General features: G+C 74.1%; 47 protein-coding genes. 28 read left to right on the top strand and 19 right to left on the bottom strand.

The genetic code is table 11. The features are described from left to right. Positions 1 to 559 precede the first annotated feature (559 nt). Positions 560 to 1906: an MFS transporter gene (locus ACFV3R_RS29940; RefSeq protein ID WP_385589665.1), complete on the top strand. Its 1347-nt coding sequence runs from the start codon at positions 560 to 562 to the stop codon at positions 1904 to 1906. A gap of 246 nt (positions 1907 to 2152) precedes the next feature. Here ACFV3R_RS29940 and ACFV3R_RS29935 read toward each other — a convergent pair whose 3' ends face one another. Continuing rightward, positions 2153 to 3133, bottom strand: a complete 981-nt coding sequence (locus ACFV3R_RS29935; RefSeq protein ID WP_385589663.1) for an amidohydrolase family protein — start codon at positions 3131 to 3133, stop codon at positions 2153 to 2155. A gap of 39 nt (positions 3134 to 3172) precedes the next feature. Between ACFV3R_RS29935 and ACFV3R_RS29930 the strand changes: the two genes are divergently transcribed. Together ACFV3R_RS29930 and ACFV3R_RS29925 are read left to right on the top strand one after the other, a co-directional pair. Further along, a complete protein-coding gene (locus ACFV3R_RS29930) occupies positions 3173 to 3655 on the top strand; it encodes a MarR family winged helix-turn-helix transcriptional regulator (protein WP_385589661.1) in 483 nt (160 codons plus the stop codon). Between the two features lie 153 nt (positions 3656 to 3808). Beyond that, positions 3809 to 4114: a hypothetical protein gene (locus ACFV3R_RS29925; RefSeq protein ID WP_385589659.1), complete on the top strand. Its 306-nt coding sequence runs from the start codon at positions 3809 to 3811 to the stop codon at positions 4112 to 4114. A gap of 32 nt (positions 4115 to 4146) precedes the next feature. Here the strand turns inward: ACFV3R_RS29925 and ACFV3R_RS29920 are convergent, their stop codons facing one another. Beyond that, positions 4147 to 5061 carry an Lrp/AsnC ligand binding domain-containing protein gene (locus ACFV3R_RS29920; RefSeq protein ID WP_385589657.1) on the bottom strand — a complete coding sequence of 305 codons (915 nt, stop codon included), beginning with the start codon at positions 5059 to 5061 and terminating at the stop codon, positions 4147 to 4149. Positions 5062 to 5435: 374 nt separating this feature from the next. Here ACFV3R_RS29920 and ACFV3R_RS29915 point away from each other — a divergent pair, with 374 nt between their 5' ends. Both ACFV3R_RS29915 and ACFV3R_RS29910 read left to right on the top strand, forming a co-directional pair. After that, a complete protein-coding gene (locus ACFV3R_RS29915) occupies positions 5436 to 5822 on the top strand; it encodes a hypothetical protein (protein ID WP_385589655.1) in 387 nt (128 codons plus the stop codon). A gap of 34 nt (positions 5823 to 5856) precedes the next feature. Further along, positions 5857 to 8139 (top strand): catalase, encoded by a 2283-nt coding sequence (locus ACFV3R_RS29910; RefSeq protein WP_385589653.1) that lies wholly within the window; start codon positions 5857 to 5859, stop codon positions 8137 to 8139. A 77-nt stretch (positions 8140 to 8216) separates the two neighbouring features. Here the strand turns inward: ACFV3R_RS29910 and ACFV3R_RS29905 are convergent, their stop codons facing one another. The 7 genes from ACFV3R_RS29905 to ACFV3R_RS29875 all read right to left on the bottom strand — a co-directional run bounded on the left by ACFV3R_RS29905 (position 8217) and on the right by ACFV3R_RS29875 (position 14550). Next, positions 8217 to 8684, bottom strand: coding sequence for an SRPBCC family protein (locus ACFV3R_RS29905; RefSeq protein ID WP_385589651.1), 468 nt, complete (start codon positions 8682 to 8684; stop codon positions 8217 to 8219). Positions 8685 to 8826: 142 nt separating this feature from the next. Then, positions 8827 to 10500 (bottom strand): phytoene desaturase family protein, encoded by a 1674-nt coding sequence (locus ACFV3R_RS29900; protein ID WP_385589649.1) that lies wholly within the window; start codon positions 10498 to 10500, stop codon positions 8827 to 8829. A 167-nt stretch (positions 10501 to 10667) separates the two neighbouring features. Next, a complete protein-coding gene (locus ACFV3R_RS29895; protein WP_385589647.1) occupies positions 10668 to 11426 on the bottom strand; it encodes a glycosyltransferase in 759 nt (252 codons plus the stop codon). After that, the gene (locus ACFV3R_RS29890; RefSeq protein ID WP_385589645.1) at positions 11419 to 12063 is read right to left on the bottom strand and encodes an SAM-dependent methyltransferase; all 645 of its coding nucleotides are present in this window, start codon (positions 12061 to 12063) and stop codon (positions 11419 to 11421) included. Before ACFV3R_RS29890 ends, ACFV3R_RS29895 begins: the two co-directional genes overlap by 8 nt. Next, the gene (locus ACFV3R_RS29885; RefSeq protein WP_385589643.1) at positions 12060 to 12815 is read right to left on the bottom strand and encodes a PIG-L deacetylase family protein; all 756 of its coding nucleotides are present in this window, start codon (positions 12813 to 12815) and stop codon (positions 12060 to 12062) included. Before ACFV3R_RS29885 ends, ACFV3R_RS29890 begins: the two co-directional genes overlap by 4 nt. Then, positions 12812 to 13816 carry an acyl-CoA dehydrogenase gene (locus tag ACFV3R_RS29880; protein ID WP_385589641.1) on the bottom strand — a complete coding sequence of 335 codons (1005 nt, stop codon included), beginning with the start codon at positions 13814 to 13816 and terminating at the stop codon, positions 12812 to 12814. The genes ACFV3R_RS29885 and ACFV3R_RS29880 overlap by 4 nt, the downstream gene beginning before the upstream one ends. Before the next feature lie 143 nt (positions 13817 to 13959). Next, positions 13960 to 14550 (bottom strand): TetR/AcrR family transcriptional regulator, encoded by a 591-nt coding sequence (locus ACFV3R_RS29875; RefSeq protein ID WP_385589639.1) that lies wholly within the window; start codon positions 14548 to 14550, stop codon positions 13960 to 13962. 77 nt (positions 14551 to 14627) lie between these two features. Between ACFV3R_RS29875 and ACFV3R_RS29870 the strand changes: the two genes are divergently transcribed. After that, positions 14628 to 15437 (top strand): alpha/beta fold hydrolase, encoded by an 810-nt coding sequence (locus ACFV3R_RS29870; protein WP_385589637.1) that lies wholly within the window; start codon positions 14628 to 14630, stop codon positions 15435 to 15437. 27 nt (positions 15438 to 15464) lie between these two features. Here the strand turns inward: ACFV3R_RS29870 and ACFV3R_RS29865 are convergent, their stop codons facing one another. Continuing rightward, a complete protein-coding gene (locus tag ACFV3R_RS29865; protein WP_385589635.1) occupies positions 15465 to 16460 on the bottom strand; it encodes a polysaccharide pyruvyl transferase family protein in 996 nt (331 codons plus the stop codon). Between the two features lie 328 nt (positions 16461 to 16788). Between ACFV3R_RS29865 and ACFV3R_RS29860 the strand changes: the two genes are divergently transcribed. The 13 genes from ACFV3R_RS29860 to ACFV3R_RS29800 all read left to right on the top strand — a co-directional run bounded on the left by ACFV3R_RS29860 (position 16789) and on the right by ACFV3R_RS29800 (position 29873). Further along, positions 16789 to 17787 carry an NAD-dependent epimerase/dehydratase family protein gene (locus ACFV3R_RS29860; protein ID WP_385589633.1) on the top strand — a complete coding sequence of 333 codons (999 nt, stop codon included), beginning with the start codon at positions 16789 to 16791 and terminating at the stop codon, positions 17785 to 17787. 71 nt (positions 17788 to 17858) lie between these two features. Then, positions 17859 to 19496, top strand: a complete 1638-nt coding sequence (locus ACFV3R_RS29855) for a carbamoyltransferase (RefSeq protein WP_385589631.1) — start codon at positions 17859 to 17861, stop codon at positions 19494 to 19496. Then, positions 19493 to 20626: a glycosyltransferase family 2 protein gene (locus ACFV3R_RS29850; protein WP_385589629.1), complete on the top strand. Its 1134-nt coding sequence runs from the start codon at positions 19493 to 19495 to the stop codon at positions 20624 to 20626. Before ACFV3R_RS29855 ends, ACFV3R_RS29850 begins: the two co-directional genes overlap by 4 nt. Next, the gene (locus ACFV3R_RS29845; protein ID WP_385589627.1) at positions 20623 to 21303 is read left to right on the top strand and encodes a D-glycero-alpha-D-manno-heptose-1,7-bisphosphate 7-phosphatase; all 681 of its coding nucleotides are present in this window, start codon (positions 20623 to 20625) and stop codon (positions 21301 to 21303) included. Before ACFV3R_RS29850 ends, ACFV3R_RS29845 begins: the two co-directional genes overlap by 4 nt. Further along, on the top strand, positions 21300 to 22310 hold the full coding sequence (locus ACFV3R_RS29840; protein WP_385589625.1) for a glycosyltransferase family 9 protein: 1011 nt from the start codon (positions 21300 to 21302) through the stop codon (positions 22308 to 22310). Before ACFV3R_RS29845 ends, ACFV3R_RS29840 begins: the two co-directional genes overlap by 4 nt. Continuing rightward, positions 22307 to 23266 carry a glycosyltransferase gene (locus ACFV3R_RS29835; RefSeq protein WP_385589623.1) on the top strand — a complete coding sequence of 320 codons (960 nt, stop codon included), beginning with the start codon at positions 22307 to 22309 and terminating at the stop codon, positions 23264 to 23266. The genes ACFV3R_RS29840 and ACFV3R_RS29835 overlap by 4 nt, the downstream gene beginning before the upstream one ends. Before the next feature lie 35 nt (positions 23267 to 23301). Further along, on the top strand, positions 23302 to 24510 hold the full coding sequence (locus ACFV3R_RS29830; protein WP_385589673.1) for a glycosyltransferase: 1209 nt from the start codon (positions 23302 to 23304) through the stop codon (positions 24508 to 24510). Next, positions 24507 to 25187: an SIS domain-containing protein gene (locus ACFV3R_RS29825; protein ID WP_385589621.1), complete on the top strand. Its 681-nt coding sequence runs from the start codon at positions 24507 to 24509 to the stop codon at positions 25185 to 25187. The genes ACFV3R_RS29830 and ACFV3R_RS29825 overlap by 4 nt, the downstream gene beginning before the upstream one ends. Continuing rightward, the gene (gene rfaE2, locus ACFV3R_RS29820) at positions 25184 to 26728 is read left to right on the top strand and encodes a D-glycero-beta-D-manno-heptose 1-phosphate adenylyltransferase (protein WP_385589619.1); all 1545 of its coding nucleotides are present in this window, start codon (positions 25184 to 25186) and stop codon (positions 26726 to 26728) included. Before ACFV3R_RS29825 ends, rfaE2 begins: the two co-directional genes overlap by 4 nt. A 5-nt stretch (positions 26729 to 26733) precedes the next feature. Beyond that, on the top strand, positions 26734 to 27690 hold the full coding sequence (locus tag ACFV3R_RS29815; protein ID WP_385589617.1) for a glycosyltransferase family 9 protein: 957 nt from the start codon (positions 26734 to 26736) through the stop codon (positions 27688 to 27690). Further along, positions 27680 to 28540, top strand: coding sequence for a glycosyltransferase family 2 protein (locus tag ACFV3R_RS29810; protein WP_385589615.1), 861 nt, complete (start codon positions 27680 to 27682; stop codon positions 28538 to 28540). Before ACFV3R_RS29815 ends, ACFV3R_RS29810 begins: the two co-directional genes overlap by 11 nt. A gap of 7 nt (positions 28541 to 28547) precedes the next feature. Continuing rightward, positions 28548 to 29516, top strand: coding sequence for a glycosyltransferase family 2 protein (locus tag ACFV3R_RS29805; RefSeq protein WP_385589613.1), 969 nt, complete (start codon positions 28548 to 28550; stop codon positions 29514 to 29516). A 120-nt stretch (positions 29517 to 29636) separates the two neighbouring features. Continuing rightward, complete coding sequence (locus tag ACFV3R_RS29800) at positions 29637 to 29873, top strand: DUF6480 family protein (RefSeq protein ID WP_385589611.1); 237 nt, start codon at positions 29637 to 29639, stop codon at positions 29871 to 29873. Between the two features lie 240 nt (positions 29874 to 30113). Here the strand turns inward: ACFV3R_RS29800 and ACFV3R_RS29795 are convergent, their stop codons facing one another. From ACFV3R_RS29795 to ACFV3R_RS29770, 6 genes are all read right to left on the bottom strand, one after another. Beyond that, positions 30114 to 31007, bottom strand: coding sequence for a DUF5709 domain-containing protein (locus ACFV3R_RS29795; protein WP_385589609.1), 894 nt, complete (start codon positions 31005 to 31007; stop codon positions 30114 to 30116). A 235-nt stretch (positions 31008 to 31242) separates the two neighbouring features. After that, positions 31243 to 32883 (bottom strand): cytochrome bc complex cytochrome b subunit, encoded by a 1641-nt coding sequence (locus tag ACFV3R_RS29790; protein ID WP_385589607.1) that lies wholly within the window; start codon positions 32881 to 32883, stop codon positions 31243 to 31245. A 46-nt stretch (positions 32884 to 32929) separates the two neighbouring features. Beyond that, positions 32930 to 33319, bottom strand: coding sequence for a cytochrome c oxidase subunit 4 (locus tag ACFV3R_RS29785; RefSeq protein WP_385589605.1), 390 nt, complete (start codon positions 33317 to 33319; stop codon positions 32930 to 32932). Then, positions 33316 to 35031, bottom strand: coding sequence for a cytochrome c oxidase subunit I (ctaD, locus tag ACFV3R_RS29780; RefSeq protein WP_385589603.1), 1716 nt, complete (start codon positions 35029 to 35031; stop codon positions 33316 to 33318). Before ctaD ends, ACFV3R_RS29785 begins: the two co-directional genes overlap by 4 nt. A 270-nt stretch (positions 35032 to 35301) precedes the next feature. Then, positions 35302 to 36381, bottom strand: a complete 1080-nt coding sequence (locus ACFV3R_RS29775; RefSeq protein WP_385589601.1) for an NADH:flavin oxidoreductase/NADH oxidase — start codon at positions 36379 to 36381, stop codon at positions 35302 to 35304. A gap of 147 nt (positions 36382 to 36528) precedes the next feature. Continuing rightward, a complete protein-coding gene (locus tag ACFV3R_RS29770) occupies positions 36529 to 37413 on the bottom strand; it encodes an SDR family oxidoreductase (RefSeq protein ID WP_385589599.1) in 885 nt (294 codons plus the stop codon). 740 nt (positions 37414 to 38153) lie between these two features. Here ACFV3R_RS29770 and ACFV3R_RS29765 point away from each other — a divergent pair. After that, on the top strand, positions 38154 to 38714 hold the full coding sequence (locus tag ACFV3R_RS29765) for a transglycosylase SLT domain-containing protein (RefSeq protein ID WP_385589597.1): 561 nt from the start codon (positions 38154 to 38156) through the stop codon (positions 38712 to 38714). Between the two features lie 168 nt (positions 38715 to 38882). Here ACFV3R_RS29765 and ACFV3R_RS29760 read toward each other — a convergent pair whose 3' ends face one another. Further along, positions 38883 to 39770, bottom strand: coding sequence for a lysozyme (locus ACFV3R_RS29760; protein WP_385589595.1), 888 nt, complete (start codon positions 39768 to 39770; stop codon positions 38883 to 38885). 187 nt (positions 39771 to 39957) lie between these two features. Then, entirely contained in the window at positions 39958 to 40332 is a 375-nt protein-coding gene (locus ACFV3R_RS29755; RefSeq protein WP_385589593.1) for an SH3 domain-containing protein, read from the bottom strand. A gap of 735 nt (positions 40333 to 41067) precedes the next feature. On the opposite strand from ACFV3R_RS29755, the gene ACFV3R_RS29750 reads away from it, so the two are divergent. From ACFV3R_RS29750 to ACFV3R_RS29725, 6 genes are all read left to right on the top strand, one after another. After that, the gene (locus ACFV3R_RS29750; protein WP_385589591.1) at positions 41068 to 41475 is read left to right on the top strand and encodes a YciI family protein; all 408 of its coding nucleotides are present in this window, start codon (positions 41068 to 41070) and stop codon (positions 41473 to 41475) included. An 8-nt stretch (positions 41476 to 41483) separates the two neighbouring features. Next, a complete protein-coding gene (locus tag ACFV3R_RS29745) occupies positions 41484 to 42656 on the top strand; it encodes an RNA polymerase sigma factor (RefSeq protein ID WP_385589671.1) in 1173 nt (390 codons plus the stop codon). 359 nt (positions 42657 to 43015) lie between these two features. Further along, positions 43016 to 44206, top strand: coding sequence for a glycoside hydrolase family 64 protein (locus tag ACFV3R_RS29740; RefSeq protein WP_385589589.1), 1191 nt, complete (start codon positions 43016 to 43018; stop codon positions 44204 to 44206). Between the two features lie 220 nt (positions 44207 to 44426). Beyond that, entirely contained in the window at positions 44427 to 44687 is a 261-nt protein-coding gene (locus ACFV3R_RS29735) for a hypothetical protein (RefSeq protein WP_385589587.1), read from the top strand. A 27-nt stretch (positions 44688 to 44714) separates the two neighbouring features. After that, positions 44715 to 45179 carry a hypothetical protein gene (locus ACFV3R_RS29730; protein WP_385589585.1) on the top strand — a complete coding sequence of 155 codons (465 nt, stop codon included), beginning with the start codon at positions 44715 to 44717 and terminating at the stop codon, positions 45177 to 45179. Between the two features lie 67 nt (positions 45180 to 45246). Continuing rightward, positions 45247 to 45798, top strand: a complete 552-nt coding sequence (locus ACFV3R_RS29725) for a GNAT family N-acetyltransferase (protein ID WP_385589583.1) — start codon at positions 45247 to 45249, stop codon at positions 45796 to 45798. A 119-nt stretch (positions 45799 to 45917) separates the two neighbouring features. Here ACFV3R_RS29725 and ACFV3R_RS29720 read toward each other — a convergent pair whose 3' ends face one another. Then, positions 45918 to 46715: an alpha/beta fold hydrolase gene (locus ACFV3R_RS29720; RefSeq protein ID WP_385589581.1), complete on the bottom strand. Its 798-nt coding sequence runs from the start codon at positions 46713 to 46715 to the stop codon at positions 45918 to 45920. 100 nt (positions 46716 to 46815) lie between these two features. On the opposite strand from ACFV3R_RS29720, the gene ACFV3R_RS29715 reads away from it, so the two are divergent. After that, complete coding sequence (locus ACFV3R_RS29715) at positions 46816 to 47346, top strand: PadR family transcriptional regulator (RefSeq protein ID WP_385589579.1); 531 nt, start codon at positions 46816 to 46818, stop codon at positions 47344 to 47346. Positions 47347 to 47769: 423 nt separating this feature from the next. Continuing rightward, entirely contained in the window at positions 47770 to 49380 is a 1611-nt protein-coding gene (locus tag ACFV3R_RS29710; protein WP_385589577.1) for an ABC transporter substrate-binding protein, read from the top strand. Positions 49381 to 49427: the final 47 nt, after the last annotated feature.

Genomic DNA, 49427 nt, shown 5'->3' with positions numbered 1-49427 from the left:
GCCCCCTTCCCCCGGGGGGGGGGGGGCGCGGCCGCTGGGGGCCCCGCGGGCGCTGGCGGGCCCCCCCCCCGCCCCCCGGGCCCCGGCGCCACCCGGCCCCACCGGTGCCCGGCGGCTCCACCGCTACCAGGGCAAAGCTCTCGTAAGGGGCGAAGAGGGCGACGGTAGGGTGCCCGCCAGGAGCCCGGGGACCTCCCCGCCCGGTGCCCGGTGGAGGTGCCGGCCGGGTGTGGTGAGCTCGGTCGTGCGCCCGGCCGGGACGGACCTGAGTGGCCCGTTCGCCCAGGTGGCGCGGATGTCCGGCGGACGGCTCCGGCGCTGTCGCCGTGCAGGGACCCCTCGCTCTGTGACCGTACGGGGGCCGTCCGGGGGCGGCCGTCCCGGAGGCGGTCGGCCCCGGCGGAGCCGGGCCGCACCGCCTGCCGAGGCCGGGAGGAGCGGCGTGCGACCCGCGTCCCGTCTATTGACGCCCATGGCTGCCCTCTCTAGGGTTCGGCAGATACGCAGATACATACGTATGCATCACCTCCCCTCCATCCGCCGTGTGAACGGAGAAGCCATGTCCGCTGTGGCGCCACCCGCAACCGCCGACGGCACCACTGCCGCCGACCCCGAGAAGCGGAAGGCGATACGCCGAGCCATCGGCGCCGGAAGTATCGGCAATTTCGTGGAGCAGTTCGACTACGGTCTCTACGGCTACATGGCGCCCGTCCTCGCTCCCACCTTCTTCCCCGGCAGTGACCCGGCCGTCGCGGTGCTGAGCACCTATGCGATCGTCGCCATCGCCTGCCTGTTCCGCCCCCTGGGTGGCACGCTGGTCGGCCGGTGGGGAGACCGGGTCGGCCGCAAGAAGACACTGCTGTGGACCATCGTGATCATGGGCGTGACGACCGCCCTGATCGGCGCGCTGCCCACCTACCACCAGGTGGGCTTCTTCGGTCCCGTGCTGCTCCTGCTGCTGCGCGTGGTCCAGGGCATGGTCTCCGGCGGTGAGTACGTGGGGGCCGTGGCCTTCATCGTGGAGTGGGCGGAGCCCAAGCGGCGTGCCTACTACGCCTCCTACGCCTCCAACAGCTGCTTCTTCGGCATCCTTGCCGGGGCCGGTACCGCGGCCCTGGCGAGTGCGGTCTTCAGCGAGCCCGCACTGAGCTCCTGGGGGTGGCGGATCCCGTTCCTCCTCGTCCTGCCGCTGAGCGTGGTCGGGATCTGGCTGCGCCGGCGTATCGACGAGACGCCCGAGTTCGTCCGTGCCACGGAGGACGGTGCGGCCGTCGTCAAGGCGCCGATCCGCGAAGCCTTCCGCTCGCAGTGGAAGCCGATACTCGTCTACTGCGGCGTGTCGGTGATGCTGGCGATCCTGTCCTACAGCTGGGTCACCTTCTATCCCGAGTACCTGACCGGGACGCTGGGGCTGCCCCGCTGGATGGCGCTGGCCTCCAACGCGATCTCGGTGGCGGTCCTCATCCCGCTGCTGCCGCTGGCCGGCATGCTCTCGGACCGGATCGGGCGCAAACCGATGCTGATCACCGGCGCCGTCGGCTGCATCGTCCTGGTCCCGCTCGCCTTCTACGTCGGCGAACAGGGCACGTTCGGTGCGGCGATCGCGAGCCAGTTGATCTACATCGTCCCGGAGTTCTTCCTGACCGGGATCGTCACGGTCTGCATGGCGGAACTCTTCGCCACGCGCACCCGGTTCAGCGCCGGCGCCATCGCGTACAACAGCTCGTTCTCCATCTTCATGGGCATCACGCCGTTCGTCGCCTCCCTCCTGGTCACCAGCTTCCACTCGATCTACGCCGTGTGGGTCTACCTGGCCGTGGCGGCCGTGCTGGCCCTGGTCGTGGTCAGCACGTTCATGACGGAGACGTACCGCAGCCACCTGGGCGCGGACAAGTTCGCGCGATGAGTTCCGGGAGAGCGGGGGCCGCTTCGCACGGCCCCGTCCGGCGTCAGGGACGCACTGCGCCTGCGCCGACCCGTCACGCACGCCCGTGGGGGCTTCCGGTCGCCGGGAGCCCCCACGGGCGTGCGGAGCCGCAGTCGGTGTGCGGGTGCCGGTGCGGAGAGCCGGGGCGAGGCGGCCTGCGCGCAGCCTCCGCACGGCAGGCCCGGCGCCCCACCGCTTCTCCTCGTCCTGGTGCAGCCGGGGCGGTCAGCGGGCGAGGCGGGGCAGGAGCCGCGCGGCGTTGCCCCGGTCGATCGCCGCGCGGAGCGCCCCGTCGAGCGGCTGGGCGTCGTACTGCTCGATGAAGTACGAGGACATCTGCGGCGAGGCATAGGGGAAGTCGCTGCCGAACAGCACCCGTTCGGGCCCGGCGAAGGAGAGGAGGGCCGCCAGCGTCTGCGGGGTGGTGCTCAGGGCGGTGTCGAAGTGGAAGCTTTGCAGGCCGGCCAGGACGGCGTCGTGGTCCATGCCTTCCCTCGCCCCCAAGACCTGCTGGTGGTGCTGGAGCGACTGGCTGATGCGGTGCGCCGCGTAGGGCAGGAAGCCGCCTCCGTGGGAGAGGACGAACCGGATCGAGGGGTGGCGGCGGACCGTGCCCGAGACGGTCAGGTTCATCGCCGCCCGGACGGTGTCCAGCAGGAAGTCCGCGGCGTAGGGCGGGAGGCCGGGCACGGGCTGCGCCGGCAGCTGGGAGGGGTGGACGAAGACGGTCGCACCCCGGCGGTCGAGCTCGGCCATCAGCGGCTCGAAGGCTGCGTCGCCCAGGTAGGTGTCCCGGTGGTTGGTCAGCAGGACGATGCCGTCCGCGCCGAGTTCGTCCAGCGCCCGCGCGGTCTCCGAAAGGGCTCCGTCGAGGTGGGGCAGCGGGAGCGTGGCGAAGAAACCGAAGCGGTCGGGGCGGTCCTTGACGGTCTCGGCGCAGTGGTCGTTGACCTTCCGGGCCCAGGTGAGGGCCTCCTCGTCGTCCCCCAGGTGCGTGCCGGGGGTGGAGAGGGACAGGACGCCGGTCGCGATGCCGTGGCGGTCCATGAAGGCGATGTCGGTCGCCGCGTCCCAGGCCGGGATCGGCATCCCGCCCGCGGCGACCCCGCGCCGCGCCAGCCAGTCACGGTACGCCGGGGGGACCACGTGGTGGTGGGTGTCGATACGGCCCTGCTCGGACATGGTGTCCACCTCGTTCAGCAACATTTAGCAAGCTAACTATTAGCTCCACTGTAAGCTACGGTCATGACCTCGGCAGCGAAGGACCCGTGCGATCCCCACCACGCAGCGGGGGAGGACCAGGCGTTCGGTGAGTTCACGCAGGCCTTCGGGGAGATGCTGGTCGCCGTGCGGCGGTCACGGGGGCGCCTTGCCGGGGAGGTCGACCGGTCCCTCTCGCTCTCCCGCATCCACCTGCTGGAGGCCCTGGCCGACCACGGCCCCCAGGGGGTCGGGGACATCGCCCTGCACGCCGGGGTCTCGGCCCCCACGGCCACGCGCATGCTCAAGAACCTGGAACGGGACGGCATCGTCACCCGGACCCGCACCGCCGGCAACGAGCGGCGTGTCGAGGTCGCCCTGACCGACCACGGCGCGGCCCTCCTCCACGACCACCGGGACCGCCTGCGCGCCCGTCAGCAGCGCGCCTACCGGGAACTCACGCCCGAGGAGCGTTCCGTCATCACCGACGTCACCCGCAGGCTCACCGAACTCATCGACGACATCTGAAACCGGCGCCCGGCTCCCTCCCCGGCCGGCGCCGGGCCCGCAGGCTGCCCGCCCCGGCTCGGGTGCCTTTCCCCGCAGCGGGCAGGACGGGCCCTTCGGGGTGCCGAGCCGCAGGAGGCGTGTGCCCCGCCGCGCGCCGGGCACCCGCCTGCCATGACGCGAGGCAGGAGTTACCAGGTGGCGGCCTCAGGGAGCCGGCGGGACGAGGAGAGCGGCGTCCGGGCGCCGGCCGGCGAGGTGCACGCCTGGCAGCCGGGACGCAACGAGACGGTGTGCGGCCTCTCCCTGAGCCGCTCCCGCCTCGCCCGGCTGCCGCACGTGCGGTGGGTCGACGCCCTCCCCGAGTCCGGTGGCGCCGCCGACCGGGTGCAGCGGGTCTGCCCCCGGTGCGCCGCCGTGGCAGGACGCCGCGGCGAGGACGCACGCCCGAGGTGGACCAGGACCGACCCGCGGCCCTGAAGCAGGGACGGCCGCGGCCGGCGGCGCCGTCCTCACAGGCAGCGCGGCCAGGCCGTCACCGGGACATGGCCGACGGCGCGCCCGCGACGGTCCAGGAGCCGGCCCATCCGCTTGGCGGTGTACAGGGTGATGTCCCGTTCCACGACCTCGGCCTCCGGACACCGCGCGGCAATCCGGTCCTCCAGCGAACGGCAGCCGTCCGGGCTGCGCAGCCAGAGGATCAGGCGCAGGTTGGCCGTCCCGGTGACCGCCGCGCACAGCCGGGACTCGGGCATCGCCGCCAGGGTCCGCGCCACCTCCTCCACCCGGTGCGAGGGCACCCGCAGCCGGTAGGTGGCCGCCACCGGCCAACCGGCGTGCAGGGGCGCGAAATCGCAGCGGAAGAGGATCTCGTGGTGCCGTTCCATCCGCCGCAGCCGCCGCCGGACGGTGGTCTCGCCCAGCCCGCAACGCCGCGCCAGTTCCGCGCAGCTGCTGCGGGCGTCGGCACCCAGGGCCAGCAGGAGCTGCCGGTCCGCCTCGCGCAGTGCGACCGGCCCGCCGCCCTCGCCCGTCCTCCCGTCCGCCGCCAGCAGTGACCGCTGGTCCGCGGCGAGGCTGCCGGCTGTCCAGTCGCTGCCCTCGCGGTACACCCGCAACGCGACGCCGGACCGCAGCGAGCGCACACCGTCCAGGCGTCCGAGTCCCCGGGTCAGGAAGGCGTCGAGAGCCGGCAGGGAGGCCGCGGCCACGCCGAGCAGCAACTGGTGCTCCCCCGAGGAGCGTCCCAGGTCGAAGACGCACGACCAGCGTCGCAGCTGCTCGGTGAGGACTTCGACCCGGTCCGGGCGGCAGGCCACGTCCACATAGCAGACCGTGGCCACCTGGTGGACGGGGTAGGCGGTCAGCCAGGCCAGACCGCTGCCGGACAGCCGCCGCCAGCGCCGGGCCGCGGTGGTGGCGTCCACCCCGACGGCGGCCCCCACCCGAGAGGGCGCACGCGGCCCTGTCTGCAGGGCCTCCACCAGCGCGAGGTCGGCCTCGCTCAGACCGTCCTCGTCCGGCGCGGCGGACAGCCGTCCGGGCGGAGCGGCGACGGGGAGGTGGCAGCGGACACGGCGTCATCGTGGCAGGAGCCGGCCGCCGCGGGAAGCCCCTCACTTCGCGGCCTGGACGGAGGGTTGCGGTACCCCCACCGGGTCGGAGGGCGGCCGCGGGCACGCCGCACGGCGGAAAGCGGCACATCCGGGCCGCGGATGCCGGAATGCTGCGATGCCGGTGCACCGACCGGGGCCGGGCGCATCGTGTCCGGATCACCCACCCGGACGGGAGGACGGCCCTGATGCACAGGACGACCAGGACCACCGTGCTGCTGCTGTTCGCGGCGTGGACGGTCGACTACGTCGACCGCCAGGTCATCAACCTCGCGCTGCCCTCCATCGGCACCACCTTCGGGCTGAGCCACGGTGAACGGGGCCTGCTCGTCTCGGCGTTCTTCCTGGCCTACGCCGCCATGCAGATCCCCGGCGGGCTGCACGGCTCTCGGCGCGTGCGCCGCCGCGTCGAGGTGGGGCGGCGCACGCACCCGTGGGCGCCGGCGTCCCGCGGGCCAGGGGGCTTTCGCCCGCAGCCGACCGGTCGTCACCCACCTCCGCCATGCCGGGCCGACTCGCCCGGCGACCGGGTCGGTGGTAGACGCGCACGGTTTCAAGTCCGCCCAGCGAGGTAACCGGACTGCCGTCATCCACCAGCCAGGAGGAAGCATGGACAAGCCCAACCCGGTGAAGGCGGCGGCCGACAAGGTCGGCGAGGCGGTGCGGGGCGCCCGCGGCGACGGCGACGGCATTCCCGGTGGCCCCTCGCCCGTGCCGCCGACGTTCGAGGAGCCGGTCGAGCCCCGCGAACCCCTGCCGCCCAAGCCCGACCAGAGTGGCCCTGAGGTCCACTCGCCCACCGGTCACCGCACCGGGCTGGACCAGGACGCCGTCGCCCAGCAGGGCGCCTACCTGACCGACGCCCAGGGCACCCGGCTGTACGAGACCGACCACTCCCTCAAGGCGGGCCCGCGCGGTCCGGTGCTGCTGCGCGACCACCACCTGCGCGAGAAGGTCATGCACTTCGACCACGAGCGCATCCCGGAGCGGGTGGTGCACGCCCGCGGAGCGGCCGCTCACGGCGTCTTCCAGGGCTACGGCAGCGCCACCGCCCTCACCAAGGCCGCCTTCCTCGCCAAGGACGTCGAGACACCGGTGTTCGTGCGCTTCTCCACCGTCCTCGGTTCGCGCGGCTCGGCGGACACCGTGCGCGACACCCGCGGTTTCGCGACGAAGTTCTACACCACCGACGGCGTCTTCGACCTGGTCGGCAACAACATGCCGGTCTTCTTCATCCAGGACGGCATCAAGTTCCCCGACGTCATCCACGCCGGCAAGCCCCACCCCGACCGGGAGATCCCGCAGGCCCAGAGCGCCCACGACACCTTCTGGGACTTCGTCACCCTGCACACCGAGGCCACCCACCACACGCTGTGGAACATGTCCGACCGCGGCATCGCCCGCTCCTACCGGATGATGGAGGGCTTCGGCGTCCACACCTTCCGCCTCGTCAACGCCGAGGGCGGCACGACGCTGGTGAAGTTCCACTGGAAGCCCAAGCTCGGCGTCCACTCGCTGACCTGGGAGGAGGCGCAGATCACCGGCGGCGTCGACCCCGACTTCCACCGCCGTGACCTCGCCGACGCCATCGAGGCCGGCGCCTACCCGCAGTGGGAACTGGGGCTGCAGACCTTCCCCGACACCCCGGACCAGATGTTCGAGGGCATCGACCTGCTGGACCCGACGAACCTGGTGCCGGAGGAGCTCGCCCCCGTCCACCCGGTCGGGCTGCTCACCCTCAACCGCAACCCGTCCAACTTCTTCGCCGAGACCGAGCAGGTCGCCTTCCACACCGGCCACCTCGTCCCCGGCATCGACATCACCGACGACCCGCTGCTCGCCGGCCGCATGTTCTCCTACCTCGACACCCAGATCACCCGCCTGGGCGGCCCCAACTTCCCGCAGCTGCCCATCAACCGCCCCCACTCGCCGGTCAACGACATGACCCGCGACGGCATGCACCAGACGGCGGTGCACAAGGGAGTGGCCCCCTACCGGCCCAACTCCCTGGACGGCGGCTGCCCGTTCCTGGCCGGCGCGGACACCGGTGCCTACATCGAGTTCCCGCAGGAGCTGCCCGCCGCCAGGAAGGTGCGGGAGGCCCCGGAGAGCTTCGACGACCACTTCAGCCAGCCCCGCCGCTTCTGGCTGAGCATGACGCCGGTCGAGAAGGAACACATCATCAACGCCTACAGCTTCGAGCTGGGCAAGTGCTACGAGCAGGCGATCAAGGAGCGCGGCCTCCAGGTGCTCGCCAACATCGACCCGGTGCTGTGCGCGCGGGTGGCGACCGCCCTGGGCCTGCCCGCCCCCGAGCCCACCGTGCCGCTGGCCGATGTCGAGCCGAGCCCCGCCCTCTCGCAGGTCGGCAAGGTCTGGCCGATCGAGGGGCGCCTCGTCGGCATCGTCGCCGACGACTCCAGCGACCTGGCGGCGCTGCGCGCCCTGCGGCAGGCCGTCTTCGACGCCGACATGGTCCCCCTGGTCATCGCCCCGGCCGGCGGCAAGCTGGGTGCGGACAGCGAGGACCCGATCGCCGTGCAGCGCACCTACGCCACCGCCCGTTCCATCGAGTTCGACACCGTCCTGGTGGCGGGCACCCCGGGGGTCGGCGCCGACGACTTCGGCGCCCGGGACGCCAAGACGTCCGAGGCCTCCCCGACCTCACCGGCGGCACTGGACTCGCGGGTGCTGCTCCTGCTCTCCGAGGCCTTCCGGCACGCCAAGGCACTCGGCGGCTGGGGCGGCGCCGACGCGGTCTTCCAGGCCGCCGGCATCCCCGCCGACGCCCCCGGCGTCGTGGTGGGGGACGACCCGCAGTCCGTGCTCGGCGAGGTCATGGGACTGCTGGGCAAGCACCGGGTCTGGGACCGGTTCCCGGCGAGCGTGTGACCACCCCCGGTCGGAGCGGCGCCCCGCGCCCTCCGGCCGGGCCACCCCGCGCCTGAGTGGCCGGGGCTGCCGGCCGCTCAGCCCTGCGCGGCGGGGGCCCGTGGCCCCGGGGAGGTGCGGCCCTCCACCACGGCGCTCAGGCGCCTGAGCAGCGTCCGGTGCCTGAGCTGGGTGAAGGTCTCCAGCACCGGGTTGTGCAGCCGCGCCCCCGGGCCGCGCAACGGATGCTCGTCCAGGACGACCAGGCACTCCTCACCCCATTCCAGCAGCTCGAAGGCGATACGGGCGCTGCCCAGGCGGCCGGCCTGCGCCTCCAGTTCCAGGCGCCGGCCGCTCTCGCACCGCCTGACCACCGTGCTGCCCTGCACCGACCACCGCCCCAGCCGCACCTGGTAGCGCAGCGAGGCCCCCACCGCGGGCCACGCCGGATCCGCCTCCTCGGTGCGCCGGGTACCGGGCACCCAGCTCCCGTAGGTGTCCCCGTCCGCCAGGACCTCCCAGACGCGGGCGGGCGGGGCGGCGATCAGCATGTGACGGACTGCCATGAGCTCTCCTCTGCGGACGGACCGCGGGCTGTGCCCCGGGCGGTGGCGGAAACGGCGGACGAGTGGGCAGCGGTCGCGGGTCCGGTGGGCCCGGCCCGTCCACGGACGGCACCCGCGGCCCGCCGCCCGACCCGGTGGACGCTCACAGCCGGCCCGCCCCGGCGCCCGCGTCCCCGGTGTCGGCGACCAGGCGGCGCTGGACCTTCGACGCGGCCCCGCCCAGCAGCCGGCGCAGCCCCCCGCCCCGCCCCCGCAGCGCCGCCCGGGCCGCGTTCGCACCGCACGCCCCGTGCACGCCGCCGCCCGGGTGGGCCGAGGACGAGGCGAGGTACAGGCCCGGCACCGGTGTCTCGGGACGGCCGCTGCCCGGCACCGGCCGGAAGACCAGCTGCTGGTGGACTGCGGACGTACCGCCGTTGAGCGCCCCGCCCACCAGGCTCTCGTCGCGTGCCTCGAAGTCGGGCGGGGCCAGCACCCGGCGGGCCACGACGAGGTCGCGGAACCCCGGCGCCCAGCGCTCGACCTCCGCCTCCAGCCGGGCCGCCATCACCTCGCGCTGGGCCGGCCCCCACCGCCCGTCCAGGCCGCCGCCGCCCGCGTCCTCCTTGATGTGCCGCGGCAGGTGGGTGTAGGCCCACGCCGACTCGGTACCCGCAGGGGACCTGCCCGGGTCCGCGGTGGTCATCTGCCCGAGCAGGGCGAACGGCCGGTCGGGGACGGTGGAGGTGGCCAGTTGGGCGGCCTGGCGGGTCAGGTGGTCCACCCCGTCGGCCAGGTGGACGGTGCCGGCGAGCGCCGCCTGGGGGGCGGACCACGGGATGGGGCCGCGCAGCGCCCAGTCGACCTTGAACGTGGCGTGGTCCCACACGAAGCGCCGCATGTCCTCCCGCAGCCGCGCCGGCAGCTCCTCCCAGCCGACCATCCCGCCGTACAGCGCGGTGGCCGGCACGTCGGCCAGCACGGCCCGGCGGGCCGCCAGGTGCTCACCGTCCGCGGTGAGAACCCCCGTCGCCCGGCCGCCACCCACCGTCACCTCCACCACCCGGCTGCCGCACCGCAGCGTTGCGCCCCGGTCCTGGAGCCGGGCGACGAGCGCCTCGGTCAGCGCCGCCGCCCCACCTGCCGGCACCGGCCAGCCCAGCTGCTGACCGATCATCGCCAGGAGCCAGCCGAACGCCGTGGAACCGGGTGCCTCCGGTGTCAGGTCCGCGTGCAGCGCGCAACCGGACAGCAGCACCCCGGCCGCCTCGCCGGTGAAGTTCTCCTGGGCGAACCTGCGGACCGGCAGCAGCAGACTGCGCAGCAGCCGCAGCCCGCCGGCCCCGTGGACCGCGCCCGCCAGCCGGGCCCCGGCCAGCACGGGCGGAAAGGGCGTGAACAGCGCCTGCATGAGGTCACCGCCGAGCCGCCGCCACAGCTCCACCATCCGCAGGTAGGCCTCGCCGTCACCGGCGGCGAACTCCTCCAGCCCGGCGGCGGTGCGCTCGGCGTCCCGGTGCATGACCGCGCACCGCCCGTCGGGCAGCGGGTTGGCCAGGACGGCGGGGGCGTGGCTCCAGCGCAACCCCCACCGCTCCAGGCCGAGCGCCGCCAGAGCAGGCGAGGCCACCGCCAACGGGTAGAAGGAGCTGAAGACGTCGTTGACGTAGTCGGGATGCACGCCGCGGTCGCTGCGCACCGCCCCTCCCGGGGTGTCCTGGGACTCCAGCACCACCACCCGCCAGCCCGCGTCGGCGAGGATGTTCGCGGCGACCAGCCCGTTGGGACCGGCCCCGACCACCACGGCGTCCGCGGCTGACTCCGGCACGACGGCCATCGCGCTCCCTCCACCGGTCCGCACCGGCCGGTGCGGACGGGCCGGTGGGTGCCCGGGTGGAGGGCGCGGAAAACCGGGGGAGGGGTGACCGGGCGGGACGGGCGGCCGGTAACCAGTAGGGCCAGGGACCACCGCTGTCCGTACCGGGGCCGGCCCGCCGCGGACTGCTACGCCGCCGGTTCGACCCCGTCCGGCTGCTGGAGGCGGCACAGCAGTGCCCCGAGGCCGCCGGGCGCGCGGGCATCGGTGCGTGCGGAGGTGACGACCGGGTGGGCCCGGCTCCGCAGCAGCGGCACGCCCGCGGCCTGGAGGGCGGTGACCAGTGCCCGGTCCTCGCCCGTCACCAGCGCGGGGAAACCCCCGCACCGCAGGTAGGCGTCGGCCCGGACCCCGAGGTTGGCGCCGTGGACGTGGCCGTGCCCGCCGTCCGGGCCGAGGCCGCGGGCGTAGTGCTCGGCGTACCGCAGGATCGCCGCCGCCGGGTAGCCGGCGGGCCAGGAGCCCACCACGACGGTCCCGGCCACCGCGTCCCACCCCGACCGGGCACACCGGAGCTGGTGGGCGAGCCACTGCGGGTCGGGGACGCTGTCGGCGTCCGTGGTGGCCACCCACACCTCGCCCGCCGGCAGCCCCAGCACGTGCAACCCGTGCCGCACGGCGGCAGCCCGGGCCGCTCCCGCGCTGCGCACGGCGACCTCGACCACCTCCGCGCCGAGGCTGCGCGCCAGGTCCGCCGTCCCGTCCCGGCAGGAGTCCGCCGCCACCGCCACCACGACCGGCACCTGCGCCAGTTCGCGGTGGGCCGCGGCCCGCCGCACCCCGGCCAGGGCGTCGGCCAGCGTCTCCGCCTCGTCGTGCGCCGGCACGGCGACCACCACACCCGCGACCGTGCTGCGGCCCGCCCCGGCGCCGCGCGCCTCAACCACGGCCACCCCCGGCGGCTTCGGGCGCCAGCCCCTCGGCCTGCGCCGGTGTCGGCGGCACGGCGGTGCCGGGCAGCCGGCGCTGGTGGACCTGGAGGGTGAAGTCCGGCTCGCGGTGGTCGGCCAGCAGGACCAGGCCGTCGACCGCCGCGAGGCTGCGGGCGACCTCGTGCCCGGTGCCGCAGTGCTCGGCGACCGGATGGTTCCAGTGGACGGTGACCAGTGTGGCGTCCCGCGTCATCGATCGCACCGCACGCTCCAGCAGCGCCTGCCGCGGCTCCTCGTCGAAGTAGTAGAGCACCTCGGAGAGCACCACCAGGTCCCAGCTGCCGGGCGGCCACTGATCCGGAACGGTGCGCTGCTCCACCGTCACCCCCGGCAGGTCGGCGGTGCGCTCCCGGGCGGTCCGGGCCGCCGCGGCTGCCCGGTCGACGGCCAGCAGCCACTCGCAGCGCGGCGCGAGGAGCCGGGTCAGCCGGCCCACGGAGCACCCCACCTCGAGCGCGGCGCCGTAGCGCCGGCAGGGGAGGGCCGCCACGGTCAGGGCGTACTTGCGTTGTTCGTACCAGCGGTCCTCCAGCCGCCACGGGTCCTCGCTGCGGCGGTACATCTCCTCGAAGTAGCCGGCCCCGGTACTCACCGCAGCACCACCTCGAACGGCCGCAGGTGGTGGGCGAGTTCCCCGGGCGGCAGGATGACCTCGCCGGGGCTCCCGTCCCGTTGCTCCAGCGGACGGAGCTGGGTGACGAAGCGGTCCACCGCGGCCTTCTTGCGGCGCAGGACCTGCGGCTCCAGGTCGATCCGGGCGGCCCGGTCCCACGGCACGCGGGCGTCCCCCGGCCGCGCCCAGTGCCACGTCCACACCGGGTAGAAGAGGCACTCCACCCCGGCCGCACCGGCCGCCGCGGCCGCGGCCCGGCCCGCCGCCTCGTGGTCGGCGTGCACGTCACCCGTCCACGGCGCCACGCACAGCGAGGCCCCCTCGACCGCCGTGGTCAGCGCCTGCCGCACCGCAGCCTCGTGCTCGGCCACCCCGGTGTCGGGCACACCCAGCTGTACCGTCTCGGCCTCCGCTACGCCCAGTTCGGCCAGGGCCAGTTCGGTCTCCCGGCGCCGGCGGGCGGCGAGCGCCGCCGGGCCCATCGCGGCGTCCGGGTGCGAGGCCTCCCCGTCGGTGACGGCCACCAGGCGCAGGGGCACGCCGGCCGCAGCCAGCAGCGCCATGGCGCCGCCGAACCCCAGCACCTCGTCGTCGGGGTGGGCGGCCACCACGACGACGGGTCCACGGCGCGGCAGTGCCCGCTGCGGCAGGCTTCGCAGCCCGGGCCACTCCTGCCAGCAGGACTCCGGTGTGCCGGGCGCCTGGATCGGGTCGCTGACCGCCGCGCTCACCGGGCACCTCCCGTCACCGGCCGGCGGCCGACCAGGGCGCCCAGCTCCGCGAGGTTGCGCTCGGCGTGGTGCTGACGCACGTACACCTCCAGGTCCGCGACGCGCCGGGCGTGCGCCGCGTCGTGGCACAACGGCCCGGCGCCGGTGGCGCGACCGGTGTGGCGCAGGACCGCGGAGCAGACCTCCGCCACCAGCGCCCGCACCCGCAGGCTCCGCAGCCGGGCCTGTCCCCGCAGGTCGCGCGGGTCCTCGTCGATCTCCCGGGCGGCCTGCTCCAGCACCGCGCGGGCAGCGTGCAACTGCGTCTCGACCTCGCCCAGGTGTGCCGCGGCGTGCGGTTCGGGCGCCTCGGGGTCGACCGCCTCGTAGAGCGTGCGGGCGACCGCTTCGGCGCCGCCCCACCAGCAGGCCGCCACCCCGATCCCGCCGTGCTGGAAGCCGGGCCGGTCCAGGTAGGCGTCGACCCCGCCGACCGGCTCGGCGGACACGTCGGTGAAGTCCACGTCCGGGGTGTCGCTGCCCGCCATGCCGATCGCCTGCCAGGTCCCGGCCCGCGGGCGGCAGCCCGGCTCCTCGACGCGCACGGCGAACAGCCGGTTGCCGTCCGGCGCCGCGGCCGTCACCAGGGCGTGGGTGAGCGCGGAGGCGCCCGAGCAGTACGCCTTGAGGCCGTCGAGAACCCAGCCCCGCTCGGTCCGGCGGGCGCGCAGCCCCGTCCCCGGGGGCTGGGCGGCCCACACGCCCCAGCGTTCACCGGCCGCGGGCAGCCGCCCGGCGATCTCGTGGAGGACGGCCGCGGCGTCGGCGTGGCCCTCCGCGAGGCGGGCCAACGACAGATCGCGCCCCGCCACCTCGGCCAGCGCGGCGAAACGCTCCCAGGTCCGGCCGGCCCCCGGCAGCGGCGGGTCCCAGCCCCCGGCCACCAGGTCCGCGAACCCGGCTGCGACGCGGGCCCGCAACTCGGCGCCCTGCAGCTCCGGCACCGCCACCTCACTTCTCACCGGCGAAGCCACTCCGCACCTCTCCCGTTCCCGACGAAGACAACGCGCCCCCGGTACCCCGCAGGGGGCGGCGCAACCGTGCGACAGCTGCGGGAGGGGGAGCGGCGCGGGGCGTCGGCGAGGAGGGTCCGGGCGGTGCGGGGTCAGGCGGGCCAGGCGGCGAGTGCGGCGGTGACCACGGCCTGCAGACGTTCCCGGCTCACACCGTTGTTGGCCTGGTTCGACAGGCCCTGCCACAGCACCTGCACCCAGTCGGCGACCGCGGCCGCGTCGGTGTCCGCCGGGAGCAGGCCCCGGCTGGTGTCCGCCTCGACGCGCTCGCGCAGCATCCGGGCGTGCTCCTCCTGGAGGGAACGCAAGGTCTCCCGGACGTCGATGGTGTCGGAGCCGCCGACCATGGCGGCGCTCACCGTGAGGCAGCCGGTGGGGCGGTCGGCGTCGGTGAACTCCGCCACGCTCGTCCGCAGCAGCCGTTCGACCGCCTCCCGGGCGCTCGGCTCGGTCATGGCCTCCTGGTGGAGCACGGTGTAGCGGTGCGTGTATCCGAGGACCGCCTCGCGGAAGAGCGTCTTCTTGTCGCCGAAGGCCGCGTAGAGGCTGGAGGAGGAGATGCCCATCGCCTCGGTGAGGTCGGCGAGTGAGGAGCCCTCGTAGCCCCGTGTCCAGAACAGGTTCGTGGCCGCCACGAGTGCCTGCTCCCGGTCGAAGGCCCTGGGCCTGCCTCTTGTGCGCACACCGGGATCGTAGTGGACCTCCGCGGCAGCCCCGGCTACGATTTCGGGAACGATCAACCCAGAAATGAGGGTGGGGCATGGAGTCACGCACGATCGAACGCGACGGGGACCGCCTGCACGGACTGTGGCGGCCGGGCGAAGGGACGCCGGTCCTCCTGGTGCCGGGGGCGATGGCTGACGCACGCTCCTTCGGTCCGGTGGCCGAAGCGCTGGAGCACCCCGCCCCCGTGCTCGTCCTCAACCGGCGCGGCCGGGCGCCCAGCGGCGCGCTCGGCCCGGACTACGGCTTCGAGACCGAGGTGGCGGACCTGCTGGCGTGGGTGGCCCACCTCGGGAAGGTGCGACTGGCCGGCTGGAGCTACGGGGGCACGATCGCCCTGGAAACGGCGGCGCGCCCCGAGGCAGCCGCCCTCGTCGAGGGTCCGGTGGTCGCCTACGAGCCGGTGCTCGCGCCGTTCGGGCGCGACGTCCTGCCGGCGCTGAGCGCAGCGGATCCCGAGCGCGCCGTGGAGATCGTCAACGTCGACCTCTCCGGCTTCCCCCGGGAACGGGTCGAGGAGCTGCGGTCCTCCCCCGACTGGCCGGTGCTCTGCTCCCTGGCGGCGCCGCTGGCGGCCGAACTGGCCGCCATCGACACGTTCCGGCCGGACCCTGAGGCGTGGTCGCGGGTGCGGGCGGAGCTGATCCTGGGGGAGCGCAACCGGGGCGTGGAGCCCTACGGGCCGGCCTTCGACCGCGTCGCGGACCTCCTGCCGGACTCCCGGACCACCCTGCTGCCCGGTCAGGGCCACCTCGCGCACGCCGAGGACCCGGTGGCGCTCGGCCGGCTCATGGGCGAACTGCTCAGCCGGCCGGCGGTCGAGCGGCCGGTCCCGGCGGCGCGCTGACCACCTTCTCCGGCGCCCAGGGGCGGGTCACCGGTGCGGCAGCAGCGCCACCGCGCCCGGCCCGTCGCCGGCCCCGCCGGTGCCGGCGACCGCTTCCGCCGCCTCGGGCAGCCGGCCCCGCCGCAACCACCGCTCCCGGCGTACCGCCGCGCCGCGCCCCCGCGGCGAGAGGCACCACGACCACCACGCCCGCAGTGTCGCCGGTGACACCTCCTCGGGCAGCAGTGCCGCGGGCCACCGGCAGGCCCGGGCCTGGGCCCAGACCTTCGCCCCGCCGGCGACCGGGTCCACCGCCAGCGCCGGGACCCCGGCCCGCAGCGCCAGGACCAGGCCGTGCAGCCGCGTGGTGACCACCAGGTCGGTGCGCCGGACCACCGCCAGGTACTGCTCGGGCGTGGCGCACAGCCGCCAGTCGTCGGTGGCCAGCCGGGTGTCCAGCGGCAGCCGGGCGCAGTCCGTTCCGCGCAGCCATTCGGTCAACGCGTCGCTCACGTCGTCGTGGCGTCGCCGCCCCCGGTACTCGCCCTGCCCGGAGGTCAGCACCACGGCGACCACCGGGGGCGGGGCCTGCCCGGGGGCGTGGGCGGACAGGTCCACGCGGGGCGGAGCCCCGCCGCCGTCGCGGGTGAGCACCGCGTCGAAGCCGGCGACCGCGGGGTCCCGGCCTGAGACGACGCTGACGTCCACCGCGATCCGGCGGCAGCCGGCGAAACGCTCGTGCAGCCCCACCACCTGGGGGCCGTGCGCCGGTCCGCAGACGAACACCAGGTGGGAGAAGGCGCCGGGATCGACGGCGTCGAGCGAGAGGGCCTCGGGGGCGAAACCGGGGCTCCACGCGGTCTCGAACGGCACCCCGGCCCGCTCCAGCGCCTGCTCGACCCGCCGCAGCGCCAGCACGTCCCCGGCGGTGACCTCGCCGTCCCGGAAGCTGAACCAGCCGGTGAGCAGAGTGCGGCGCGGCGCACCGGGCGCCGGGGGAGAGGCCGCCAGCTCGGCCAGGAGTTCCTCGACGGGGTCCGACACGTGCGCTCCCTCGAACGGCTCAACGCCCCGGAACCGGCGCGGACCCCGTCAGTACGGGCTCCCCGCACCGCAGCAGGGGCTCTGCCCAGCACCCGAATTGTCGTCATTTGCTATCACATGAGTAGAGGTAGCCGGGTGAGGGCACCCCGCGGCGCGTCGCCCGGACCTCGCCCCGGCCACCGCGACGGGCCCCGAGACGCCGACGGGCCGCGGACCGAGAGGCGCCACCACTGCGAAGCGCGGAGACGGCCCGGCGGGGGAGGACCCGGCCGGGCGGCACCGCCGACCGGAGCGCGCACACGACGTCGACCCTGGGAGAGAGGCCGCGATGAACACCCCGAGCCCGATAACCGGCCGACGCCCCTGGCAGCGCGCGGTGGTCACCGGAGGAGCCGGCTTCCTCGGCTCCCACCTGTGCGAACGACTGCTCGACGAGGGCGTCGAGGTGGACTGCGTGGACAACCTGCTGTCCGGCTCCACCGCCAACATCGCCCACTTGCGGGACCGGCCGGGCTTCCGGTTCACCGAGTGCGACGTCTGCGACGCCGAACAGGTCCTGGCCCTCAGCGGCCCCTACGACCTCGTCCTGCACTTCGCCTGCCCCGCCTCACCGGTCGACTACCTGCGCTGGCCGCTGCAGACCCTCGACGTCGGCAGCACCGGCACGCGCAACGCCCTCCTGCTGGCCGCCCGCGACGACGCCCGCTTCCTGCTCGCCTCCACCTCCGAGGTCTACGGCGACCCCCTCGTCCACCCGCAGCGCGAGGACTACTGGGGCAACGTCAACCCCGTCGGGCCGCGCAGCGTCTACGACGAGTCCAAGCGCTTCTCCGAGGCGCTGGTGACCGCCCACGCCGCCCAACGCGGCGTCGACGCCGGCATCGTGCGCCTCTTCAACAGCTACGGCCCGCGGATGCGCGCCCACGACGGGCGGGCGGTGCCGACGTTCATCAGCCAGGCTCTGGCCGGGCTGCCCCTCACCGTGGCCGGCGACGGCGGCCAGACCCGGTCGCTGTGCTACGTCGACGACACGGTCGACGGCGTCCTCGCGGTCGCTGCCAGCAGGTCCCTGCGCCCCGTCAACATCGGCGGCACCGAGGAGACCACGGTCCTGGAGATCGCCCAACGCGTCCTCGAACTCACCGGCTCCTCCTCGGTGGTGGAGTTCGTCGAGCGCCCCGTCGACGACCCGGGACGGCGCCGGCCCGACACCGGCCTCGCCCGCGAACTCCTCGGCTGGCAGCCCCGGGTCGGCTGGGACGAGGGCCTCAAGCGCACCATCACCTACTTCACCAGCCAGTTCCCCGTGGACCGGCAGACCGGCTGAGGCCACGCGGCAGACGGACCAGCCGCCCCGCCGCCCCGCCACACCCCGCCGGCCCGAGCGAAAGGCAGCACATGCGTGTTCTAGGGGTCAACGCCCTCTTCCACGACCCGGCCGCAGCCCTCGTGGTCGACGGCCGGGTCGTCGCGGCGGCCGAGGAGGAGCGCTTCAGCCGCCGCAAGCACGGCAAGCGACCGGTGCCCTTCTCCGCCTGGGAACTGCCCGAACTGGCCGCCCGCTGGTGCCTGCGCCAGGCCGGCCTCACCCCGGCCGACCTCGACGCCGTCGCCTACTCCTACGACCCCGACCTCGCCCAGAGCGCCGAGGCCATGGGCCTCCACGACCCCTGGGACGGACTGCGCCAGGACTACGCCCGCCGCGCCCCCGACTTCCTCGTCGAGGCGCTGCCCGGCCTCACCCGCGAGAAGGTGCGCTTCGTCGCCCACCACGTCGCCCACGCCGCCTCCGCAGGCCTCGCCTCCCCGCACCCCGGCTGCGCCGTCATGGTTCTGGACGGACGCGGCGAGTGCGCCTCCCACCTCGCCGGACGCTACGTCGGCCAACGCCTGACGGTGCTCGCCGGCCAGAGCCTGCCCGACTCGCTCGGCCTGTTCTACGAGGACCTCACCGAACACCTCGGCTTCCTGCGCAGCAGCGACGAGTACAAGGTCATGGCGCTCGCCTCCTACGGCAAGCCGCGCTTCCGGGAGGAACTGCGGCAGTTCGTGCACGCCGCCGGCGAAGGCGGCTTCCGCGCCCGCAAGGTGCCCTGGGAGACCATCGTCCCCGCCAGGCAGGGCGACGCCCCCTGGAACCAGGACCACGCCGACCTCGCCTCCAGCGCCCAGGCATGCCTGGAGGACCTCCTCCTCGACCTGGCCGGGTGGCTGCACAGACGCACCGGCGAACGGGTCCTGGGCCTCGCCGGCGGCGTCGCCCTCAACTGCGTGGCCAACAGCCGCCTGCACCGGGAGAGCCCGTTCGAGGAGATCTGGGTCCAGCCCGCCGCCGGCGACGCCGGGACCGCCCTGGGCGCCGCCCTGCACGTGGCCGCCACCGGCGACACCGTCAGCCCGATGCCCGGCGCCGACCTCGGTCGCGGCTGGGACGACGAGGAACTCCGCGCCTGGCTGGAGCGGGCGGCCATCCCCTACGAGGAGAGCCCCGACATCGCCGAGACCGTCGCCGAGGAACTCGCCCGCGACGGCGTGGTCGCCTGGTTCCAGGGCCGGGCCGAGTTCGGGCCGCGCGCCCTGGGCCACCGCTCGCTGCTCGCCCACCCCGGTCGCGCCGAGAACCTCGACCGCCTCAACGCCGTCAAGGGCCGCGAGGAGTTCCGCCCCGTCGCCCCCATGGTCAGCGCCCACCGCGCCCCCGAACTCTTCTCCGGCGGGCCGCTGCCCAGCCCGTACATGCTCTTCGTCCACGACGTCGCAAAGGAGTGGCGCGAACGCATCCCCGCCGTGGTCCACGTCGACGGGACCGCCCGCGTGCAGACCGTCGACCCCGCCACCGAGCCGCTGGTGGCCCGCATGCTCGACGCCTTCGAACGCCGCACCGGCCTGCCCGTCGTCGTCAACACCAGCCTCAACACCGCAGGCCGGCCCATGGTCGACGACCCGCGTGGCGCCCTGGAGTGCTTCGCCTCGGCCCCCGTCGACCTCCTGGCCATCGGACCGTTCGCCGTCCGCCGAGCAAAGGCCTTCGCATGAGCAGGCGACACACCGGCCCCACCCGACCCGCCCTGAACCGGTCCGAGCGCCCCGAGGACACCGCGGTGCTCGACGCCGCCACCCACACCCCCGGCCCGGCCCCGCACGCCACCGGCCACGCCGAGCCTCCCGCCGGCGACGACACCCGCTACGCCGTCGTCATCCCCACCATCGGCCGGAGCTGCCTGGCCGACTGCCTCGCCACCCTGGCCGCCGCCACCGGACCGGCACCCCAGGAGGTCGTGGTCGTCGACGACCGGCCCGCCCCCACCGGCGACCTGCCGCTGGAAGCCGCCGGTGAACTCTGCGGCCGGGTACGGGTGGTCACCAGCGGCGGTCGCGGACCGGCCGCCGCCCGCAACGCGGGCCTGCGCACCACCACCGCCCCCTGGGTGGTCTTCCTCGACGACGACGTCCAGGTCATGCCGGACTGGCGCGAGCGCCTGACCGAGGACCTGGCCGCCGCCGACCCCCGCACCGGCGGCGTCCAGGGCCGGCTGCGCGTCCCGCTGCCGGGGCACCGCCGGGCCACCGACTGGGAGCGTGGCACCGCCGGCCTCCAGCACGCCGCCTGGGCCACCGCCGACATGGCCTACCGCGCCCGTGCACTGCGCGACACCGGCGGCTTCGACGAGAGGTTCCGCCGCGCCTTCCGCGAGGACGCCGACCTCGCCCTGCGCATGGGCTACGCCGGGTGGCATCTCACCCGCGGCACCCGCCTGACCCGCCACCCGGTCCGCCCCGTCGACCGCTGGGTCTCGGTACGCGCCCAGCGCGGCAACGCCGACGACGCCCTGATGACCCACCTGCACGGCCCCGACTGGTGGCTGCGCGCCCGCGCCCCCCGCGGCCGGCTGCCCCGCCACGCCGCCGTGACCACCGCCGCCCTCGTCGCACCGGTGCTCGCCCTCGCCGGCCGGCCCCGCGCCGCGGCCTGGGCGGCCGGCCTGTGGGCCCTGGGCACCGCCGAGTTCGCCGCCGCCCGCATCGCGCCCGGCCCGCGGACCGCCGAGGAGATCACCACCATGCTCCTCACCAGCCTGGTCATCCCCCCGCTGGCCGTCCACCACCGGCTGACGGGCCTGGTGCGCCACCGTGCCGCACTGCTGTGGGGAGGCGGTGCCGCGTGACCACGCCCACCGGCCGCCCCGACGCCACCTCCCACGCCCCCGCCGCCGTCCTCTTCGACCGCGACGGCACCCTCGTCGAGGACGTGCCCTACAACGCCGACCCGACCCGGGTGCGCGTACTGCCCGGCGTGCGCGAGGCGCTGGCGCTGCTGCGCCACCACGGCGTGGCCACCGGCGTGGTCAGCAACCAGTCCGGCGTCGGGCGGGGCCTGCTCACCGAGGACGACGTCCGGCGGGTCAACGCCCGCATCGACACGCTCCTGGGCCCCTTCGACGTCTGGTGCTACTGCCCCCACCACCCCGACGAGGGCTGCCCCTGCCGCAAACCCCGTCCGGGCCTGGTGCTGACGGCGGCCCGGACCCTCGGCGTGGCACCGCGGCGCTGTGCCGTCGTCGGCGACATCGGAGCCGACATGGCGGCGGCCCGCGCCGCCGGCGCACGCGCCGTCCTCGTCCCCACCGCCGTGACCCGACCCGAGGAGGTCCGCGCCCGCCCGCGCGTGGCCCCCGACGCCCTCACCGCCGTCCGCTGGCTGCTGGCCGGCACCGAGACGGCCTCCGACGGCGCCCCGCGCCCGGCCCGGCCCCAGAGGCCCGCCGCCACGACCACCAGCGACAACGGCCGAGCGACGCAACCGACGTCGAACACCGAAGGCGAAGAGGTGACTTGCCAGTGAAAGCGCTCGTAGTGCGCCTGGACAGCTTCGGAGACGTGCTGCTCGCCGGACCCGCGGTCCGTGCGGTGGCAGCCGGCTCCGACCACGTCACGATGGTCTGCGGCCCCCGCGGCGCACCCGCCGCCCGGCTGCTGCCCGGCATCGACGAGGTCCTGGTCTGGGACGCGCCCTGGGAGGGCGTGGACCCGCCGACGGTGGCCGACGCCGACCTGCCCCGCCTGGTGGAACGCCTGCGGGCCGGCGCCTACGACACGGCCGTCGTCCTCACCTCCTTCCACCAGTCGCCGCTGCCCACCGCGCTCGTGCTGCGCATGGCAGGCGTCGAGCGCATCACCGCCGACAGCGTGGACTACCCGGGCAGCCTGCTCGACGTACGCCACCACCGCGCCCCCGGCTGCCACGAGGTGACCGCCGCCCTCGCGGTGGCCGAGGCCGCCGGCTTCCCGCTGCCCGCCCACGACGACGGCCGGATGCGGGTCACCCCCGCGCCCGACACCGCCCCCCTCACCGGCAACGGCCCCTACGTGGTCGTCCACCCCGGCGCGACCGCCCCCTCCCGCGCCTGGAGCCCCGAACGCTGCGCCGAAGCAGTGGAGATGCTCGCCGACGCAGGCCACCGCGTCATCGTCACCGGCGGCCCGGACGAACGCGAGCTGACCCGCACCGTCGCCGGACGGCACGCCGTCGACCTGGGCGGACGCACCGAACCCCACCAGCTGGCGGGCGTCCTGGGCGCCGCCGACGTCGTGGTCTGCGGCAACACCGGGCCCGCCCACCTCGCCGCGGCCGTCGGCACCCCCGTCGTCTCACTGTTCGCCCCGGTGGTCCCCGCCGACCGCTGGGGCCCGCACGGCGTCCCCCACGTCCTGCTCGGCGACCAGTTCGCCCCCTGCGCCGACAGCCGCGCCCGCACCTGCCCCGTCTCCGGCCATCCCTGCCTCAACGAGGTCACCGCCGAGGACGTGCTGCGCGCGGTCGAGAAGCTCCTGGAGGTGGACGAGGCATGAGAATCCTCATCTGGCACGTCCACGGCTCCTGGACCACCGCCTTCGTACAGGGCCCGCACACCTACCTGCTCCCCGTCACCCCCGACCGCGGCCCCGACGGCCTGGGCAGGGCCCGCACCTGGGACTGGCCGCAGAACGTCACCGAGGTCCCCCACGACCGGCTCCGTGAGAGCGACATCGACCTGGTGGTGCTGCAACGCCCCCACGAGATCGAGCTCGCACACCGCTGGACCGGCCGCCGCCCCGGCCTCGACGTGCCCGCCCTCTACGTCGAGCACAACAGTCCCGACGGCTCACCCACCCACACCCGCCACCCGCTCGCCGACCGCGACGACGTGCCGATCGTCCACGTCACCCACTTCAACCGCCTCATGTGGGACAACGGCCGCGCCCCCACCGCCGTCGTCGAACACGGCATCATCGACCCCGGCCCGCTGTGGACGGGGGAGCGGGAGCGCGCCGCGGTGGTCGTCAACGAACCGGTGCGCCGCGGCCGCACCACCGGCACCGACCTGCTGCCGCTGCTGGCCAAGGCCGCGCCGCTGGACGTCTTCGGCATGCGCACCGAGCAACTCGCGGCCCACCTGGGCATGAGCGAGCAGGAGTGCCGCGCCCGCGACCTGCCCCAGGGCGAACTGCACCCGCAGATGGCCCGCTGCCGCGTCTACGTCCACCCCGTGCGCTGGACCTCCCTGGGGCTCTCCCTGCTGGAGGCCATGTTCCTCGGCATGCCCGTGGTCGCCCTGGACACCACCGAGGTCCGCGAGGCCGTGCCGCCCGGCGCCGGAGTCGTCTCCAACCGGCTCGACGCCCTCACCGACGCCGTCCGCGCCTTCCTCACCGACCGCGAACACGCCGCCGCGGTGGGCCGGGCCGCCCGCGAGGCCGCACTGGCCCGCTACGGACTGCCGCGCTTCCTGGACGACTGGGAGCACCTGCTGAAGGAGGTCCGGTGAGAAGCGACGCGACCGGAAGACCCCTGCGCATCGCGATGGTCTCCGAACACGCCAGCCCCCTGGCCGCACTCGGCGGAGCCGACGCCGGCGGGCAGAACGTCTACGTGGCCGAGCTCTCCGCCCACCTCGCCCGGCGCGGCCACCAGGTCACCGTCTACACCCGCCGCGACGACCCCGAGCTGCCGGAACGGGTCGTCACGGCCGAGGGGTTCGACGTCGTGCACGTCACCGCCGGCCCCGCGGCGCCCCTGCCCAAGGACGAACTCTGGCCCCTCATGCCCGCCTTCGGGGACCGACTGGCCACGCTCTGGGCCCAGCAGCCGCCCGACATCGCCCACGCCCACTTCTGGATGTCGGGCACCGCGGCCCTGCGCGGCGCACAGCACCTGCCCACCGCGGTCGTGCAGACCTACCACGCGCTGGGCACCGTCAAGCGACGCCATCAGGGAACCGAGGACACCAGCCCCGCCGCGCGGGTGGCCACCGAGACCCGCATCGCGCGCGAGAGCGACGCCGTCATCGCCACCTGCTCCGACGAGGTCGCCGAACTCGCCGCCATGGGCGTACCCACCGGCCACGTCACCGTCGTGCCCTGCGGAGTCGACGCCGACCACTTCGCCCCCGTGACCCCCGACGCCTCGACCGGCCCCGCCACCGGCGTGCGCCGCCGCCTGCTCGCCGTCGGCAGACTGGTGCCCCGCAAGGGCTTCGACCGCGCGGTACGGGCCCTCAAACACGTCCCCGACACCGAACTCCTCATCGCCGGCGGCCCCGCCCCGGACCGGCTCCCCGCCGACCCGGAGGCCGTCCGCCTGCTGAAGACAGCCGTCGAGCACGGCGTCGCCGACCGCGTCACCCTGCTCGGCGGCGTCGGCCACCAGGACATGCCCCGCCTGATGTCCGGCGCCGACCTCGTCCTGTCCATCCCCTGGTACGAACCCTTCGGCATCGTCCCGCTGGAGGCCATGGCCTGCCGCACCCCGGTCCTCGCCACCGCCGTCGGCGGCCAGCTCGACACCGTCACCGACGGAGTGACCGGCGTCCTCGTCCCCCCGGGCGACGAGCCGGCACTGGTCCGCGCCCTCACCCAACTGCTCACCGACCCCGACCGGTTGATCCGCCTCGGCGCTGCAGGCCGGCAACGGGTCCTGGAGCGCTACACCTGGGACCGGGTCACCGACGGCGTCACCCGCGTCTACCACCGCCTCGCCGCAGCCCCCACCCCCACGGGAGACCACCGATGACCGCCACCCCACCGGCCCGGCACTGCGAGGACCTGCTGGCGGCCCTCACCACCTTCCGCGACTCCGCAGACCTCGCCGCGCGGTGGGGCGAGCACCTGGCGGCCACCCTCTCCGCCGGCGCCCGGCTGCTGGCCGCCGGCAACGGTGGCAGCGCGGCCCAGGCCCAGCACCTGACCGCCGAACTCGTCGGCCGCTACCGCGAGGACCGGCCGCCCTACTCCGCGATAGCCCTGCACGCCGACACCTCCACCACCACCGCCATCGCCAACGACTACGGGGTCGAAGCGGTCTTCGCCCGCCAGGTCGGCGCCCACGGCCGCCCCGGCGACGTCCTGATGCTCCTGTCCACCAGCGGCGCCTCCGCCAACCTCCTGACCGCGGCGAGCGAGGCCCGCCGCGCGGGCCTGACGGTCTGGGCGCTCACCGGACCCGCCCCCAACCCCCTTCAGGCCGCCGCCGACGAGACGCTGTGCGTCGAGGCCGCCACCTCCGCCACCGTCCAGGAACTGCACCTGGTGGCCGTCCACATGATCTGCGAGTCCTTCGACCAGGCCGTGGCCGCCCGCCGGCAGGCCGCGCGGCTCCCCACCGCCGACACCGCCCCCGCCACCCCCCTCGCCCGCCACCGCCTCGCCCACCTGAGCGAGGACACCGCGCTGAGAAGGGACCAGGCATGAGCAACCCCGCGCCCCTGCTGGTGGTCGGCGACGCACTCCTCGACCACGACATCGACGGCCGCACCGAACGCCTCGCCCCCGACGCCCCCGTGCCCGTGGTCCACGGCGCCCACCGCGCCAGCCGCCCCGGCGGCGCCGCCCTCGCCGCCCACCTCGCCGCCGCCGACGGCCGCGAGGTCACCCTCGTCACCGCCCTCGGCGACGACGAGGCCAGCCACGCCCTGCGCAGCCTGCTGCGGGGCCGCGTCCACCTCGTCGAACTGCCGCTGCGCGGCGCCCTGTCGCAGAAGTCCCGCGTCATGGCCGCCGGCCACCCGCTGCTGCGCATCGACGACGGGGAGGGACACGCGGCCGGCGCCACCGACGAGGCCCGCAACGCGATCCGCGACGCCCGCGCGATCCTGGTGGCCGACTACGGACGCGGCACCGCCGAGGTCCTGCGCCCCGCCCTGGCCCGCGCCGCCGGACGCGTCCCACTGGTCTGGGACCCCCACCCGCGCGGCGCCGCACCCGTGCGCGGCGCCCGCCTGGTCACCCCCTCGGCCGCCGAGGCACGCCACTTCGCCGCGGCACTGCCCGACAACGCGACCCCGCCCCGCGAACCCGTCCGGCTGACCGCGGACGCCCCGGACGAGAACGCCCCCCGGCAGGCGGACGGGGCCGGCCCCGGCGAGGCGCTGCGCACCGCCGCCCGCGATGCCCGGGCCCTCGTCAAGGCCTGGCACGTCACCTCCGTCGCCGTCACCCTCGCCGACCGCGGCGCACTCCTCTCCCACGGCGAGGCCCCGCTGCTGCTGCCCGCACCCTGGCAGGCCGGCGGTGACCCCTGCGGCGCCGGCGACCGCTTCGCCGCCACCGCCGCCGGCCAGCTGGCCGACGGGGCACTGCCGGAGGACACCGTGCAGGCCGCCGTGCACGCCGCCACCCACTACGTGGCCCTGGGCGGCGCCCGCGCGCTCACCGCCGGCCTCGGCCGCGAGGACGGCCCCGCGGCGGACCTCACCGCCACCGACCTCGAACCCGGTGCCTCCGCCGCCGAGGTCGTCGCCCGGGTGAAGGCCGCCGGCGGCACCGTCGTGGCGGCCGGCGGCTGCTTCGACCTGGTCCACGCCGGACACGTCTCCCTCCTCCAAGCGGCCCGCCGCACCGGCGACTGCCTCGTGGTGTGCGTCAACTCCGACGCCTCCGTACGCCGCCGCAAGGGCGAGGGCCGCCCCATCGTGCCCGCCGCCGACCGGGTCCGGGTGCTGCGCGCCCTGGAATGCGTCGACGCCGTCGCAGTCTTCGACGAGGACACCCCCGAACGCCTCCTGGGCGACCTGCGCCCCCACATCTGGGTCAAGGGCGGCGACTACGCACTCGCCGAACTCCCCGAGGCCGCACTCCTGGAGAGCTGGGGCGGCCAGGTCGTCCTGCTGCCCTACCTCGACGGCCGCTCCAGCACCTCCCTGGTAACCCGTGCCACCGCCCACCGCCTCGCGGACACGGGCGAGGATCCCGAACGCCCCGGCGAAGCCCTCACCGCCCGCACCGGCAGGTGACGCCCGTGCCGTCCCGCCCCCGCCTGCTGGTGCTGCGCGCCCTGGGACTCGGCGACCTGCTCGCCGGCGTCCCCGCGCTGCGCGCCCTGCGCCGCGCCCACCCCGGACACACCCTCCACCTGGCCGCCCCCGCCGCCCTGGCCGAGGCGGTGCGGGCCACCGGCGCCGTCGACGTGCTGCTGCCCGCCGCCGCCCCCGCACGCGGCGTCCCCGACCTCGGCCACTGGCCGGGCGACCCGCCCGAACTCGCCGTCGACCTGCACGGCAACGGCCCCGAGAGCCACCGCGCACTCGCCGCGCTGCACCCCGGCCGCCTGTGGTCCTTCGCCCACCCCTCGCCCCCGCCCGGCCACCCCCGCTGGCGCGCCGACGAACACGAACGCGAGCGGTGGTGCCGCTTCCTGCGCGGCCACGGCATCCCCGCAGACCCCCTCGACCTGCGCCTGCCCCCACCCCAGACGCCCTCCCCGCGCCCCGGCGCGATCCTGGTGCACCCCGGCGCCGACGCCGCCGCCCGCCGCTGGCCCGCCGACCGCTACGCCGCCGTCGCCGCCCGGTTGCGCGCCGAGGGCCACCGCGTCGTCCTCACCGGCGGCCCCGGCGAGGAGCCCCTGCTGGCGGGCATCGCGTCGGCAGCCGGCCTGCCCGCCGCCGACCTGTACGCCGGCGGCCTGCCCTTCGGTGAACTCAGCGCCCTCGTGGCCGGCGCCGCCCTCCTGCTCAGCGGCGACACCGGACTCGCCCACCTCGCCGTCGCCCACGGCACGCCCTCGGTGACCCTGTGCGGGCCCGTGGCCCCGAGCCTGTGGGGCCCGCCCCCCGGCCCCCGCCACACCGCCCTCTGGCACCCCGGCCCACCGGGCGACCCGCACGGCACCACCCCCGACCCGCTGCTGCTGCGCCTTTCGGTCGCCGAGGTCCTCGACGCCGTCCAGGGAAAGGTGGCCGCCGGTGCCCACTGACCGCGTCACCGTCGCCCTCATCACCCGCAACCGCCGCCAGGGCCTGCTGCACACCCTGGACCGGCTGGCCGCCCTCCCCGAACGCCCGCCCCTCCTCGTCGTCGACAACGGCTCCCGCGACGGCACCGCCGAAGCCGCCCGGGCCCACCCCGCGCAACCGCGCGTCCTCACCCCCGGCCGCAACCTGGGCGCCCTCGGCCGCAACCTCGCCGTGCGGCACGCCGTGACGCCCTACGTCGCCTTCAGCGACGACGACTCCTGGTGGGCGCCGGGCGCGCTGGAGCGGGCCGCCGACCTCCTGGACCGCCACCCCCGGCTCGGCCTGCTGGCCGCCCGCACCCTGGTCGGCCCGGAACACCACGAGGACCCCCTCAACGCCGTGCTGGCCCACTCGCCGCTGCCCGCCCGTACCGACGCCCCGGGCGTCCCCGTCCTCGGCTTCCTGGCCTGCGCCGCCGTCACCCGCAAGTCGGCGTTCCTGGCGGCCGGCGGCTACCACCGCGTGCTGTTCTTCGGCTGCGAGGAGACCCTGCTCGCCTACGACCTCACCGCCAGCGGCTGGGCCGTCGTCCACGAACCGTCCGTGGTCGCCCACCACCACCCCGAACCCGGCGAGCGGCCCGGCAGACGGGGACTGCAGCACCGCAACGCCGTGCTGACCCACTGGCTGCGCCGCCCCCTGCCCGTGGCGCTGCGCGGGACCGTGGCCCTCGCCGCCGCCGCCCGCCGCGACGCCGAGGCCCGCACCGCACTGTGGGGGACGCTGGCCCGCCTGCCGGCCGCCCTCCGCGACCGCCGCCCGCTGCCCGGTGACGTGGAGCGCGCCGCGTGCGCGCTGGAGAGGGGCTGACCGGACGATGACGCAGGAACCCACCCGCACCCGCCACGACCGGGCGCCCGTGCACAGCCCCCGGGCCACCCGCCCCCCGGCCCCCGACGACCGCACCACGGTGGTCGTCATCACCCGCGACCGCCGCCCCGAACTCCTGCACACCCTGGCGCGGACCGGCGCGCTGCCCGAACGCCCGCCCGTCATCGTCACCGACAACGCCTCCACCGACGGGACACCCGAAGCTGTCGCCGCGGCCCACCCCGAGGTACGGCTGCTGCGCGCCGGTGCCAACCTCGGTGCCGTGGGCCGCAACCTCGCCGTCCGCGAGGTCACCACCCCCTATGTGGCGTTCTGCGACGACGACACCTGGTGGGAGCCCGGGTCGCTGCGCCACGCCGCCGACCTGCTGGACGCCCGGCCGGCGCTGGCCGGCGTCACCGCGCGCATCCTGGTCGAACCCTCGGGTGAGGAGGACCCCGTCGTCGCCGACCTGCGCGACTCGCCGCTGACCGGCCCCGACTGGCTGCCGGGGCCCGCCATCGGCTCCTTCCTGGCCGCCGCGACCGTGCTGCGCGTCGACGCGTTCCGGGCGGCCGGCGGCTTCCACCCGGGGCTGTGGCTGGGCGGCGAGGAGGAACTGCTCGCCACCGACCTCCAGCGCGCCGGCTGGTGGCTGGCCTATGTACCGGAACTGACCATCCACCACGCGGCCTCCACCGTGCGCGACAGCACCGCCCGCCGCGTCACCGGCCTGCGCAACACCCTCTGGTTCACCTGGCTGCGCCGTCCCCTGCCGGCCGCGCTCCGCCGCACCGCCCACCTCGCGCGCACGGTCCCGCACGACCTCCCCTCGCTCCGCGCCTTCGCCCTGGCCGCGGCCGGCCTGCCCTGGGTACTGCGCCGGCGCGACCCCGTACCGCCGGACCTGGAGCGGCGCCTGGCCCTGCTGGAGGCGGCCCAGCGCACCTCCCGGGCCCGCCGCTACGTGGGGTGAGGACGGACGGGACGGCCACCCGCGGACGTCGTGCCGGTGCGCGGGCGGGCACGGGCGGGCACGGGCGGCGCATCCGCACCGAGCAGGTGTGAACCGTCCCCGGCCGTGCACCCGGACCCCATGGACACACCCTCTGGAGCCAACCCCGATCCCGACCCGGACACCTCGCCCGGCCTGGAGCCGGGTGGCGGCGTCCCCCCGGGCAGCACACCGCCGGCCGAGAGCAGCACCTCAGGAGCCGGGCCGGAGGAGCGGCACAACCCCACCAAGGGGTGGCGGCTGTGGCCCCTGGCCGTGCTGTGCGTGGTGATCCTCGCCTGCATCGGCTTCTTCGTCGCCCGCATCGCCGGTCTCTGACCCCGCCGCGCCGCCACTCCGCCGTGCCGCGTCCCCGCCGTGCCGCCTGTCTCCGCACCACTGCTCGCGCTGCCCGCCACCCTGAACCGGCAGCAGAGCCGGGTCACCCCTCGTGGGCGCGGCGGGTGGGCAGGGCTGTGACCAGGCGGCAGCGCGCAGCCGGGGCCCCGCACACCTGATCCCGGTGTGCGGGGCCCCGGCCGCCGCGCAGGCGTCACCCGGCCTCAGGGGCCGGCTGCCTCACGGTCCGCCCGCCTTCTTCTGCCGCCGCACCGCGTCCGGGTCGCCCGAGGCCCCGGGCACCGCCGGGTCGTCCGGCGCGTCGACCTCGACCGGCGGCTGCCACGGGCCGCGCGCCAGCCGCTCCCCGGGCTGCACGCCCTCCACCGGGCCTTCGGCGATCTCCTGCTCCTGCACGTCGTTGCCGGTGGTCGCGGTGGGCGTGGCCTCCTCGCCGGTGGCGGTCTCCCGCAGGGCGCGCTCGGCGCGTTCGGCAGCGTCCGCAGTACCGGCGGAGCCCTGTGCGCCCCGCACCTCCTCGGAGCCGGCCGTGCCGCCCCCGCCGAGATCCTCCCGCACCGCGCCGGTGGCCAGGCCGTCCTCGTCCGGCGTGGTCCGGTCCGCGAGCGCGGACTCGTTCTCCCAGCCGGGTGCCGACCGTGCGTGCGCCCGGTCGGCCGCCAGGGCGCTGTCCTCGTCCGTGACCCGCACCGCGTCCTCCTCCGCGGACACGCCGGAAGCCGGGGACTCCTCGGAGTACACGTCCTGGTTGCGGGGCCGGTCCGGGTCCGGCGGGTCGCTGAGCAGGCCCGCACGCTCCTGGCCCGGCCCGTGCCTCTCGGCGTCCTCGGCGGAGATGTCCGTGTCGTCCCCGGGAACGGTGTCGCCCTCCCCGGGCTCCGGCAGCTCCTCGGTGGGCCGCTCGGGGCGCTCCTGCGCCAGGCGCTGCTCCAGTGAATCCCCCTCGCGGGCCTCGTTGGCCGTGTTGCCCCGGTACTGCGCAACCGTCGGTTCGTCGCCCGGTACCGGCATCCGCTGAGGATCGGACGCCCGCTGCTGCTCCGGCGTGCCCTCCTGCAGGTCGGGGATGCCTTCCGCCTCCGGGTCCTCGGCGGGGTCGTGTGGGTGGGGCATCGTTCCTCCTCTCGTCCGTGGCGCGCTCCGGGGCCGGAACGCCGCGGCGGGCCGGCTCGGGAAGCCGGCCCGGTCGTACGCGCCCGCCCCTTCCCTCGGCCCGGACTCACCGGGTGCCCCGCAACGTCCACGTCATACGCCGCAGGTCGGGGACGGTGCACGTATCCGCACGCAGCCGCGGCGGCGCCGCCCGTAGGCAGGGACGGTCGACGCGAGAAGGCGCCGGCCGCGGAGCTCAGCGTTCCGTGCCGGCCGGGACGGTGGGGTCGGCGGTCACCTGTTCCACGGCACGCCGCTGCGCCGGGGTGACGGGCAGGTCGACGCGGTCCACGAAGTACCAGCGGGCCAGCCGCCCCCGCAGCCGCTCCCGGCGGGTGACGGCCGCAGCGATCGCCTCCCGCGAGGGCGGCTCGGGCAGCCGGCGGGCGAGCAGCAGGGGCACCTCGCGCGCCGGGACGACGGTCCGCCCCTGTGCGTAACCACCCGCCACCGACTGCCGCACCCAGCCGGTCTCCACCCCCTCCTCCCACCGTTCCCGGTCGCTGTCCTGCAGGGCCAGAGCGCAGCGCTTGGTGACCAGGAAGGCCAGCAGCGGGGCGAGGAAGAACAGGGTGCGCAGCGTGTAGGCGACCCCCTCGACCGACAGTGAGAACGTCTTGGCCACCACGTCCTGCGCCCCCGCGACCAGCAGCACCGCGTACCAGGTCAGCGCCGCCACCCCCAGGGCCGTCCGGGTGGGCTGGTTGCGGGGCCGGTCGGCGAGGTGGTGCTCGCCGGTCTCCCCGCTCACCCACCGCTCGAAGAGCGGGTAGGCGTAGAGCGCGAGGAAGAACAGCGTCGGCAGGACGATGCTCGGCAGCAGCGGGTTCCAGTTCACCGTGTGCCCCCACAGCCGGGTCTCCGCTCCCGGCATCAGCCGGATCGCACCCTCCAGAAAGCCCACGTACCAGTCCGGTTGGGCCCCGGTGGAGACCTGGTCGGGCCGGTAGGGCCCGTAGTTCCACACCGGGTTGATCTGGCCCACCGCGCCCAGCACGGCGAGGACCCCGAAGACGAGCAGGAACAGCCCGACGCTCTTCGCCGTGTACTGCGGGAACAGCGCCTTGCCGACGACGTTGCGACCGGTGGCACCCGGCCCCGGGTACTGGGTGTGCTTCAGGTAAAAGACCAGGAAGAGATGGACGGTGAGCAGCGCGATCAACGCCCCCGGGAGCAGCAGGATGTGCACCGGGTACAGACGGGCGACGATGTCGTCACCGGGGAACTGCCCGCCGAAGAGGAAGAAGCTGAGGTAGGTGCCGAGGACGGGGACGGAGAGCACGAAACCCTGCGCGGTCCGCAGCCCCGTGCCGGAGAGCAGGTCGTCGGGGAGGGAGTAGCCGGCGAAGCCCTCCAGCAGCGACAGGACGAACAGTGTCACCCCGATCGTCCAGTTCACCTCCCGCGGCCGGCGGAAGGCGCCGGTGAAGAAGATGCGCAGCAGGTGCAGGCCGATCGCCGAGAGGAACAGCAGCGCCGCCCAGTGGTGGATCTGACGTGCCAGCAGCCCGCCGCGCACCTCGAAGCTGATCTCCAGCGTCGAGCTGAAGGCGTCCGTGACCCGCACACCACGCAGTGGCGCGTACGCCCCCTGGTAGACGGACTCCGTCATGCCGGCCTTGAAGAACAGGGTCAGGTACACCCCGGTCAGCAACAGCACCACGAAGCTGTAGAGCGCCAACTCGCCCAGCAGGAAGGACCAGTGGTCGGGGAAGGCCTTGCGCAGCAGCCGCCCCGCCTGGATCAGCGGCATCCGGCGGTCGAGCACCGTGGTCGCCGTCTCGGTCGCCTGACGGGCCTCGCGCCCGAGCCGGTGCACCCGGCGGGAGGGGGACATCCTCGACTCCTCGTCTCGCGTCACAGGTGGGGGGACCGGGTGGCGCTCACGAGCCCCGGTCGCGGTACTGGAAGACGAAGCCCGCGACTCCGGCGGCCGTCACGCCCACCCCGATCAGGAACAGCCAGCCGCCGATCACGACGCCGGTACCGAGCAGGGCGGTGCCCAGCGCCGCCAGGACCGGGTGGGCACTGCGGGGCGGGAAGAAGTCCAGCGGCCCCGCGCCCTCGACCACCGTCGCGGACGTGTCGTCCTGCAACCGGGGGCCCCGCCGCCAGTACTGCGCCCACAGGAAGAACGCGACCAGCGCGGACATGATCGCCGAGACGATCAGCGCCGCGGTGCCCGCCGGCTCCTGGGACAGCAGCCCGTACGCCGTGGCGACGATCCCGAAGAAGACGGCCACCCCCGTGAAGAGCAGCGCTTCGCCCCTCACAGCTCGTACCTCCCCGTCCGCGGCGTGGAGTGGTGACCGTGCTCCGGGACCGGGTGGGCGGTGCCGGCCTCCACGTGCGGGTGGTGGAGGTCGAAGGCCGGGGACTCGGTGCGGATCCGCGGCAGGGCGTGGAAGTTGTGCCGAGGCGGCGGGCAGCTCGTGGCCCATTCCAGCGAACGCCCGTAGCCCCAGGGGTCGTCCACCCCGACCTTCTCCCCGTGCACCGCGGTGTGCCAGACGTTGTAGAGGAAGGGCAGCGTCGAGAGGCCGAGCAGGAACGCGCCGATGGAGGAGACGGTGTTCAGAGCCGTGAAGCCGTCGGCGGCGAGGTAGTCGGCGTAACGCCGGGGCATGCCGCCCTCGCCGAGCCAGTGCTGCACCAGGAAGGTGGTCTGGAAGCCGACGAAGAGGGTCCAGAAGTGGATCTTCCCCAGGCGTTCGTTGAGCATTTTGCCGGTGAACTTGGGCCACCAGAAGTAGAAGCCGGCGAAGGTGGAGAACACCACGGTGCCGAAGAGCACGTAGTGCAGATGGGCGACGACGAAGTAGGAGTCGGTGAGGTGGAAGTCCAGTGGCGGTGAGGCCAGCAGCACACCCGTCAGCCCGCCCAGCAGGAAGGTGACCAGGAAGCCGAAGGCCCACAGCATCGGCGTCTCGAAGGAGAGGGAGCCGTGCCAGGTGGTGCCGATCCAGTTGAAGAACTTCACGCCGGTCGGCACCGCGATGAGGAAGGACATGACGGAGAAGAAGGGCAGCAGCACCGCGCCGGTGGCGAACATGTGGTGGGCCCACACCGTGGCGGACAGGCCGGTGATGGCGATGGTCGCCCCGATGAGCCCGCGGTAGCCGAAGACCGGTTTGCGGCTGAAGACGGGCAGGATCTCGGTGACGATGCCGAAGAACGGCAGCGCGACGATGTAGACCTCGGGGTGGCCGAAGAACCAGAACAGGTGCTGCCACAGCAGGGCCCCGCCGTTGGCCGGGTCGTAGACGTGCGCCCCGTACTTGCGGTCGGCCTCCAGCGCCAGCAGGGCAGCGGTGAGCACCGGGAAGGCCAGCAGGGACAGGATGGAGGTGAACAGCACGTTCCAGGTGAAGATCGGCATACGGAACAGCGTCATCCCCGGCGCCCGCAGGCAGGTGATGGTCGTGATGAAGTTGACCGAACCCAGGATCGTGCTCAGCCCCGCCACCACCAGCCCCATGGCCCACAGGTCACCGCCGATGCCCGGCGTGTGCTCCGTCCTGTTCAGCGGTGCGTAGGCGAACCAGCCGAAGGACGCGGGCCCCTGCGGGGTGAGGAAGCCGGAGACCACCATGAGGCCGCCGAAGAGGTAGACCCAGTAGGTGAAGGCGTTCAGCCGGGGGAAGGCGACGTCGGGTGCGCCGATCTGCAGCGGCATCACGGCGTTGGCGAAGCCCGTGAACGTCGGGGTGGCGAACAGCAGCATCATCACGGTGCCGTGGATGGTGAACAGCTCGTTGTACTGCTGGTTGCTGACCAGTTGCAGGCCGGGTCGCATGAGCTCGGCGCGCATCGCCATGGCCAGCAGCCCGGCGAAGAGGAAGAAGGCGAAGGCCGTGGTCAGGTACAGGTTGCCGATGACCTTGTGGTCGGTCGTGGTCACCCACCGGGCCAGCGCCGCTCCGTGTCTGACCCGTGCGGCGACGCCGTCCCGCTCCGCCCGCGAGGACTCGTCGACAACCGCCATCTCGTCCTCCCGTCAGGCCCGTCCGCGTGACCCCCGCGGCCGGGGAGGGACGGCGGTGCCCGAGCAACCCCGGTGTGCGTCGCACCGCCTCAGGGAAGCACGGCGACCGCTGCCGGGGCCGGAGCCACGCGGCCCGGGGGAGGTGACTGCGCCGAAGGGCCGAACGGCCAGGACGAGCCGAGGCGCCCTGCGGTACCGGCCTCTCGCAGCGAGCGGGGTCGGCGCACGCTCCGGCCGGGGCCCGGCGTGCCGGCCCCGGCCGGTCAGTGCTCAGACCGAGCGGTGGTACTGGTCCGGGACGTGGACCTCGCCACCCAGCTCACGTGCCGCGCGGCGCGGCCAGGACGGGTCCCGCAGCAGCTCGCGGCCGAGCAGGACGGCGTCGGCCTCCCCGCCCGCCACGATCTTCTCGGCCTGCGCCGGCTCCGTGATCAGGCCCACGGCGGCCACCGGCAGGCCCGTCTCCGCGCGCACCTGCGCGGCGAACGGCACCTGGTAACCGGGCCCCACCGGGATCCGCACCTTCGGGGCGTTACCGCCCGTGGAGACGTCCAGCAGGTCCACCCCGTGCTCCTTGAGCAGCGCCGCCAGCCGGACGGTGTCCGCCGCCTCCCAGCCGCCGGCCTCCAGCCATTCGGTGGCGGAGATGCGGAACAGGAGCGGGAGATCCTGCGGCCACACCTCGCGGACCGCGTCGACGACCTCCAGCGCGAAGCGCGCCCGGTTCTCGAAGGAGCCGCCGTACTCGTCCTCGCGGTGGTTGCTGTGGGGCGAGAGGAACTGGGCTATGAGGTAACCGTGGGCGCCGTGGATCTCGGCCACCTGGAATCCGGCGTCCAGCGCCCGGCGGGCGGCGTCCGCGAACTGCCGGGCGATGGTCCGCAGGTCCTCGACGGTGAGTGCGTCGGGAACCGGGTGGCCCTCGTCGAAGGGGAGAGGGCTCGGTGCCACCGGCTGCCAGCCCCCCTCCGCGGCGGCGAGGGGCGCACCGCCCCGCCACGGCCGGTCGGTGGACGCCTTCCGTCCGGCATGACCGAGCTGGATTCCCGGCACGGTCTGCTGGCTCTTGAGGAAGTCGGTGATGCGCCGGAACGCCGCCACCTGGGTGTCGTTCCATATCCCGAGGTCCGCGGGGCTGATGCGCCCCTCGGGGCTCACGGCGGTGGCCTCGACGAGCACCAGCCCCGCGCCGCCGGTGGCGCGGGCCGCGTAGTGGGTGAAGTGCCAGTCGTTGGGTGCTCCCACGAGGTCACCCGTGACGTCCGCGCTGTACTGGCACATGGGAGCCATCCAGACACGGTTGGGAATGGTCAGCGAACGCAGTCGGTAGGGCTCGAACAGGGCGGTCATGGCAGGCTGGATCCTCAGGTGTGTCGAGGGTGCGGCGGGCCGCCGCCGCAGCTCGCCACCACGGCCCGCTCAGTACGGGTTTTATCGTACTTCCCTGGAGCTGGGGACTTGCCTGCCGGGGGAGAGGTGCTGGCGGTGGCGCCCGCTTCAGCGCCCGGAGTCCGCGGCTCGGTCGGCCCGGCCGCCCGCTCCCAGCAGCCCGGTCGCCGCGAAGTCGCCTCCGGCCTCCAGGCGGGCCAGCTCGTGGCGGGAGACCCGGACGACGACCGCGGGCAACGCCGCCCGCGTCGCCTGCACGACGCGGAGCCACGAGGGGACGTACACCGTGGTGGAGCGGCGTTCCAGGGCCTTCGCCATGCGCCTGGCGACGGTCTCGACCGAGTAGACCCTGCGTGCCGGGGGCGGCATGTGGCCCCGCAGCTCCCGCAGCACCGCGTGCTGGTCGGCGTCTCGGATCATGTCCGTGTCGGTCCAGTTCAGGTACGCGATCCCCACGGTGAGGTGGCGGTGCGCGTACTCGGCTCGCAGCGCCTGGGCGAAGGCCTCCACGCCTGCCTTCGACGCGCAGTACGCGCTCATCATGGGGGCTGCGCCGAACGAGGCCAGCGAGGCCACCTGGAGGAAATGGCCCCTGGTGTCCAGGAGGTGGGGAAGGAAGGCCCGGGCGGTGACGGCGCTGCCCACGAGGTTGACCTCCACCACGCGGCGCCAGGTGTCCGGGTCCGTCTCCAGGAACGGTCCGCCCTCGGCGACCCCGGCGTTCGCCACGACCACGGAGGGCGGGCCCATGCGGTCGCCGACCTCGGCCGCGACCGCGGCCATGGCGTCGTCGTCACTGACGTCGACCTCCCAGCACAGCGCCCGGGTGGGCACCGAACCGGCGACCTGCTCCAGCCCGTCGCGCTCCCGTCCCAGCAGGGCGAGCCGCACCCCGCGCTGTGACAACTCCCGCGCCAACGCCGCCCCCACCCCCCGGGCGGCCCCGGTGACGACAGCCGTACGGCCTTGCAGAGGGTGTCTGGTGCTCGCCACCGCGTACTCCCAGCGTGAGAAGGGTGAGCCGGACGAAGGTCTCCCCGTGTCGTCCGGGGCCGGTCTGGTGGAAAGGCGCCGCGGAGTTCCGCCGGACGGCGCCCCCAGCCCTGGGGCGCCGGCCTCGACCCACGGAGACCTGGGCCCCCGGCGCCGACTCGACCGCACCACCGTCTGACCGAAAAGCCCGTTCCGTGCGGATTCTAGGTGGGCGAGTGACCGGTGTGCCCCGGGGGCGGCCTGGGGGGCATGTCGCTCACCCGAACGTCCCTCGGTGCAAGGGGGGCGGGCTTGCGGGATGCGGCCGCGCGGTGCCGGCGCGCACTCCTGGACCCTGCTGACTGTGGCAGGCCCCGCACAGCACAGCACCCTCCGTCACAAGAACGCCGTCCACCTCGGAAGTCGCGCCCTCTCCCTGTGGCTCCGGGCACAGGGGCCACCTCACACCGGACGCCAGGTCGTAGCCGGCCGGCGGCGTCCTTGCTGGTCAGCATCGGTCGGCAGCGAGGGGCAGCGCATGCCTCCTACGCGCTTTCGTAGGTCACAGGTTGGCGCCGGTGGGGAGCCGGTTCCCAGGGTGGTGGACGTACCGGGGAGCCGAGCGCCGGACACGGGCGGAACCTTCCGCCCGAGCCTGACACCGGCCCCATGACGCGCCAGCCGCGTCGAGCAGCATCTGCGGGTGCTGCCGCCGACAGCCTGTCGGCCTCCCCACGATGTCCCCCGTAGAGAGGTACGCCATGACTGCCACCACCACCGCCACCCGTTTCCGCAAGTACACCGTCGCCGGTATCGCCACTGCCGGTGCCGCCGCTGCCGCCGCGACTCTGGCGCCGACTCCGGCGCATGCTGCTCCGGTGCACGAGGCCAAGCCCGCGGCTGTCTCCGTCGCCCACGGCAAGAAGGCGGACGCGAAGGACGCGCAGGCCAAGGAGGCGGCGAAGGTCGCCAAGCTGGTCGAGCAGGGCAAGAAGAAGCACGGCGACGACCTGGACGGCTGGATCCGCACGGCGCTGGACGTGATGCACTACGAGCACATCCCCGGCTCCTACCAGGGCATCCACAAGAACATCATCCGTGAGTCCGGCGGGAACCCGACCGCGCAGAACAACTGGGACATCAACGCTCAGAAGGGCGTGCCGTCCAAGGGTCTGCTCCAGGTGATCCAGCCGACCTTCGACACCTACCACGTCAAGGGCACCAAGGACTCGCTGACCGACCCGGTGGCCAACATCGTGGCTGCGTGCAACTACGCCGCTGACCGGTACGGCTCGATGGACCACGTCGACTCCGCCTACTGATCGGGCGGGACGCCACAGTCCGCTCGGGCTCCGGGGACAGCCGTTCCCCGGTCGGGGGCGGCGGGGCCCGGGTCACCGGTGAGGGCCGGGTGGGATCACACGATCCCACCCGGCCCTCACCCCTGTCTGCGCCGTGTCCGACCGCGGACGGGGCCGGAGGTGCCGACCTCAGCCGTTGGCGAGGGCCCGGACGTCCTTCAGCCCACCGTTGAAGCGGTTGTGGTCGCCGACGGTGGGCCCCTGTGAGGTGTACTGCCAGATGGTGTGGCGCTTCCACCCTGCGGGCAGGGCTCCGACCGAGGAGCCGTAGCGGGGGATCCACAGCGGGTTGGTGTCGGCGAACCCCGGGTCGTCGTCCGTGCACGACTGCCACCAGTTGGCGGAGGTGTAGATGACGACGTCGCGGCCCGTCCGTTCCCGGTAGGTGTCGGAGAAGTCGCGGATCCACTCGACCATCTCGTCGGCGCTCAGGCCGTAGCAGGTCTCGCCGTAGGGGTTGTACTCCATGTCCAGAGCCCCGGGCAGTGTCTTCCCGTCCTTGCTCCAGCCGCCACCGTGCGCCAGGAAGTACCGGGCCTGGGTCGCGCCGTCGGAAGTGTCAGGGGTGGCGAAGTGGTAGGCGCCCCTGATGACCCCCGCCCGGTAGGAGCCGTTGTACTGAGAGGTGAACGACGGGCTGGTGTAGGACGTGGCCTCGGTCGCCTTCACGTAGGCGAACCTGACCCCGGAGCGGCGCAGGGCCTTCCAGTCGACGTCCCCCTGGAACGAGCTGACATCCACGCCCTCGGTGCCGCCGGCCGCGGTGGGTACCACCGTGCCCCGCTGACCGCCCTCGTGCCTGCGGATCTGGGAGCCGGCGTAGTCGTCTTCCGGGTGCGCGGGCTGCACGGCCGCAGCGGCCCCGCCGTCGCCGGTCGCGGTCCGTTCGCCGGCGTGAGCGGCGCCGGGCGGAAGGGCTGTCAGGGCAAGCAGCGCCGCGGGGACCGTCACGGCCGAGAAGGCACGTCCGCGGAAAACGCCGGCGTGTCGAGTGTGGGGAATTCCTTTGAGCGGCATGGACCTTCTCCAGGAACGCGGGAAAAACCCGGCGTAGGCGGTCATCGGCGTTTCTGCGCACGTCTTGCCGCCGGCACGTCACGACATCGGGACGGCCGGCGGCAGGGCGTGTTCGACGAGAAGGCGGAGACCCTGACCGAAGGGGAAGCCGAAATCAGGGGCTCAGCGTTCCGTCAGCGACGCGAATTCAGTCGGTGAGGTGCCGGTGGTCGCAGTACTTCGGGATGGGGCCGATGTTCTTGACGTACTTCGCGGAGACGAAGTTCCCCTTGGGGGTCTTGTACCAGAAGGGGTTGCCCAGGATGTTCTGGCCCCGCACCTTGCAGACGATGCGGATGAGGGAGCCCTTGTCGTACGAGCCGACGACCCGGAAGCGCTGGCTCGGACCGGTGCGGACCAGCAGGCCCGTCCTGGCGGTGACGCGACCCTTGAAGAAGTGGCCGTGGCCGTGGCCGTGGTCGTTGCCCGCTTCCGCGGCGAGGGCGGGGCCGGCCGCCACCGTGGTGGTCATTGCGCCGGCGGCCAGTGCCACGGCGATCTTGGTCTTGGACATGGGGAACACGCGTTTGCCTCCATGAAAGGTCACAGACCGGGATGGGTGATTGCCGGAAAGGGGGCTCCTCGTGCACCGGTGGGAGGGTACGCGTGCGACACGCCTCTTACATGAGTCGCCGTCACGCGGCCCGCAAGTGTGGAACCTTCGGCCCGGCGAGAGTCAACTTAGAACAGTGACCGCACCTGCACAATTCGCCACCAAGTCATATGAGCCGAATGGCGTCCTCTCCCTTTCCGAGCCGGCGGACGCCGCAGCGGGACCGTTGGAGCGATGTGGTGAATGTGGCGCTCCGGTCCCGGGCAACCGCGCCCCGGTGTCGAGTCCCGAGTCGTCCCGGGCCCTTCCGGCTTTCCATCCTTCTGCTCGGCTGCCGGAGAATTCCGCCGTGCGGACCGGAGCGGGGTGGGCGACGCCCTCGCGGGCGGGCGGCGGTGAGCTGCCGTACATCACCCTTCCGTGAGAGCCCGCCCGCCCGCGGCCCACCGTCTTCGGCGGGATGGCGCGCCCGGTGAGCGGCCTCCCGGGAGAGCGGGCACGGCGCCCGGGGCACCTCGGAACGCTGCGCCCCCGCCACCCGCGCGCCGCGCCGCGGGCCCCGGGCGTCACGCGACGGCTCGTCCGGGCCTGTCCGCGGAACCCATGGAAAAAAATCCCGGCGACGATGTCGAGAATCCCCGGCGGGCTCCGTCCCCGGGGTGAAGGTGACCACAATGGGTCGCACCAGCACCGAGGAGAGACACGATGGCCAAGTACCTGCTGCTCAAGCACTACCGCGGCGCTCCCGCTCCGGTCAACGACGTGCCCATGGACCAGTGGACGCCCCAGGAGATCTCGGCGCACATGCAGTACATGCAGGATTTCGCGGCCCGGCTCCAGGAGACCGGTGAGTTCGTCGACAGCCAGGCGCTCGCCCCCGGAGGTACCTTCGTGCGCTATGACGGAGAGGGGCGCCCGCCGGTCACCGACGGCCCGTTCGCCGAGACCAAGGACCTCATCGCCGGCTGGATGGTGATCGACGTCGACAGCCACGAGCGTGCCGTCGAACTGGCCGGGGAATTGTCGGCCGCCCCGGGGGCGGGCGGGAAGCCGATTCACGAGTGGCTCGAGTTGCGTCCGTTCCTGGCCGCGCCGCCCACCGTCACGGAGTGACCTCGCCGATGGACGAGGCCCTGCTCCGGAGCCTCACACCGAGCGTGCTCGCCGTCCTCGTCCGCCGCGGAGCCGACTTCGCGGCGGCCGAGGACGCCGTGCAGGACGCGCTGGTCGAGGCGGTCCGCGTCTGGGGTACCGGCGCCGCCCGGGGTTCCTCGCACGACGGCCCCGTGCGGGACCCGAAGGGCTGGCTGGTCACCGTGGCCTGGCGCCGGTTCCTGGACGCGACCAGGGCGGACACGGCCCGACGCCGACGCGAGGACCTCGTCGGCCAGGAGCCGGCACCCGGCCCGGCTGCCGGGGTGGACGACACGCTCCAGCTCTACTTCCTGTGCGCCCACCCGTCACTGACGCCGTCGTCCGCGGCCGCCCTCACGCTGCGCGCGGTCGGCGGGCTCACCACCCGCCAGATCGCCGGGGCCTACCTGGTGCCCGAGGCGACCATGGCGCAGCGCATCAGCCGGGCCAAGCGCGCCGTCTCCCGGGTGCGGCTCGACCAGCCCGGCGACGTCGCCACCGTGCTGCGCGTCCTCTACCTGGTCTTCAACGAGGGCTACTCCGGCGACGTCGACCTCGCTGCCGAGGCCATCCGGCTCACCCGGCAGCTCGCTGCCGTCATCGAGCACCCCGAGGTGAGGGGGCTGCTCGCCCTCATGCTGCTTCACCACGCCCGGCGCGCCACCCGGACCGCGGCGGACGGCAGCCTGGTGCCGCTCGCCGAGCAGGACCGCAGCCGGTGGGACACCGCGTCGATCGCCGAGGGCATCGAGATCCTGCAGGCGGCCCTCGCCTGTGACAGACTCGGCGAGTTCCAGGCCCAGGCCGCCGTCGCAGCACTTCACGCCGACGCGCCCACCGCCGAGGAGACCGACTGGGTCCAGATCGTCGAGTGGTACGACGAACTCGTACGCCTGACCGACAACCCGGTCGTGCGGCTGAACCGTGCGGTGGCCGTGGGCGAGGCCGACGGGCCGCGCGCCGGGCTGGCGGCGCTCGCGGCACTGCACGACTCGCTGCCCCGTCACACTGCGGTGGTGGCCTACCTCCACGAGCGCGACGGCGACCTGGCGACGGCAGCGCGGCTGTACGCCGAGGCGGCAGGTAAGGCACCCAACCTCGCCGAGCGCGACCACCTGACGCGCCAGGCCGCCCGACTCAACGTCGGCCGGCGTCACTGAGGGGAGCCACACGGCTCCCACGGGTTCCCGGCGGCCGATGTGCCCGCCTCACCGCGAGCGGGCAGGACGAGGCCGGCCGCCGCAGGGAGGAATCGGGAGGCACCGGCAGCGTGCGGAGAACAGCCGGTGCGCGGCCTCTGCCCGATGCGTAGCGCCAACGCCACGTCCGGCGGGCGCAGTTCGACGCGTCGGTGCTCGGGCGCGTCGGCGGGCAGCCTCGGGCGGTGCCCGCTCTCTGCGGGAAGTCGCCTGCGGGGGCACCGCTTTTAGTCTGGACCATTGACAGCAGGTCCGTACGCCCCGACGCTGAGAGCCCTCTGCGATCGCCTTTCCATCCTCCGCCCCCACGGGAGACGTACGTGCCGAAACTCCGTCTCACACTGGCCGCCGCACCGGCAGCCGTCGCCCTGCTGGCAGGACTCTGTGCCGCGGAGGGCACCGCGGATGCCGCGGTGCCCGCCACGATCCCGCTGACGGTCACGAACAACTCCGGCCGGTCGGGCCCGGTCTACATCTACGACATCGGCACCGACCTGGCCAGCGGCAAACAGGGTTATGCGGACGCCTCAGGCGCGTTCCACGCCTGGCCGGCGGGCGGCAACCCGCCCACCCCGGCACCCGACGCGGCCATCACCGGCCCCGCCCCGGGGCAGTCCACCACGCTGCGGCTGCCGAAGTTCTCCGGCCGGGTCTACTTCTCCTACGGCCAGAAGCTCGTCTTCAAGCTGACCACCGGGGGACTGGTCCAACCCGCCGTCCAGAACCCGTCCGACCCCAACCACGACATCCTCTTCAACTGGTCGGAGTACACGCTCAACGACGCCGGCCTGTGGATCAACAGCACCCAGGTCGACATGTTCTCCGCCCCGTACGCCGTGGGTGTCAAACGGGCCGACGGCACCACGGCGACCACCGGACACCTCAAGCCCGGCGGTTACCAGGGTGTGCTCAACACCCTGCGCAACCAGTCGGGTGGCTGGGGCGGCCTCATCCAGACCCGCTCCGACGGCACGGTGCTCCGCGCCCTGGCCCCCGGCCACGGCATCGAGGCGGGGGCGCTGCCGGCCTCCGCGATGGACGACTACGTCAACCGGGTGTGGCAGAAGTACAGTTCGTCCACGCTCACGGTCACGCCCTTCGCCGACCAGCCGTCGACCAAGTACTTCGGCCGGGTCTCGGGCAACGTCATGAACTTCACCGACAGCTCCGGCGCCGTGGTGACCAGCTTCCAGAAGCCCGACTCCGACAGCATCTTCGGCTGCTACAAGCTGCTGGACGCCCCCAACGACCTGGTGCGCGGCCCCATATCCCGGACCCTGTGCGCCGGTTACAACCGCACCACCCTGCTGACCAACCCGAACCAGCCGGACGGTGACGCGGGCGCCTTCTACCAGGACGGCGTGACCAACCGCTACGCCGCCGCGATCCACTCCGAGATGGCGGATGCCAAGGCGTACGCGTTTGCCTTTGACGACGTGGGCAACCACGAGTCGCTGGTGCACGACGACTCCCCGCAGGGCGCCTCCCTGACCCTCGACCCCTTCAACTGACCGCCGGCCCGCCGCGCGTCACCCGTGGCCGCCGCCCGAACCGGCGGCGGCCACCGCACGTCCGGGGCCGCTCACCCCTGCGCCCGGTGGCAGGCCACCGCCCGTGTCGAGGCGGGAAGCCGGGCCGCGCCGGCCCCCGGCCCACCGGGTGCGCGGGCGGCGAGAACGGCTGAAGGCCTCCGGCCCCCTTGGGAGAGGGCCCGCCGGGTACACGGCGGACATGGCTACCCACAGGCTGACATCTCCGGTCACCGAACGCCGAGTTGCGGCGCTCCGGTGGCAATTGTGGCTGTACCTGGCGGCAGCGGCGGTGATGCTCGCCGTCTTCCTCGTCCTCGTGCAGGGCGGGGGCGCCGGTGACCTGCGCGGCTGGCTCAGCGTGATCGCCGTCGTCTGGCTCGTCCTCGCGGCGGCCGGGGACGCGGTGCGCCTGCGCCACCACCGACGCCTGCTCAACTCGCGCTCCCACCCCCTCTCGTAGGGGCGGTGCCCTCCGTAGACTGCTGCCGTGGACTGGGGATCGCTGGCGAGTACGGGGGCGGGCGCAGTGATCGGAGTGGTCGCCACACTGGCGGCGGACTGGTCGCGGGCGCGCCGCAGCCGTCGCGAGAACGACCAGGCGGTACGGCGGGAGCTCTACGGCGACTACCTCGCAGCCCTCGCGCGCACCCGCAACCACCTGCGGATAGCAGCCCGTTCCGCGCAGACGCCCGGGGCGGAACGCGCGCGGCAGGCGGTCGAGGCGTTCCGCGACGGCAACGCCTACGAACTGCGCTACCAGTTGGCCGTCGTGGCGCCGGAGGAGGTGGTCCGGGCCTCCACGGCAGCGTTCCGTGCGCTGAGGGACCTGCGGGACACGGTCGAGGACGGCGCTCTCCACACCGAGCCCCGCTACACGGCGCTACGCGACTGCTGGGAGGACAGGCTCGCCGAGCTGCGCGCAGTGATGCGGCGAGACGTTCGCGGGGCCTGAGAGGCTCGCCCCCTCGGAACGCAGACCCGGCCGTGCGGGCGAGCGCTGCCCGGGGGAACATACGCCCATGAGCGCATCGTTGACCGTGCCGGAACTGCCGGCCGGGCCGTCCCTGCGGTTGCGGCCCTGGCGGACAGCGGACGCGGGCCTGGTGGAGGACGCGTCCACCGACCCTTACATACCGACGATCACCACGGTGCCCGCGGTGTACTCGCCCGCGGCGGGGCAGGCCTTCGTCGAACGTCAGTGGGGGAGGGCGTCGAGCGGGCGAGGCTACCCGTTCGTGGTCGCACGGGCCTCGGACGACCACCCGGTGGGCTTCGTCGGGCTGTGGCGAGACGCCCCGGAGGAGGGGCGCGCCTCACTCGGCTACTGGGTGGCGCCCTCCGCACGTGGCCAGGGGGTGGCGGCAGCGGCACTGCGCGCCGTTTCCCGGTGGGCCCTGCGGGAAACCGGTGACCTCCACCGCCTGGAGCTGTACATCGAGCCCTGGAACACCGCTTCGTGGCACACCGCGGAGAAGGTGGGCTACCGGCGCGAGGGACTGCTGCGCGCCTACCAGGTGGTCGCGGGAACCCGCCGTGACATGCTCCTCTACTCGCTGCTGCGCGGCGACTGACGGCCCGCAGCCGCGCCGCGGGAAGAGCCGGCGTCACCGACCGGGCGGCCGGCGGCTTTCACCCACCGGTCCAGGGCGTCCCCCCGGGGCCGGCGGGGGCGGGAAAGGTCCCGCAGCCCTCACACCCTCGCTGCGACCGAACGGTCCAAAAACTCCTTTGTTGCCGCACCGAGTTCGGCGGTGTGGGTCAGGTAGAAGTCGTGGTGCCCGTCCACCGTCAGCACTTCCGTGCCGGGCCGGCGGCGCACCATCTCCGCGGCGTGTTCGGGCGACACCACCGGGCTGCGGCTTCCGCGCACCACCAGCAGAGGCTGCCTGACGGCGGTGAAGTCCTCCCACCAGTCACCCCGGACGGCGGCCTTGGCGGCATGGACCTCTTCCTCGCGCCACAGGAAGCGCCAGCCCTCCGCGTCCTCCACCACGCTCTCCAGGAAATGCCGCGGCGCGTCCGCGAAGCCCAGCGCCGCCCGCACGGCCCCCAGGCTGGGGAAGTGTGCCGGCAAGCCGCGCACCTCGTCGTCGACGACAGGAGCGTGGTACTCCGCCGGGAAGTCCAGCACGACCACGGCCGAGACCAGCTCGGGCCGGTGGGCGGCCAGTTGGTAGCCGGTGATGCCACCCAGCGAATGGCCGACCACGGCGACCGGGCCCAGCCCCAGGTGGGTGACGAGCGCGGCGGCGTCGCCCGTGAAAGCCGCCCGGCCGTAGTCGGCGGGATGGTCGGAGAGGCCGTGGCCGCGCTGGTCGAGCGTGATCAGCCGGTAGCCGGGGCCCAGGTGGCCGGCGAGTCCGAGCAGCGAACGGCCCCGGCCGTACGCGCCGTGCAGAGCGAGAACCGGGACGCCGTCGCCACCCAGGTCGATGTAGGCGAGCCGGACGCCGTCGGGAGTGCGGAAGTACTGCGTGCAGGAAGTCATCACGCGTTTAACTCTAACAGAGTGCACTCGATTAGAGGTAGGAATGGGCGGTGGCTACGCTGGCAGTCGCCACCACCACGAAAGCGATCACGGAGGCCCGGTGCTCACCCTCTGCATCCTCGGGTTCCTCAACGAGGAACCGCTGCACGCCTACGACCTCCGCGCTCGCATCTCCGGTCTCAGCGGGCACGTCCGGCCCGTCAGTGACGGCGCCCTGTATCCCGCCGTCAAGCGACTGGAGGCTGCCGGCCACCTCACGCGCCACACCGAGCCGGGCGAACGGGCCACGCCGCGCCAGGTCCTCACCCTCACCGAGTCCGGCCGCGCCGAGCTGATGCGCCGGCTCCGCGAGCCCGCCGACACCGAGATCACCGACCGCAACTCCTTCTTCGTGCTGCTCGCCTTCCTCGGGCAGCTGCCCGACCCCGCGGACCAGGCCGGAGTGCTGCGCCGCCGCCTGGCCTTCATGGACGAGCCCGGCAGCTACTTCTACGACGAGGGCCGTCCGCTGCGCGCCCGGGAGATGAGTGACCGCTTCCGGCGCGGCATGCTCCAGCTCGCGGGCGCCACCAGCAAGGCCGACCGGGCCTGGCTCCACCGCACGATCGCGGAGCTGGAAGATCACGCCTGATGCCACCGGGGGGCGGTGGGCGGACCCGCCGGCCGATGGCGGGCCGCCCCGGCCTCCCCTGTCCCGCACTGCCTTCCAGCCGGGGGCCGGGGGCCGTGAACGGAAGGCGGCAGGTGCGCCGCCACCACTGCGCACGCCGGCCATCCGGCCCCACCGGATCTTCACGCCGGCGCCCCCGCCGGGAACACGAAAAGCGGGCGAAGTAGAACTATCCCGGTTGATGGGTCATAAGGGTCCTTTGGGTGGAAGGGCGAGCAAGAGGGTTGGTTACCGCGAAAGCCGCTTATGCGGACGGTCGTGCGTTTTCCGGCGGCCTCACCCGCCCTGATCGCGCCCCGTGCTGCCCTGCCTCTGGCGGACTGTGGAATTCCGGTTAACCTCGTCGTGAGTACTGCATGCACGCTGCTTTAGGAATCCCCCACGATGAACTGCAAGCCCCTGGTGCTGCCAGCTGTGGCCGGTCTGCTCGTACCCGTCCTCTCCGCTTGCGGCGCAGGGAGTGACACGGCCGACAGCGACGACCCGATCGTGGTCGGAACCACCGACCAGATCAGCGCCACCGGGACGGCGCCGGCCCCGCTCGACCCGGCGCAGGCCTACGAGGTCAGCCAGTGGAACATGCTGCGCAGCACCCTGCAGACCCTGCTGCGCATGCCCCGCTCGGGTTCCACCCCGCAACCGGAGGCCGCGCAGTACTGCGGCTTCAGCGACACCGCGAACGAGCAGTACCGCTGCACCCTCCGCGACGGGCTGACCTTCTCCAACGGCGACCCGCTCACCTCGCGCGACGTGAAGTACTCCGTCGAGCGCGTGGCCAGGATCAACTACGCCAACGGTCCCAAGTCGCTGCTGGACAACGTGGAGGCGATGGACACCCCCGACGCCCGGCACATCGTCTTCCACCTCAAGCGGCCCGACGCGACGTTCCCGCTGAAGCTCTCCACACCCGCGGCGGCCATCGTCGACCACCAGGTCTACCCGGCCGACAAGTTCCTCAACGGCTACGACGTCGTCGGTTCCGGGCCGTACACCCTGAAGACCACGACTCGCAACGGCACGCTCACCGGGGCCACCTTCGTCCGCAACCCGGACTACAAGGGCGGGCTTAAGCCCAAGAACTCCTCGGTGCAGATGAAGTTCTACGACACCTCCAGCCAGATGGAGAGCGCGCTGCGCAAGGGCGACATCGACGTCACCAACCGCGTCCTCACCCCGGAGCAGGTCCAGAAGCTCCAGGCCGACGGCGAGGACAGCGGTATCACCGTGCAGGAGGCGCCCGGCCAGGAGATCCGCTACCTGGCCTTCGACACGGACGCCGCGCCGGTGTCGAAGAAGGCCGTCCGGCAGGCGATGTCTCAGGTCATCAACCGGGGCGCCCTGGTGGACCACGTCTACCACAACACCGACGACCCGCTGTACTCCCTGGTCCCCAAGGGGGTGAACGGGCACGCCAACTCCTTCTTCAGCAAGTACGGCTCACCCGACCCCGACGCGGCCCGCAAGACCCTGCGCGACGCCCACATCGACACACCGGTGAAGCTGACCCTCACCTACACCACCCGCCACTACGGCCTCTCCACTGCCAGGGAGTTCGCGGAACTCAAGAAGCAGCTCAACGGGACCGGCCTGTTCCGGGTGCGCACCCAGGCGGTGGACGACTGGCAGAAGTTCCGGTCGGACGAGTCCAAGGGGAAGTACGCCGTCTACGGCATGGGGTGGTTCCCCGATTTCCCCGACGCGGACAACTACCTCGCGCCCTTCTTCGGCAAGAACAACTTCCTCGGCTCGCCGTACCGCAACCAGCGGATCGAGTCCGAGCTGATCCCCGCCTCGCGGCAGAAGAGCAACCGCTACACGGCAGGAGAGAGCCTCAAGGAGGTCCAGGACATCGTCGCGGACGACGTCCCGGTGCTGCCTCTGTGGCAGGGCAAGCAGTACATCGCTGCCCGTGACGACATCACGGGCGCGGAGTGGGCCCTCAACTCCTCCTCCGCACTGCAGATCTGGGAACTCGGCCGAGGCGTGGGGAGCTGACCGGCCCCCCGCCACCGCCCGGAACGGCTGACGCCCCGCCGCAGCGG

It is taken from the genome of Streptomyces sp. NPDC059740, assembly GCF_042733155.1.
In the GTDB taxonomy this organism is placed as follows: Bacteria; Actinomycetota; Actinomycetes; order Streptomycetales; family Streptomycetaceae; genus Streptomyces.
The sequence above is the reverse complement of the archived record's forward strand: the minus strand, read 5'-3'. Positions and strand labels throughout refer to the sequence as shown.

Coding starts and splice junctions, on each gene's coding strand:
- ACFV3R_RS29790 (WP_385589607.1), bottom strand. CDS start 32,883: ATGTCCCCCTCCCGCCGGGTGCACCGGCTCGGGCGCGAGGCCCGTCAG.
- ACFV3R_RS29795 (WP_385589609.1), bottom strand. CDS start 31,007: ATGCCCCACCCACACGACCCCGCCGAGGACCCGGAGGCGGAAGGCATC.
- ACFV3R_RS29805 (WP_385589613.1), top strand. CDS start 28,548: ATGACGCAGGAACCCACCCGCACCCGCCACGACCGGGCGCCCGTGCAC.
- ACFV3R_RS29720 (WP_385589581.1), bottom strand. CDS start 46,715: ATGACTTCCTGCACGCAGTACTTCCGCACTCCCGACGGCGTCCGGCTC.
- ACFV3R_RS29925 (WP_385589659.1), top strand. CDS start 3,809: ATGACGCGAGGCAGGAGTTACCAGGTGGCGGCCTCAGGGAGCCGGCGG.
- ACFV3R_RS29930 (WP_385589661.1), top strand. CDS start 3,173: ATGACCTCGGCAGCGAAGGACCCGTGCGATCCCCACCACGCAGCGGGG.
- ACFV3R_RS29750 (WP_385589591.1), top strand. CDS start 41,068: ATGGCCAAGTACCTGCTGCTCAAGCACTACCGCGGCGCTCCCGCTCCG.
- ACFV3R_RS29935 (WP_385589663.1), bottom strand. CDS start 3,133: ATGTTGCTGAACGAGGTGGACACCATGTCCGAGCAGGGCCGTATCGAC.
- ACFV3R_RS29905 (WP_385589651.1), bottom strand. CDS start 8,684: ATGGCAGTCCGTCACATGCTGATCGCCGCCCCGCCCGCCCGCGTCTGG.
- ACFV3R_RS29940 (WP_385589665.1), top strand. CDS start 560: ATGTCCGCTGTGGCGCCACCCGCAACCGCCGACGGCACCACTGCCGCC.
- ctaD (WP_385589603.1), bottom strand. CDS start 35,031: ATGGCGGTTGTCGACGAGTCCTCGCGGGCGGAGCGGGACGGCGTCGCC.
- ACFV3R_RS29915 (WP_385589655.1), top strand. CDS start 5,436: ATGCACAGGACGACCAGGACCACCGTGCTGCTGCTGTTCGCGGCGTGG.
- ACFV3R_RS29800 (WP_385589611.1), top strand. CDS start 29,637: ATGGACACACCCTCTGGAGCCAACCCCGATCCCGACCCGGACACCTCG.
- ACFV3R_RS29910 (WP_385589653.1), top strand. CDS start 5,857: ATGGACAAGCCCAACCCGGTGAAGGCGGCGGCCGACAAGGTCGGCGAG.
- ACFV3R_RS29860 (WP_385589633.1), top strand. CDS start 16,789: ATGAACACCCCGAGCCCGATAACCGGCCGACGCCCCTGGCAGCGCGCG.
- ACFV3R_RS29855 (WP_385589631.1), top strand. CDS start 17,859: ATGCGTGTTCTAGGGGTCAACGCCCTCTTCCACGACCCGGCCGCAGCC.
- ACFV3R_RS29775 (WP_385589601.1), bottom strand. CDS start 36,381: ATGACCGCCCTGTTCGAGCCCTACCGACTGCGTTCGCTGACCATTCCC.
- ACFV3R_RS29725 (WP_385589583.1), top strand. CDS start 45,247: ATGAGCGCATCGTTGACCGTGCCGGAACTGCCGGCCGGGCCGTCCCTG.
- ACFV3R_RS29870 (WP_385589637.1), top strand. CDS start 14,628: ATGGAGTCACGCACGATCGAACGCGACGGGGACCGCCTGCACGGACTG.
- ACFV3R_RS29900 (WP_385589649.1), bottom strand. CDS start 10,500: ATGGCCGTCGTGCCGGAGTCAGCCGCGGACGCCGTGGTGGTCGGGGCC.
- ACFV3R_RS29765 (WP_385589597.1), top strand. CDS start 38,154: ATGACTGCCACCACCACCGCCACCCGTTTCCGCAAGTACACCGTCGCC.
- rfaE2 (WP_385589619.1), top strand. CDS start 25,184: ATGAGCAACCCCGCGCCCCTGCTGGTGGTCGGCGACGCACTCCTCGAC.
- ACFV3R_RS29745 (WP_385589671.1), top strand. CDS start 41,484: ATGGACGAGGCCCTGCTCCGGAGCCTCACACCGAGCGTGCTCGCCGTC.
- ACFV3R_RS29850 (WP_385589629.1), top strand. CDS start 19,493: ATGAGCAGGCGACACACCGGCCCCACCCGACCCGCCCTGAACCGGTCC.
- ACFV3R_RS29825 (WP_385589621.1), top strand. CDS start 24,507: ATGACCGCCACCCCACCGGCCCGGCACTGCGAGGACCTGCTGGCGGCC.
- ACFV3R_RS29835 (WP_385589623.1), top strand. CDS start 22,307: ATGAGAATCCTCATCTGGCACGTCCACGGCTCCTGGACCACCGCCTTC.
- ACFV3R_RS29710 (WP_385589577.1), top strand. CDS start 47,770: ATGAACTGCAAGCCCCTGGTGCTGCCAGCTGTGGCCGGTCTGCTCGTA.
- ACFV3R_RS29760 (WP_385589595.1), bottom strand. CDS start 39,770: ATGCCGCTCAAAGGAATTCCCCACACTCGACACGCCGGCGTTTTCCGC.
- ACFV3R_RS29830 (WP_385589673.1), top strand. CDS start 23,302: ATGGTCTCCGAACACGCCAGCCCCCTGGCCGCACTCGGCGGAGCCGAC.
- ACFV3R_RS29735 (WP_385589587.1), top strand. CDS start 44,427: ATGGCTACCCACAGGCTGACATCTCCGGTCACCGAACGCCGAGTTGCG.